The following is a 57,671-nucleotide window of genomic DNA, read 5'->3' as shown; positions in this document are numbered from 1 at the left end:
CAAGGACGTGACCATCAGCGCGGCCTATGTGAAGCGCTCGACCACGCGTAATACCACGGCCAACCAGGACGGCAACCCGCTGCGCCTGACCGTGGCTGGCCTTGCCAACCCCACGTTCCACACCAACGATATCCGTACCACGGTGCGCTTCACCGAGAATTTCGATGCTGATCTGCAGCGCCCCTACGGCACGCAGGTGTTCGAGGTATACGGAAACAACATCGCCTATCCCGAGAACATGCCCGAGAACGAGGCGATGAAGGATGCCGCGAACAACCGCCTCGGCGAGTCTATCAACCCGACGCACACCTATGACACTAATGCCGCCAACCGCGGAGCTGCCGCCGGCGAGAACGAGAACGACGGTACCGTGGATGGTCGCAAGAACATCAAGATCGAGTACTATGTGGCTCTTGACGAAGAGGGCGTCAAGACCGTGTTCGATATCGCCAAGAGCGATCCGGAGGCGGTCGAATTCGTGTACAAGAACACGGATGCGGCTTCTGTCGCAACCGTAAGCAATGAGGCCGAAGGCGCTGACCAGGCAACCGGTGCCGAGGGCGATGGCGATTTGGGCGGCGACGTGGTGCTGCCCGACGAGCCCGAGGCACTGCCCGAGGTGTACGGCGCCTGGCTCACCGAGGATCAGGATCACAATGCGCTCACGCAGTACATGGCCACCCGTAGCAATTACGTGTCTGGCACAAAGAACGCCTTCACGGGTCTGACCGATCCGACCGTAAGCTCCGAGCGCGGCGTCTATGACATCAACTTGTTCCGCGAGGCCCAGGCTATGCGTTGGACCTACTTCGACGTGCCCGCCACCTCCGATGGCTTAAGCGCCTTCCAGCTTGACAACGTCACGCTCGATGGCGTGGCGCGCTTCAACGATACGCGCGGCCTCACCGAGCGTTGGCGCGACGTGGCCAATTACTTCGATGGCACCGTGGCTGTCGACGTGGCTTACACTCATTCTCATAACGAGACCACGAAGCTCGACTTCAACGGCCCGCTCTACAGCGATACGGCCTACAACGACGAAGGCTTCGGCGAGACGGCTTCCACCGATGTGAAGCACGGCACTTGGCAGACGCTTCAAAACGAGTGGAGCGACCCGTGCACTATTCGTGTATACCGCAAGAGCCCGAATGTCCAGTTCCAGAACCAGGTGTTCCAGACGGCTGACGAGGCCTTGGCCGACTACAACGAGAACGCTTCTCAGAAGACCGGCTATGTGGCAGGGGAGACGTTCTGGTACCGCGATACGCTGGTGAACGCCAAGATGGCGCCGGCTCCCAACTCCATCAACTCCAACTGGACCTATGACGAAGCTACGAAGACGTATACCTCCGGCAACCAAGGTCGTCCGAGTACCACCTCCACTATGAACATGACGTTCACGGTGTACAACAAGACGGCTATCTCCTTCAATTGGTGGGTGCAGTCCGAGACCGGCTACGACTGGCTCTATTGGTACATCGACCGGGATGACAACACGCGCGTAGGCTACTGGGGCAACTATGCGAGCCGTGACGCGAACGGCGCCGGTGGCGCATGGTCCTACACGCTCGACCCGGGTACATACACTATTTCGTTCAACTACCGTAAGGACGGCTCCGTAAATGTAGGCGCCGACTGCGGCAAGATCAGCAACCTCTCCATTGCCTCCACGGGCGCGGACATACCTGATTCCGCCGAGGGCGACGAGACACGCGAGATCAAGAATAATCTCACCATCAGCGGCACCAATGAGGGCAACACTGGCGAGGGTGAGCTGTACAACCCGGTGTTCTATGAGCGCATTCCGCTTGACTACCTGCGTCAGGCCTCTGGTTATGCCTACAGCAGCGCGAGCGAGATCTCCGAGAAGCTGGGCCAGAAGATAGATACAGCCTACCTTGAGAGCATCCTGAACACCCGCAATGAGGATGGTACGCTCAAGTATGTTCTGTGGACCAACCGCTACGGCGACAATGTTGTGGCTGATCGTACGCGCGGCATGAAGGTGAAGGTCACGCTGGTTGGTACCGAGAAACAGGCTGCCGACTACGGCGGATCGATGAACTACACTTCGGTGCAGCAGGGCGTGTGCAACTGGCAGAGCGCGAGTGTTCCCTGCGCCAATGCCGGCGGCGGTTACACCTATGGCAAGGGCTATAACGATATCGACCCGCGCGCCAAGAACACCTCGAACGAGACGACCTTCGGTCTTTTCCGCATTGAGTGGGTCGTAGATCCGCAGTATAAGGATAATGCGGGCGCAACTTACCGCACGCGCACGGCCGATAGCCGTTTCCTCGACGAGAACGAACTGAATACGGGCTCTCAACTGAGCTCCTATGAGACGAGCCTGCGTCCGGTGGATCGTCCCGACTACACGTCCACCTGTCTGGAGGTCGGCGATACCCTGGCCATCGCCTTCCCGGTGCGCGCGGCCGAGCAGAACCTGCCTCAGGTGTACAAGAATCTGGGCACGAACGCTGCCGACGGCTCCGCTTCAACGGCCAAGTACGCCGACGGCACGCCCAACACCACGGGTCTTGTGCCGGCCTTCATGCCGCGTTACGGCGAGTACTACACGTCTGGGTACCACCTGCATTGCGCTGCCAGCCATATCGGCTGTGCGCCGGGTGGCTTCTTCGTAAACCCGGGCCCGGGCATTTATAACGGCGGTTTCTCGCTCGAAGGTCCCGTGGTGGGTATCAGCCGGGTGATGAACCAGAACCTGCTCATGGACATGGACTCCCTGCTGCACGAGTCGGCTTTCACTACCGACAAGCCCAAGCATGTGGACACCTACGAGATGTTCAACCATGCCTATACGTTCATTCCGGGTACGGCGGCTAACACCGGCTCCTCCACCTATATCTCCGAGAACGCAACGGCAGCGCCCTCGGTGACGAGCGCCGACTACGGTTCCTCGGGTAGCAACGGCACGCTGGTGGATGCCGACGTCATCACGGCAAACAACAAGCAGAAGGTAAGCTATCTGCTCACCGGCACGCCTACGGTTGGCCTGGTGCAGGATGCCGTCAACGGCCTGCCCACGCAATATACTTACACGACGCTCAACCAGTTCTCGCCCACGAACGTGCGCGATTGGTTCACCTTCGTTGCTTCGAGCCGCTTTGCCGATGCGCTTGCCTCTGCAAGCGATGGAGCTGCCGCTACTCAGGGCAACCGCCTGACGGTGAACAAGGACCAGGCCTCGGCCGTATCTGCCACGCCGCTCGTGTGGTCTCAGACGCGTTTGCATATGCAGAAAGCCTGGCTTGCCACCACGACTGAGATGGTAAGCGAGTTCGAGAATGCCTACGGTGCCGAAAACGCCACCGACGACTACCAGGCGGCCCGTCGCTACAGCGCCACTACTGGGTTTGGCACCTCGACGACGCAGTTCAGCCCGGCTGATCCGAACTACACCGATCCGAACAAAGATTCGCGCGACAACTACGACAACAACCAGACGCATTGGCAGAACTCTGATCCCACGATGGAGTTCGGCCAGTATGAGGATGCACTCGAGCTGGGACAGAACTATGTGAGCCAGCTGACCGCCTACAACTACGGCGATCGCAACCTGGACGGTATTGAGTTCACCTACATCATGCCGCGCGGCGCCGAACCCGTTCTTGACGAGGAGGGCAACGTGAAGGTGTCTGCCGAGCTGCTCAAGGAGGCCAAGAACGCCTCCAAGGGCACGGGCAATGCCGACAACGATGGCGCTCCGTACGTACAGGAGGACTACGCCGACATCGACAGCGATCTGGTCGATGTCGAGATTGTTCAGACGCCTTACGGCGAGTATCAGGGCTACGACGCTGCGTCTGCTAATCAGGATCCTGCCTCCTATCGCACAGGCAACCGCATGACCGCTGCCACTGACTTCTCCGAGGCTTTGGAACAGGCCACCTACACGTCCTGGAACGCCACTACGAAGGCCGACTCCGTGCTGGGTACCGGCACCGATACCGTGCGCGATGGCAAGATTGTGGCTGATCCTGCGAAGATGCGCGGCGCCGCCTACACGCAGTCCAGTCAGCCTTGGGTGTTGAAGATCACGGTGAAACAGGATCTTGGCAAGTGGTTTGGCCGCGCGGTTGACAACGCCACCGACCCCGATCCCGAGACGCTCACCGAGTGCTATCAGCAGGGCGGCTACAAGCTGCGCGTGAACCTCGAGAGTCACATCTTCGGCAACAATGAGGATGAGGCGTGGTACGATCGTCTGCTCACGGCTCCGTGGGACGACGAGGACAACATTGTGCGCGGATCCGACGCGGCCACGGCCGGTACGCCCGCTGTGGAAGACGATCCCGAGACTAAGGACGTTGATGAGAGCACGGCCGCTACCGCCGGTACCGAGCCCTTCAACTCTTCGGCCTACTATCAGGTTTATGATGTTAACGCCTACGAGGGTGGCGCGGCTGTGTACACCCGTCGTCAGAACATCCAGCCCTTCGGCATGGACTTCGTGTACTCTGCCATGGTGCTCAATCGCTCCCATGCCGGTATGCACGCCACGCTTTACGGCTCCTTCGACGGATCGCCCACCATGCCTGCCATCAATGGCTACACCGTGCTCAACAATGCGGTTATTACGGACGCCTCCGTTGCCGAGGGCAACGAGCAGCGTGCCCAGCTGGCCGCTATGGGTCTGAAAGTGAGCGATTCGTCCCAAGTCAACTGGAATGATGCGCTTAAACGCGACAGCGAAGGCAACGAGGTCAAGCTCTATGCTCAGACGGGCACCCATGCCGTCATGCGTAAGCCGCTCGTGCGCGTGTGGAACACGGTGAGCGAGTATGTGGGCGAGGCCGGGCAAACCTCTGACGCCGTGCGCGCCGTAAACGACAACTACTATGTGGACACCGAGGCCGATCGCCGTCAGGTGAACGTGCATATCGAGAACCGCTACTGGCTCAACGACCAGCCCTACAACTATCAGCAGCATGTTGGTCGCTACTGGTACGGCGGCTCCACGATGACGTACACCTCCAAGGCTCATAACAACTACGCGGTTGACGGCGGTTCTAAGGGCTCGCTCACGCTGCCCGTGGTCACGGTCGTGCTGCCCTACGGTGTGGCCCTCTATTCCAAGTCCACCGGCCAGCCCTATGCCATCGATGGCAAGAACGACAAGACCGGAACCGTGAACTGGCATGTGGCTACCGAGGACTGGGACATGTCCTATGTGGTGGGCGCCGATGCCGACAACTACGATAACCTCGGCAACGCTACCCATTACTTCTATCAGTACTTCGCTGCCACACCTGATGCCTTCGAGGCGGCTACCAAGCCCGAGTTGGCTGCAGGCGGCACGTTCTATAAACAGGACACCGACGGCGAGGGTGCCACCATCTATGTGGAGGCCAGCGATGCTGAGGTGACGGCGGCTGCTGCCGAGGATGCCACCGATGTCCTTTATAAGAAGACCGCCGATGCGGTTGCGGCCTCCTATGGCGCACTCACCAATGCACAGGCGGCCGCCTATGAGGGCCAGCTGTTCGTGACGGCGGATGCCAAGCCCAACGAGGTCGATGACGACGAAGATGGCTATGTGGCTTACAACGATGCCGTCGATACCGGCTATATGCAGCTCGATTCCGTGAACGACAACATGACGGCGGCCTGGAAGGAAGAGAACTGGGATGTCACCTACGCCTTCGAGCCGGTGACCACCGATTCCGGTGCCCAGGAGTATCGCTACGTGCTGCGCTTCGAGCCCAAGGCCGACGGCTACAATGATCCCTCTGATTTGGTGACCCAGATTGTCTCGGGCGGCCTCGACACCTTCAAGTTCAATGTGCTCACCTACGACGAGCCGAAGATGGGTCTCGATCCCGCATCGATGACGAAGAGCTACGAGAACATCCGCGCCTACGTGACGAGCAAAGTCGACGGCGCGAAGTTCCTCACCGATGAAGACATCACCGTCTTCGGTGCCACAAGCCAGAATCGCATCGAGCAATCTGCGGGGACGAGCAACGTTTCGGTGGTGAACGCCAGCACGGTGAATCCGTTCACCGTGGGCGCCGAGGCTCAGCTCACGCGCGATAAGAAGCTCACCTGGCTCACCTATCGTGCGAATCATTCCAACTGGACCTCCATCACGTCCAATACGCTGAGCAGCTGGACTATGTCCACAGGTTGGTACGATGCCGACAAGCGTCTCGATGCCACGGAGACCACGTACTACACCTATACTGCCAACAGCTCCAGCGGCCACGAATACACGGCAACACCTCATACCGAGGGATTCATCCCCGCTAAGTACATCAAGGTGGGCGATCCCGTTACGGGCGCCTCGGTATCCGAGAAGGTGCCCTACAACTACCTCGTCGGCTTCAATGGCCTGTACACCGAGGCGACGGGTACGAGTCGTATCCCGCGGGCTGTGGGCGGCGTGTCCCTGGCGGCTCTGCCGCTGGTTGGCTCGGCAACGCTGAAGAAGGACTACGAGGGCAACACCTTGAATCCCGAGCCCGATCAGGGCAAGGGTTTGACGGTGGGTGACTACACCTTTGCTGCCAACGCCTATGGCCTCTCTACTGCCACAACCAACGCGTTGAACGGCCACCGCGATAACCTGGTGAGCGGAGCCGTTGGGTCTGACCTTCTGGCCGACGACGCCCGCGACAGCTATCGCGACAATGGCGCTACCCATGATGAGAAGTTCGTGAACCGCGCGACGGGCCAGGCTCGCACCCATAACGATGCTGGCGTCTACTCTACCGTGAAGCTGCGTACGAAGACGCCTACCATGAACGTGTCCTACGAGGTGGAGGCCAATCCCACCGATCGTCCGAGCGACACGGGCAAGAGCTATGAGAACGAGCTCGGCACGGGCCGCACCGGCGCAGGCGCGAGCGACGGAGCTATCATCTCCGTGGACGGCTCCATTGTTTCCGCCCCCACTACCCGTTGGATCAACGGCCAGTGGGTGACCGATCGCATTATGTCCGATACCTATGGCAACGAACTAATCAAGGTGACCGAGACGGTTGGCGCCGATGGAACGGTGGTCACTGAAATGACCCAGCAGGATGCCAACAAGGTACCGGTCAGCTTCGCGCGCCGTGTGATTCAGGGCAACAAGGTGACGGTCACTCTGAAGAGCTACACCAAGGGCGTTTGCGAGTGGTCGCTCGTGAAGACCTTTGATCTCTCGCTGCTTACCGACGAGGTCGATGCAACGGAGGCCAAGCTGTACGCCGGTGACGTGGACAACGGCGGTACTCATGTGCTCACGGAGAACTACAAGCGCACCCGCAAGGTAACCCACAACCCGCTTACGCCAGATACTTCCAACGAGGCTACGGCCGAAGAGGCGGCGGGCAATACCTTCTACACCATGACCTACAACTACTACGAGGCTCCGGTGAACACTACCGAAACGCGCTATGTGCTGCGCGGTATGGAGTATGTTGAGGAGTCCAAAGCTACCGAGCTTAAAGCCGATGAGACTCGCTATGTGCGTGAAGAGGTTTACGAAGCCCTCGAGCGCAGCGAGTCTGCCATGAAAATGGCGCTCTCGCGCGGCGAGCAGCTTTATATCGGCGATGGTAACGCCTTTGCGAAGGTGACTGTGAAGTTGCGGGCTCCTGTGGATGTGGAGGAGGAGGATCCCTTCTCCTACTTCGACTACACTGCCGAGTCCATGCCGGCGCTCAGCGCCTACGGTGCGGTGTTCTACACCTATAACGACAAGACCGAGCGTTTCACGAAGCTCTCTCAGAACCTGTCTGCCACGCAGCTGGCCTACTACGCCTCTGACACGGCAGAAAACATCTATGTGAAGGAAGTGGTGAACGGCAAGGACGTCTACGTGCGCGCGAAGCTCGCCGCCAAGGCGACCGGCTTCTTCGACGACTACGAGTACACCGTCGAGGATGACAAGGATGCCAGCGGAAAGCTGAACACCTATGCGCTCACTGATACGACGTTTGTGGAGCGCACTGAGCGTTCGGTGCTCAACCCCGACTATATTGAGGATCGCACCCACGTTCATGTTGACGAGGCGAGCGAGGGTCGAGACCAGGACGGCTACTGCGATACGTGCGGCGCCTGCATGCACACGCGCGATGCGAACGGCCTGTGCACCGAGCCGAATTGCGAGCACAAGGACGATGAGTACGCTACGTGCTGCCCTGGTCCCTACACTGATCCCATGGACGAGCCGCAGTACAACATTGAAGTCACGTGGACGCCGTTCACTATTACTTCGGCCAACGTGGACGCCTATGCTCAGGGCGGCGTGTCTGCGAACAAGCTTTACACGCAGATCAAGGACGAGAACGGCCAGGTAGTCACCGACGCGTCCGGCAACCCTGTCTACAAGAAGGTGAACCTGTACAAAAAGGTGGTGGATCCGCGTACGAAGTACACCTACACCACCGTGGGTACGGGTCGCATGCTTCAGGACGGCAATACCTACTACGATCTTGTGTCCAAGGAGGTCGATGCCCTCGACGGCAATGACAAGCCGCTGGTGGATGAGGATACCAGCAAGAACGTGAAGGAAACTTACTGGCGCTATGTCCAGCCCGTGAAGGTGCCCGCCGCTGATGTGGTGAGCGCGAACCTTGGCCGCTTCAATGGCGAGGGCGAGTCCTTCTACAGTCTGCGGACGCCTGCCACCGACGCCGACGGTGCCATTACCGAGTCCGGCGCGGTAACGGTTTCCTATGTGGAGAGCGGGGAAGTGGTCACCGCCGCCATGATGGTGGACGAAAAGGTGCGCGGCGTTGACAAGCTTGGCGATTATCTCGAGGCTGAGGCCGACCAGCTCTATGTAAAGGTGGAGCGCGAAGGCGCCGGCACGTTCTATGTGCCCGTGGATCTCATTCGCGTGAAGGACGATCCCATCCCGAAGGATCCGGATCCCTACGACGAATTCCTGTTCTGGCGCGAGCAGACGGTTACCGATGTGCGCTTCGTTACCACCCGTAACGTCGAGTTCAAGATTGGCCTGCTCGATCCGGACGTGCCGTGGGCAACGGATGCCTCCTATATCTGGATCAAGAACCGGGAAACGGGCGAGAAGAAGAGCGTCAGCTACCTCATTGACGATACGGGCTCCTACCTTATGTTCAACAATGACGGAAACGGAAATAAGGTGGATCCGGACAAGGATCTTGATGCCGAGCTCGATGTGGATACGAACCTCAGCGATAACCTGAATACTGATTATCCTTGGGAATTGGTGCCCTATACCTTCAGCGGCCACCGTGTGGACGGCCGTACCCTGGCTTGGACGAGCGAGAACGATCCCTACTACCTCTATAACGATATTAAGTACGACCCCGACTTCCTTGAGCAGTTCGGTATGGACAACGACTGGATCCAACACGAGACCCTGTTCTTGCCCTCTGAGGAGAAGGATGCCTGGCAGTACAACGAGCACCCGTGGTTTGCCGCCACTATGCTGAACTCCGCCGATGAACTCGATCCCTCCGAGTACACCGATATTGTTGAGGCGCAGGGCAATTTGAAGCATGCGAAGCTGGTATTCGCCATGCAGCTGCCCAAGCAGGTGACGTTCTACGATGATCGCATGCTTACTGACGACAAGACGCTCGCCCAGTACGACGAGGCGAGCGGCACCTCCAAGTCCGGCGTCTACAAGTGGATTGGCGATTACACCGATGACGATTACGCCTTCTACGTGGAGCGACGCTATCGCGATCGTCACGCCACGGTAGCCGACCTCGATGCCGAAGAGTACGTGGTGGACAAAGAGGGTCACAAGATTGAAGGCAAGACGGTGCCCGACATCAAGAACGGCGAGGGCGTTTCGCGTATCGAGCGCCTCACGCCGCGCCAGCTCCTTGAAGAGGGCTGGACGGTTAAGGTGACCTATCAGCCGAACTACGGTGACAATACGTACGCAGCAAGCGGATCGCTCGCTTCCCGCGGCGGCCAGAACAACAAGAATTACGCAAAGGCCGACGAGGACCAGGCCTATGATACCGTGGATTATCGCGGTCTCATTTCCGACGTCATGAGCGGTACCCGCACCGAGAACCAGGGCGTGGGAGAGAAGACGAGCATCAAGGCCCTCGACCATGGCAGCGAGACCGTCGTGTTCGAGCTGGCTGCGCCCGATGACGCCACTGACCGTGAGTTTGCCCAGTTCGATACTTTGCTGAATGCCTTCTATGCCGGTGCTCATACCGACGGCTATCTGGGTTACGGCGATTCGGTCACGCTGAAGATCAAGACGCGCCTGGATAACTTGGGCGATACGGCCACGGCTTTGGACGAGGGGCTCTACGAGGATGGCGCCCTGGCATCGGTGACTGAGCAGCTCGCCTCTATCTACAGCTGGCAGGGCGACGCGTCCGCTGTCTACGCTACCGCGCACGAGACCAAGCTCAACTGGCTCAGTGACGACCCGAATGATCCGGCTTGGGATCATATTTACACGGGCGAAGATATCAAGGACGCTATTGATGGCGGCGCGAACCTTGGCTCTGATGTGAACGGTGGCACCGTGGGCTCTACCGACGGCTCCACGGTGACGGAGGGCACGACCGGCCTCAAGCCCAAGCTCAAGGAGGCGGCTAAGACGCTCATCGGCACCTCGTTCCACGGCCAGTCCGTGAATCGCTTCTTCCGTGCCGGCGAGAAGGCTGAGGACAAGCAAATTACCAACACCAACTACGATTGCGACAAGGATCTCGACGATCTGTACGTGACCGCCACGTCCGGTTGGTTCAATATCCGCAAGCCCTCGGCTAGCGTGCGAACCGATACGAAAGAACTGCGCACCCTCATCTACAACTCCGATATGAAGGTCTACACGGGCCAGGACGTGCAGCTGAAGGGCTCCAACAACTTCTATCTGACTCAGGCTGTGAATACCGGCGGTGCGGTGAACAGCTTCATCGTCGACTGGCAGGTGCCGTTCTGGGCCACGGCCGCAGCTGATGCCCAGGGCAACGCCATGACCGTGAAGAACGCTCCCTTCGAGGACAATTCCTATGCGCTCGGCCGTATCAAGTCTGAGTTCCAGAAGGTGTCCACCGGCATCTGGGAAGTGCCAGGCGCCGAGTACGCGACCACCTATACGGTCAACGGCGTCACCTTCACTATGGCCGATGGGGAAGAAAAGAGTCTCCAGATCAAAGAGCTTGACTCCAAGGGCGCCGAGCAAATCAAGACTATCACCGCAGTGGTGGACGGCTCTGGCAACCTGGTAAACAAGGCCACTGGCGCTACGGTTCCCGATGTTAAGGTGAGCCGCGAGGCGGTCAACGAGGCGGCGAAAACCGAGAAGCAGCTGCGTCTGTTCATGTTCGCACGCGTGGTATCCACCGACCGCACCGACCCCATCAACGCTTACAACGAGCAAAACGGTGCCGAGTACACCGACCATGAGAACTTCGCTCTGTCCGGCACTGACGCTGATCGCGACTACTGGTACGGCGAGGACGATATCGATGCCGTGTTCGGCGGCTCCTCGGACTACAACACCGCCGACGAGGCTCACTGGGTCCAAATCGGTGAGACGAGCGGATACGCCATCTCCGACAAGAAGAACGAAATCATCGACGACAGCTTCCTCGAAACGCGTGAGATGGATGGCTTTGAGGTCCGCCAGATCCGCTGGGTGATTAAGGCCGTGCCCGTGCGCGAGGTGAACGGCAAGACTATCGCCGATGTGAACGACGACACGCTCTCCACCAAGGTGGCCGTGCCCCATGGCTTCCGTCTGGATACCGATGCGGTACCGGATTCCACGGGCAATCTGGAGGACCAGAACGGCAACAAGATCACGTCCGCTGGCAAGCAGGAGGCCGATGAGTTCGATCCGTTGCGCCTGAATGTGGGCTGGGGCTACAAGAAGAACAACCAGGGCAAGGTGATGATCCTCGACAACGCCGGGAACCTCTATCCCGACACCACGGCTACCATGCCCGCCTCCATGACCAACGCGACGCCTATCGTGAACTTCGCCACCTCGCTCGTGAACACGCCGACCGTGGGCCAGGCTTCCCAGAATCCGCCGACGGATGTGGAGATTCCCGACGTCGATCCCGATGTGCATGTGAATCACTTCGCCAGTGCCACGCCGCGCTACGATGACACGAAGTACATCGAAGGCGAGCGCAGCCGTGCCGGCTTTATCCGCACCCCTGAGTCTCCCGTGCTCTCGCTCGAGCTCATTCAGGGCTACTATGCGGGCAACGGCGTGTCTGGCTACCAGTGGTCCACCGGTGTGTCCACCATCGATAAGGGTTCGTCGCGCATGATGCGTTACCGCCTCATCTTGTCGAACCTCTCCGACGACCAAATGGCCGCTCTGAACTACGTTGGCTATGATCAGGACTACTGCGCTAACCCGCAGATCTCTGCTGTTTTGCCTTACGTTGAGGGCTTTGGTGCTGCGGTCGATATGACCGATGCGAAGCTGAAGTACGTGCCCTACGACGATTCTCCCGAGGGCCTGTTCGAGCCGGCTGATCTGGAGAACGGCATTGGCGAGTTCCAGAAGTACAAGAGCCAGTACGATTACTTCGATTGGAATGCTAAATCGGTGAAGGTGGGCAACAAGCCGCACCCGAACATCGACTCCAAGCAGCCCATTTGGACGTACTACGTCGCAGATATGGACAACTATCTGCAGCCGCAGCGCGTTATTGCCTCGAAGACCTCGTCAACACCGCAGCTGACTCAGCCCGAGATTCAACCCACGGCTACGTCAAGCTTCCATATGCAGGACAAGGCGGCTGGCGTCGACGAGGGCGCGAACTACAACCGTAAGATGATGAACTGGCGCTACACCGGTGCCACCACCAATGGCGAGACCGACCGCGGTATTCTAAGCCCCGGCCAGGGCATTGTCATCGAGATCATCATGCCCATTGAGAAGGAGTCCTCCGATATGCTCTCCGAGGATCTTCTGACCACGTCTGGCTACGGTTACAAGCCTGGTAACTTCAAGCCTTACACGCCGGCTACGGCTTCCAATGACGGCTCTACCCGCGGTCTCGTGTCCGATACCCGCGATGTGAACCTCGACGGTCAGACGAGCCAATCGATGGTTATGATGCAGTTGAAGGCGCTCGAATTCACGGGCGAAGCCAACGTGTCGGCTACCAAGACCACCTCCACCCAGATGGAGAGTTTGGCTGCGGCTGCCACCAACGGTCCCGCCGCTGTGCCCGAGGGCACCTCGTACAGCTACTATGCCTCCACGGTAAACCCGGAGACGAAGTCCTCGACGTCGAATGCCTCCCGTTACTCCAACAACGTTCTCTACGATATTCTTCCCTACGAGGGCGATACGGACATCATGAACCACGACAATCGTGCGTCGCGTGCCCGTGAATCCCAGTGGGCTGGCTGGCTCAAGGACCTCGACTCCATTCAGGTGAAGCAATTCTCCGCCTACGATAAGGACACCCCGGCTGACGGCAATACGCTGCTTGACGGCCGCGATGTGACTATCTGGGTCGGCCCCTACGAGCGCGACGCCACCGGCCGTATTAAGCTGGCTGAGGTGGACGACCTGCTGTGGCTGTATAACCATGGCGAGAAATACGAATACGGTCCTACCTATCCGTCGCAGGAGGATCTGGCCAACAATAACTTCACCCTCGATCAGCTCAACGACTTTACGAAGTACGAGGACGATCGTTTTGCCACGTTCGAGGAGGTGCGTCTGGGCCGGTACGAGTCGGTGGACGGCGATTACAAGATGACGGCCACCGCCGACGAAGTGAAGGCCGAGTACAAGCTTATCAAGCTGTCCGATCTGAAGCAGTACTTGGAGCTGTATCCCGACGAGACCGACGAGCTCACGCGTGGATTGCGCGCTATTTGGGCTCAGCCCGAGGCCAAGCTCTACGTGCCGAACAAGGGCTACATGCGCCTGGTGTACGATCTGTACGCACCGCTGAATCTGCCTAAGTTCCTCGGCACCAAGACCGGCGATCCGAGCGTCGACCTTATCACCTCCTCCGAGGTGGACAAGGTGGCCAATGGCGAGAAGAAACTGCAGAAGGCTAACTTGCTGCGCTCGACGCTGCAGTGGAACACCTTCATTTCCCGCGTGAACCAGACCGAAACTGCCGACGAGGCAGGCGTCTACATGCGCGAGGATGTCCGTGCCGGTGCCTTCATCGATGCGCCCGACGATCGTGGCTACATCGGCGACTACGTGTGGCTCGACTCCGACTGGTCCGGGACGCCGGAAGACGATGTGGCGCTGGATGCTGAGGGCAACTCGGCCTATCAGACGTCGGCCAACGGCCGTAAGCTCATCCGCGGCGTGGCCGTGGACGAGAACGGCCAGGTCATCTACGATCCGGTTCTCGACGACAATGGTGAACCTGTGCTCGATGCTGTCACTAAGAAGCCGCTTACTCAGAAGCGCACCTTCGACAACTCGAAGCTGGCCAATGGAGCTACGCGTTTGAAGGACCTCGACTACGATGCTGAAGTGGAGGACCCGGGTATCAATAACGTTAAGGTCGAGCTTCTGAACGAGTACGGCAACCCCGTCAACCGCGATGGTGAAGTGGTCAAGCTCGTCAACAACAAGAACACGGGCTTCCAGGATCGTTGGGTGCTGTGCGACCCGCGCACGGGCAACGAGCAGCTAGACGCCTGGGGCAACTACATTAACGCCGACTCCGGCGCGCCCTACGTGTGCTACACGCAGACCGACTACTACGGCAACCCGGGTTACTATATCTTCTCGAACTTGAAGGCATCCTCCGATCTGGAGAAGATGCGCTACCGCCTGCGCTTCACCTTCCCTGAGGAGTACTACAACTTCTCGCCCACGACGAAGTCCATCGGCGACAGCAGCATCTATGTGCAAGAGAACGATCGCGACCTCACGATCGAGCGTATTGAGGCCGATCATGCCAATGATGTGGACGCCGCTTTGGTGGTGACCACGGCCGCCTTCGAGGTGAAGCCTGTGGAGTACGACGCCGACAAGGTGGGCGACGGCACCATCGATGAGACCCATCAGGCCTACGACGAGAAGGTTACCTCGCTCAAGCTCGGCATCGCCCAGGGCGTCACGTTCGAAGGCGTCACCTTCCGCGACGATATCCTGGAGGACGGCACCCCCGAGGCCGATGAGGACATCAACTCGCTGCTTGACTCCGTCTCAGTGGGCACGGGCGACACGGAATCTCAGATGGCCGGTGCCACCTATGCGCCCGAGAAGCGTCTCGAGGGCATTCGCGTGAATGTGTACGAGTACGATCGCGCAACGGGCGTTATCTCGAACTCCATCGCCACGGATGCCGACGGCAACCTGGCCTCGCTCGTTACCGACGAGACCGGTTTCTTCCGCTTCCGTCTGAAGGCGGGCAAGACTTACATCATCAAGACCTCTGAGACGGTGGCGAACCGCCTTATCAAGCCCACGCTCAACACGTGGAGCTCGGATGCGGGCGCTTACCAGCGCGAGGGCTTCTACTACACTGGCACGAACAAGCTGGTGGCCGACAACGATCTGCGCTACGTCTCCGGCTCGGCTCGTACCTACCCGCTTGACGCCGATCTGCCGCTCGAGTGGCTCGACCTGCGCGGTAACACGCTGTATGCCTCTGATGGCACGCTGGCCGACCTTACGCTTTCGGCCGACGGCACCGTGTACACCGATCAGGATAAGAAGGAGTACCCGGCGGCTTCTGTGAAGTGCCGTGCCATCTACCAGGACGCCACGAACCCCTGGATGGGCTACGAGCGTCAGGACAAGCTGGCGCTGGGCTATGTTGATGGCACCAAGGGCTACCTTGGCAACAACGTCTGGAACGACGCCAACTACGACGGCCTGCAGCAGGACGACGAAGAGGGCGTGGGCTCTGGTCGTGAAGCGGGTGGCGTGAAGGTGAAACTGGAGACGTGGTACTACGCTCCGGTGAAGGCCACGGTGAAATATCAGCAGGCAAAGGACGCCGACGGCAACCTGGCGTGGAAGAGCAACGCTCAGGGCAAGATCATTCTCGACCAGGATGGAAATCCGACGCCCATCATGGAGTGGGTCATGGAGGACTCCGACGAGTACGCCTGGCAGCTCTATCCGGGCGAGGCGTTGCGCGAGGCCTATACCGGTGATGCAGCAGCAGCTGGCACCTATCTCTTCCGCGACGTGTCAACGTACGTCATCGATCCGCGTGATTCTCGTAACGTGCCCGATGACTATAAGACCAAGCGCCTGGCCGGCTACCGCCTGCGCATCGATCAGGAAGATTTGCTGGCGCTCGATGAGGACTATGCCGTTACCGTGCGCAATGCTTTCCTCACTAACGAGAGCGGCGTGGCAGCCGGACAGTCCATCGACTCCGATTCCGACGCCATGACCAAGCCGGTATCTACTACCGTGCTGCGTCAGGCCAATTCCGACGAGAGCGGCTTCGAGGACACCACTGACTACTACGTAAAGGTCGGTAGCGATACCTACCAGCCGGCTCCGGCGAACACTGATGCATCCGTCACCCGCTATGTGAAGGTGACGTACAACGGCCGCGACCTCTATCAGGAAGTCACAGACGCGCCGGTGGCCAACCCTGATGCGGATGTCGATGACGAAGAAGAAGAAGACACGGGCCTGTATACCGGCACCCAGTACATCTCGGGCAAGAACTCTGATGGGGCGTCGACGCTTACCTACTACCTTAACGAAGAGGGCAGCCAGGTGGAGCCCGGCTCCTTCGAGAATGCCTACATCGTGCTCTCCACTATCGGACAGCACACGGTGTCCGGCCATTACACGCCGGGCGTGCTCATGCCGAATTCCGAGCTGCAGTATCCAACCGACGAGCTCGAACCCTTCGAGGAGCTCTATGTGAATGCGCCGGTGGACATCACGTTCAGCACCACCTATCGCAACGAGACCGACAAAGCCCAGACTATTGCCATCAGCGATCCGTTCCCCGACGGCGATAACGTGTCGGTTACCGGGACGTCCTGCACGTACGCGGGCGTGACGGGCCACGCCGTTACCGACGAGGACGGCAATTCCGCCGTGGTCTGGGAGAACATGAATCTGCTTCCTGGCGACTCGGTCACTGTGAGTGCCACCTATCACCTGCGCACGGTGAAGACCATCGCGCATCAGGCTACTATCACAGGCGGCGAGGACGGTGCTATCGAAACAAACACGGTGAGCTACAAGGTGAAGCGCGAACTGGACAAGCTGGTGCCGGTGCTGCCGCTGTACCAGAGCTCCCTGTTCGACGACCACACGGTCTTTGCGTACGACGAGAACAACAAGCCCATCGAAGAGGAGACGAAGTATCCGACCTTCGTGGTGGGTGACTACACGAACATGGCTTATGACGCCGCAGTGACGAAACTCAAGGGCGATAAGCTGGCCGCTGGCCGCGTGACCTTTACGACCGATTTTGCCGCCCTGGGGCTCATCACGCCTCCGACGCGCGGCACGGTGGTTGCGCAGGTGCCGGCCAAGGGCTCGAAGAAGTTCGAGAATGCGCCGGTGAACCTGGTCATCTACGGTGACATCACCGACCTGTCTCCGGTATGGGGCGGCGATGCCATCGATGAGAACAATGCCTATCCGGATCTCGTGGAGACCTCCGACAACGCCATCTACGGTAAGCAGCGCCACGATGCCGACGGCAACCTGACGGGCGTCTACTCGAACCTCATGACGCTTTCCGGCATTACTCAGAACCGCTACGAGAGCACCGAGGCGGTGGAAGAGGCTCTGGACAACCTCTGGACCGACGTGACCGACATGCGTCGCGAGCTTTCGCGTCACCCGAATCCGAAGGTGCCTCCGACCCCCGACAGCCTGCGTCCTCCCGCGTGGAATGATGTGGACTTCGATGGCGTGAACGACGCCTTCGACACGACCAAGCCCGAAAGCGACACGAACCGTAAGGATCCCTTCTCGGGCAATGAGAAGTACCGCGAGGAGAACTTCTACGAGTCGGTGGGTGTGGCCGATGCTGCCAACCCCACGGCAACCGAGCGCCGTAAGGCCCGTGACAAGGCCAAGGAGACCTGGTCTAACGATTGGAACGAGTTCCTGTCCACGTACTACTCCACGTTGGGCTTCGGTTACTACGACATCAACAAGGAGCTGGTTATCGGTACGGTGAACGCGCTGGGTACCACTATTTACGCTCAGCCCTACACCAAGAACGGTATCATTATCACGGGTGGCACCGAGGAGCAGGCCTTCCTCGTCTACGAGGCGGCCTACAACGGCGACACCTCCCAGTACTACGAGCTGTCGAACACGGTGACCCGTCCGCTGTACGACAAGGACGGCAAAGAGAACGGTTCCGAGCAGACGAACACGGCCACCATCCCAGCGGACGAGTTCCCCGGCTATAAGGCCATCTTCGACAAGCTGAAGGCCGAATACGATAAGGCGCTTGCTCAGTACAATGCCGCGCTCGCTGTGTACAATACGCTGAACGACGAGTACTCGAAGTACAAGGCCGAGTATCGCAACTACCTCTCCGAGAAGGCCGAGTACGAGTCCGAGGAGGACTACGGCTCTGGCAAGATGATGTTCGGCGATGCTCATACCATCTACGATCTGGGCGATGCCGCGCGTCTGTACAATTGGGACACCGGTCTGGTCATGGTGCCGCGCTCCAGCATCACGGGCAAGGTGTGGGACGATTCGTTCTACGAGACCGACGAAAACACCGATAACGCCGCGGCTCGCGAGCGCGCCTATAACGGTATTCAGGACGATGGCGAGCCGGGTTTGGCCGGGCAGACCGTCTACCTGACTCAGTGGTACTACCTGCCGCTTGCCAACCTGGGCGTCAATGACGGCGACGATGCTGTGATCGAGCCGACGGGTCCCGAGAGCTCCGATACTGAGGTCGCTGACGCGTCCTTCCGCTTCACGACCGACGCCGTGTTGGCCGAGCTGGCCGCCAAGGACGAGTTGACCTCCGCGGAGGAGGCTGCCTTGGCTGAGAAGGCTTCCGCTGCCGGCGTGCCCGACGAGGCCATTGAAGCCGGCGCTTACGAGGCTTCCTCCGACGGCTCCGGTTTCTGGGTGCGCAACCTTGCTTTCGGTACCGACAAGCTTACGAGCCGTATTCAGAAGGATCCCGTCATGGACGAGGAGTCTGGCGAGCAGGCTATCGACGGCAACGGCCAGCTCGTGTTCAACGAGACCGTGGTTCCTCGCTCTACGGGCTCTTGGAACGTGCTGGATGAAGACGGAAATCCGACGGGCGTCATCGCTGCCAAGACCGCCGATACCAAGGTGTGGATGGAAGACGTGCGCGATCCTGTCACCAACGAGGTAATCGGTGAGGAGGAGCAGAGCGACGAGTCCACCAAGGGCGTCTACACCTTCGATAACTTGCCCGCTGCCTTCACCTCCGCTGATGGCACCCACTACCTCGCGAGCTATCGCGTTGAGGTGGGCGAGCTCAACTTCGTCGAGGGCGATGAGACTACAACGGCCGATGACGAGGCCTGGCTGCTTACTCGCTTCCACAAGACGCTTGCCCAGGACGTGGAGGGCGACCCGCTGGCTTCTGCCAAGGTTGACTCCGATGCCGATTCCTCTATCGAGGCAGTCGGCTCGGGCATTGCCGTAACTGCTCAAGATACGGTGGTCACCCTTGATGGTGCATCCCATGATGGCGTGCGAGCGCACTCTGGCCACATCATTCTGGCTGATACTACCCGCAACACGAAATACAGCAACATCGATACGGCTACCACGGCTATCAACCTGCAGGCCTCCAAGGTGACCGTGCCTCTGGCCGACATTGTCGACAAGACGGTGGCTGGTGAGGCCGTGGCTGACGAGGGTCTGCTCGTCGACACCGACCGTTATGTCACCTACGACTGGCTTACCTACAAGAAGCTGCTCGATGAAAACGGCGAGGTTGTTACCGATCCGAAGACTGGCGAGCCGATCAAGCAGGTCGCCGGTGGCGATGCGGGCGAGATCCAGCCACCCGTTCAGAAGATCACGGGCCGCGTGTTCAACGATGCTGACAACGATGGCCTGAACGGCACCTTGACAGTGGGCGAGAGCGACGAGGTTGCCGATAGGCCCGTGGCCGGCGTTCAGCTGACCCTCGAGCGCTCCTACATGCTTGCGAATTCTTTGGATGCCGAGGACGCCGATGTGTTCACGGGTGGCTGGCACGTCGATCCGACGTGGACCGATGAGGTTTCCGCCGCGGCTTATGCCGAAGATCCGACGGTGGGTCTTGCCGGCGACAACACTTATGGTGCCTACATGGCAGCCGAGGACGCAACGCACAACACCGTAACCGACGAGAACGGCTCCTACGAGTTCACCAACTTGAAGAGCCAGGGCTGGCTGTCCTTCGACGAGGACGGCAACGTGGTGGCCGACGGCACCGAGGGCGCCGTGAAGCGCCTGGTGGTGTTCGGTTACCGCGTGCGCCTCACCGAGGCCGACTGGTGGAACCGCTACTGGGGTACCGCCAAGTACCTCCAGGGCAGCACCTACGTGCAGTCCTCCACCGACTGGATGAGCGACTCCGACCTGGTCCACGCGGACGGCTATCTCATGAGCGGCACCGCCGGTGCGGACGACGCCATGGAGTACACCGTGCTGCTGAACGTGGAGACCGAGGACACGCCGCTGGTGAACAAGCGCCGCGCCCTGAACCCCGACAACCCGAATATCAACTTCCAGCTTTCGACGGTGGCCGCCGACCGCTACGGCATGAACACCCGCTACGGCAACCCCGGCGCCGCGCTGGTGCTGACCAGCAACGCCGCCCGCGAGATGGCCAACGCCGCCGCCGGCATGGGTGTGGCCACCCTGGCCGACGACGAGGCCGGCGAGGACGCGGTGGACGCCAGCTTCCACCCGGTGCTCACCTACGACCTGGCCCGCGGCGCCGACCGCTCCGGCAACGACGCCGGCCTGCGCCAGCCCGTGGAGCAGAAGATCGGCGGCCGCGTGTTCCAGGACGCCGACTACGACGGCACCTTGGACCGCACCCGCACCATGAACGAGCCCGAGACCGCCGAGGGCGACGAAAATGCTGCCAAGGATGAGGGTGATCTGGGCATGCCCGGCAAACGCGTCATCCTGAAGCAGTGGTACTTCAAGCCCGTCACCGAGACGGTTACCGAAGAGGTGGACGGCGAGGAGACCAAGGTGGAGAAGACCACCTGGAAGTGGGTGCTGAACGAGAACTTCGGCAACGATGCCTACACCGTGGCCGAGGGCTCCGTGACCTACAAGAACGATACCGATGCCGACGGCAACCCCGTGCAGGTTGTGGAGACCACCACCGACGACGATTACGCCGACGGTCTGACCACCATCATCCCGAACGCCACCTACCTGAAGGGCGTGGGTGTTTCGGTGCTCACCGACGCCGATCTGACCGAGACCGACGAGGACGGCAACACGGTAGTGCTGAAGACCGCCGGCGACTACCTGTTCGACCGTCTGCCGGCCCGCTACGTGGAGAAGCGCGTGCCCACTATCCCCGGCGACCCGGGCGATGAGTACACGAACGTGGATCCCACCCCCGAGATTCCGGGCACCTTGAACGCCCCGGCCGCCGAGTACCTGGCCGGCTACACCATCGAGGTGCTGGGCGGTGCCGTGGAGACCACGAACACCGAGGCCATCCCCGGCCTGCCCGCCACGCTGCTGCAGACCGACGATGCGGACGACAGCCTGAACTCCAAGGCCATCAGCGCCCTGGCGGCCCAGGCCGATGAGCAGAACTTCGCCGACTACACCGACGGCAACTACCCGGTGCGCATGAACGAGCTGACGGTGCAGACCACCGACGGCGCGGGCAACACCGTGAAGGCCACCATGGACGGCAAGATCATCCTGGCCGCTCAGGCGTCGACTCAGCCTGCGGCCGACGGTGCCGAGGAAACCCGCAACGCCGCTGCCGGCGACCGCCTGAGCGCGGCCACGAACGCGGCGCGCGGTACCCAGCCCCAGTACTACGTGAGCGAGACCCGCAAGGCCCAGGCCGCCGAGGGCGACGAGTTCCTGGCTGCCGGCGCTGCCGCTTCCGCCACGGTGGCTCCCACCGACGCCGAGGGCAACCCGGCCGACCAGACGGTGATCTACGACTGGTCCGTGGGCCGCGACGAGGTTCGCATGCATGCGGGCTTCGGCGAGTACGGCTTCACCACCATCTCTGGCAAGCTGTGGCAGGACCAGAACTTCGACGGCATCCTGAACCCCGGCGAGACGGTCATCCCGTCCGGCAAGCTGGCCATCACCCAGTGGTTCTACGTCACCGACGAGAAGCTCATCGCCGCCTTCAAGGCCGATGAGGACAACTTCGAGGTGGACGAGATCACCAACACGCTGACTCGCGAGGCCGACGGCACGCCGAAGGACACCGAGGCCGGTGCCTGGGTGCGCGTGAAGAACGCCGGCGACGCCGGTGCCCGCTCCACCTTCACCCGTCCCGAGGCCGAGACCGATCCGACCACGGGCGTGTACAAGTTCGAGAAGCTGCCCAGCTACGTGTACCTGGTGGGCAACGTCACCGAGGCCGACACCAACGAGGAAGGGGAGGAGATCCCGGCCGGCAACACCCTGCGCGTGCTGCAGCCCAACGATACCGATCTGACCCAGATGCTGGAGGCCAACGAGGTGGCCCTGGACCAGCTGTTCATGACCGCCTATCGCATCACCTTGTCCGAGGTGGCGCCGAACTACGCGCTGACCTCGCTGCATGTGGGTGTGAACATCGGCGACAAGACCCTGGGAGACCTGTCCACCATCACCCAGAACGGTGCGGCGCTGGAGGATTCCGACTCCGACGCCTTCCGTCCGAACCCCTCGGGCGACCGTGTCATCCAGGTGGTGGAGGAGTACTTCGACAACTCCTTCAACGGCGAGAACACCTTCGAGGAGTACCAGGAGCACACTGACAAGAACTACGAGAACGACAAGCGCGACCAGGTGGCCGAGGATGCCACGGCGAACGCCGACGGTACCGGCACCGTGCAGAAGAGCCTGTGGCGCACCGACGGCTACGTCATCGTGGCCGCCCGCGGCGCCGACGGCAACCGCTACCTGACCGCCGGCGAGGACGGTGCCGTGAACCACGACGCCGCCAGCTATCAGTACGAGCAGATCTACAACGGCGTGCGCTACGATGTGCCGCGCCCGATGTTCGCCCAGCGCGGCGGCCAGGTGGGCCTGGTGAAGATTCCGCGCACGAGCCTGACCGGCCGCATCTGGGACGACACCGGTGTGAAGAGCGCCGACGGCACCTACGACTACGCCACGGGCTACAACGGCGTGCAGGACGAGGGCGAGGCCGGTATCCCCGGTCAGACCGTCTACCTGACCCAGTGGTACTGGAAGCCCGCTGCCATGACCGCCAACGCCCAGTCCGGTGAGGGCGAGTGGGTGCGCAACGAGCTGTTCGGTGCCGACACCTATACCTCTAACAAGTACAGCAAGGCCGAGGGCGAGGCCGACGCCGCCATCATCTACGACGGCAACGACAAGGCCGAGGGCGCTGCCCACGGCACGCCGCTGACCGCGGTGGAGGGCAAGAACGGCGTGCTGCAGGTGCAGACCAACGAGGACGGCCAGTGGCTGGTGGAGAACCTGCCCACCGTGTACGTGAGCGACGACGACCAGTACTACCTGGCCTCCTACCGCGTGGAGCTGGCCGACCTGTACCGCGAGGCCTCCAACGCCGCCGACGGCACGGTGAACCAGTGGGTGCTCACCCGCTACCACCACGACGGCGTGGACGCCGACGACGCCAACCGCGCTACCATCAACGGCTCGGCTTCCGTGGTTTCCGACTCCGACGTGGCCCTGACCAACCGCTTCGGCGTGGCCGGCGGCATGATCATCGCCAGCCGCAACAGCGCTGACACCACCGGCATCGCCTCCGACGGTGCCGGCGTGGACGGTGCTACCACGGATCGCACCACCCGCAGCCATGACGGCCAGATCATCCTGGCCCAGGTGGCAACCGACGAGAACAACAAGAACGCCAACGTGACCCTGCCCGCTGGCGACGGCATGGGCACCGAGGAGGAGACCTACGACTGGATTGCCGATCCGGATACCACCGAGGAAGGCGTGGCCGTGCCCGTGGAGGCTGGCGACGTGGGCCAGGTGGAGGCACCGCGCCAGTCCATCTCCGGCTTTATGTGGAACGACACCGACAACGACGGCATCTACGACGGTCCGACCGACGAGGTTACCGACGAGAACGGCGTGACCACGCCCGCCTTCGCCGGCGAGCCTTTGGAGGCCGGCCGCAAGGTGGCTCTGGAGCGCTGGACCATCACCGCCGAGCAGACCGAGGACGGCTCCTTCGCCGTGGCCGAGGATGCCCAGTGGACCCGCGACGCCGATTGGGCCGACAACTGGGCGGCCTACGACGCCGACCCGACCCAGGGCCTGACCAAGACCGTGAACGGCACCGACGTGAGCGCTCAACGCACCACCGTCACCGACGAGAACGGCGCCTATAGCTTCGGCGACCTGCCGAGCCACCTGTTCGTGCCCGGCACCGTCACCGAGACGGAGAAGGAAGTCGAGCAGCAGGCCACCGACGAAGAGGGCAACCCGCTCTTCGACGAGAACGGCGAGCCGGTCATGGAGACGGTGACCGTCACCGAAACCACCACCGAGGGTGCGAAGATCGTGCTCTACGGCTACCGCGTGCGCCTCATCGACGTTCCCTTCTGGGAGCGCACCATCGGTGCGGCCAAGTACCGCCAGGGCGACGATTTCACCGTCGACTCCGACCTCATCTACGCCGACGGCTATCTGAACGCCGAGGGCGAGTACGAGGTGCTGCTGAACGTGGTGACCGCCGAGTCGCCGCGCACGAACCACCTGGTGGCGCCGCAGTCGCTGAACCCGAGCCAGAGCACCATCGACCGCAACGCGGCGGCCCAGCTGGCCGCTGACGCCGAGGCCGAGGTGGCCGAGCCCGTGGCCGTGGTCGACCGTACCGGCGCCGCTCTGGGCACCGTGGCCGACCCGGTCAAGGACGCCTCCGGCTACGTGGTGTCCGACGGTACCACCTTCACCTACGATCTGGGCCTGGGCGCCGATCGTCGCTTCGCCGACGCCGGCCTGCGCACGCCCGTGGCCAGCAAGATTGCCGGCGTGGTGTTCAACGACACCGACTACGACGGCACGCTGAACCACACGGACGAGGTGGAGAACGAGGACGGCACCACCGACACCAAGACGGTGCGCGAGCCCGGTTATGCCGGCAAGAAGGTCATCCTCAAGCAGTGGTACTACGATCCGGCGAATACCGATGAGAACGGCAGCCACTGGTTCCTGAACGAGAACTTCGGCAACGACTACTACGCCAAGGCCGAGAACGGCGCGACAGTGACGACGACGGCCCCGGCCGACCAGCTGTTCGTGCTGCCCAAGGCCACCTACGACAAGGACCGCAAGGGCGTCTGGACCCTCACCGAGGCCGACGGCTCCTACGAGTTCGCCAACCTGCCCACCCGCCACACCGTGGTGCGCCAGAACGCCGAGGGCGTGCTGCTGGCCGCCACCGAGTACCTGGCCGGCTACACCGTGGAGGTGCTGGGCAACGACGACAGCGCCGAGCAGTCCATGAACGGCATGCCCGCCACCCGTATGCAGGTGAACGTGCTGGGTCAGGAAGGCTTCGCACTGGATGCCACTAACGACCCGCTGAACTCCAAGGTGGTTTCCGCTTCCGCCAACACCAGCAGCCTCTATGCCGCGGGCAACTACCCGCTGCGTTGGAACGAGTACACCACTCAGGCGGTCGACGGCACCGAGGGCGTGGAAGTGCCCTTCACCAAGGCCACCCTGGAAGGCCGTATCATCCTGGCCGCCAAGGCCACGGACAACGCCACGGGCGAGGGTGCGGCCGTGCAGCCCAGCGGTGCTACCCAGAACCAGTACCGCCTCACCACCACCGGCAAGGCCCTTGACGCCGAGGGCGCCGAGGACGTGACTGTGGACTTCGACTTCTCCGTGGCCCGCGAGGAGACGAGCCTCCACGCCGGCTTCGGTCTGTTCGGCAACACGGCCATTACCGGCAAGGTGTGGCAGGACGACAACTTCAACGGCATCTACGACACCGCCACCGAGCAGCCGCTGGCCGATAAGCGCCTGACGCTGACCCAGTGGTACTACGTGGCCGGCACCCTGGAAGGGGAGGGCGACGCCGCTACCTTCGTGCCCGCCGCCGGCGAGCTGGTGGCCGATGGCGCCACCGTGGTCCCGGTGACCGAGACCATCGAGGGTGCCACTCCCAATGACAAGGTCTCCGTGGTGCGCGGCGCCTGGGTGCAGGTGCCCGTGGACATCTTCCCGTCCCAGTCGGTGACCACCGACGAGAACGGCGCCTACGGCTTCGGTGAGCTGCCCAGCTTCGTGTACGTGGAGACCGAGAACGGCAAGAACAAGGTTCACGAGCCTGGCGAGAAGAAGGACAGCAACCCGCTGGAGAACGCTCACGCGGTGACCACGGACAAGCTCTACGTGGCCTCCTACCGCCTGGTGCTGGCCGAGGTGGCCCCTGCCTTCTCGCTGACCAAGGCCCATGTGGGCATCAACCGCACCGACTCTACCTTCACCACCGACGCCAACGGCAACGTGGTGGAGACGAAGACGCCGGTGGACACTTCCGATCCGTCCAAGACGGACGGTCTGGAGGACGTGGACTCCGACGCCTTCCGCGTGCCCGACGGCACCGCCGAGGGCTTCATCGAACTGCGCCAGGAGTTCTTCGACGGCTCCATCGCCGGCTGGCGTACCGACGGCTACGTGCTCACCGCCGACCATGCTCAGGAGAAGGACGGCCACCAGTACGAGCTGTCCTACAACTCCGTGGCCTACGACGTGCCCGACCCGATGGGCGTCCAGCGCGGCGGCGACGCCGGTCTGTTCGCCGTGCCCCGCGCCTCCATCGAAGGCACGCTGTGGAACGACGGCCAGTTCGGCTCGGCCGACAAGCGCACCTACAACGGCGTGCAGGACGAGGGCGAAGAGGGCCTGGAGGGCGAGACCCTGTACATCACGCAGTGGTACTACGACCCGGCCAACACCAATCCCGAGGACGGCGACAGCCACTGGTTCCAGAACAAGAGCTTCGGCTCCGACCGCTACACTTCCAACCGCGCCATCAAGGGCGACGGCGAGCTTGAGCCCATCATCTACGACGGCAGCACCATTTCCGAGGGCAACCCCACCGGTGACGTGCTGAAGTACGTCGTGGACAATGAGGACAACGTGAAGCCGGGCGTCCTCCAGGTGAAGACCGACGAGAACGGCGTGTACCGCTTCGCCAACCTGCCCACGGCCTACGTGACCGACGACGATGTGCACTACCTGGCCGCCTACCGCATCGAGCTGGAGGACGTGTACCATAGCGAGAACTTGGACAAGTCCGACAACGAGTGGCTGCTCACTCGCTACCACACCGCCAACACCACCGATCGCGAGGCCGACTCCGACGCGGCCGACGTGACCGAGCGCGGCGTGGCCGGCGGCATTGTCATCGACGGCAGCTACGAGGAGAACGGCATTCAGGGCCGTGCCAACGCCGGTCAGGTCATCCTGGCCGCCGAGCGCGCCATCGACGACGCCAACGGCGGCAACGCCGACGGCTGCGTGGCCCTCCCGGCCGGCGACGCCATGGACACCGAGGCCAGCGTGCTCTACGACTGGACCCGCGTGGTCACCGAAACCACCACCGAGACCATCGTCGATCCCGAGACGGACAAGGAGACCACCGTCACCCATACCCGCAACGTGGCCCGTGGCGGCGATGTGGGCCAGACCCAGGCTCCGGTACAGAAGATCACCGGCAAGCTGTGGTTCGACAACGACAACGACGGCCTGCAGGGCTCCGAGGGCGATGAGCCCGCCGAGGGCCTGGCCGTTACCTTGGAGCGCTACTACTACGTGATCGGCTCCGGCCAGACCGAGTGGCTGCGCGATGATGAGTGGGATCCGGACGACGGTGAGAAGACCGCCTGGGCCGACGAGAAGCAGTGGGCTGCCTACGACGCCGATCCGGTAGCCGGTCTGGGCACCGCGGACAAACACGCCGACGGCGTGGCTCGCACCGTGGTCACCTCCACGGCGGCCGACGGCATCACCGGCAACGGCACCACCGATCCGGTGGCTCCGGTCGAGGGCGGCGTGTTCACCTTCGAGAACCTGAAGACCCAGGAGTGGGTGGGCACGGGCGACAACCGCCTGCTGGTCATCTACGCCTACAAGGCTCGCGTGACCGACGAGCAGTGGTGGCTGCGTGCCTACGACACCGCCAAGCTCCAGGTGAACGGCTTCGGCTCCACCAGCTTCACGAAGGACTCCGACCTGATCTACAACACCGGCTACCTCATGGCCGATGGCGAGTTCGACGTGCTGCTGGAGCCCATCGAGGGCGATTCGCCGAAGTCCAACCGCAAGCCCGGCCTGGATTCGAACAACCCGAACAACCCGGCCGCTGACAGCCAGCGCGAGGGCAACGTGGCCGATGGTCTGCCCATCTACGACTTGGCCCGCGGCGCCGACCGCGCCTCCAACGACGGTGGCCTGCGCCTGCCGCTGTTCCAGCACATCGCTGGTCTGCTGTGGCGCGACTCCGACGGCGACTTCACCGAGACGGACAACGCGAAGACCGACTACAACGGCATTCAGGACGAGGGCGAGCCCGGCCTGGCGAATAAGCGCGTCATCGTGAAGCAGTGGTTCTACGACGCTGATGCCAAGGAATGGAAGCAGAACACCGCCTTCGGCAACGACAACTACACCCGCGCCGAGTTCGGCACCACTGGTAAGGCGGCCTCTGACACCGTCACCACCATCCCCGGCGCCACCTATGATGCCGCTGAGGGCGGCGTGTGGGTGACCACCGACGAGAACGGCCGCTACCTGGCCGACAAGCTGCCCACCCGCTTCGTGGCCGACCGCGTTACCGTGGACGGCGTGAAGCAGCTGTCCGAGGCCGTGCTGGCCGGCTACACCGTGGAAGTGCTCGGCAACGTGCACAACGCCACGCTGGCCACCGACGAGGACCGTGCCCAGGCTGTAGCGGGCCTGCCGGCCACCCTGGTGCAGCAGGGCGACAACGACCTGCTGAACTCCCAGGCCGCCAGCACCAAGGTGTCCGCCACCGTGGACGCCGCGGGCGAGGCCAACGGCAACTACCGCCTGGCCTGGAACGAGGAGACGGCCCAGTACGACTACGCCGACGGCGCTGCCACCAAGTACACCATGGACGGCAAGATTGTTCTGGCTGGCAAGGCTGTGGCCGATACGTCCGAGGACGGCCTGGTGAAGGGCAGCCAGCCCCAATACACCGTGACCACCAACGGTCTGGCCGCCGACGGCGCCACCGACGCCAGCGAGCTTGTGTTCGACTGGTCCGTGGGCCGCAACGAGGACAACCTCGACGGCGGCTTCGGCGCCTTCAGCACCGCCAAGATCACCGGCACGGTGTTCCAGGACAAGAACGTCGACGGCTTCTACAGCGACAAGGATATTTACGATAAGGACACCAAGGACAAGCCGGTGGCAGGGGAGACCCTCCAGGTGGCCCAGTGGTTCTTCGTGCCCAACGGCGACACGATGGCCGACGGCACCGACACCGCCGAGGCTCTGAAGGCCGCCAAGTACGACTACGACGACAAGACCAGCGACGACGGTATCTGGTTCAAGTCCAAGAACTTCACCTACCGCACCCACGTGAGCGAGCTGCCCAAGGTTGAGGTGACCGAGAAGAACGAGGACAACACCACGACCACCTTCGAGAAGACCGTCGACATCGATGGCCGCATTGCCGTGGACGACGCCGGCTACTTCGAGGGCGCCGTGTCCAACGCCGAGGGCACCTACCTGTTCGACGAGCTGGTCAGCTACGTCCATGTGGATACGCTGGACGGCACCGTGGCCGACATCCAGCCCTACTTCCCGAACCGCAAGCACGTGAACCTGCCGGTGGGCACCTTCGCCCTGCCCGGCACCACGCCCGACACCCCCGAAGCCGGCGACGGCACCGAGGGCGACGGCGAGAACGCGGGCGAGGATGCCGGCGAGAACGCTGGCGAAGCCACCGAGGGCGACGAGATCGTGGACGGCGAGAACGCTGACGGCGAGGGCACCGACGAGACCGAGGGTGCCGAGGGCGACGGCGAGGATGCCGGTGAGACCCCCGAGCAGCCCGAGGTGCCGGCCGAGCCCGTCATGGGCGAGGGCGTGACCGCCGATGTGGTGGACACCGCCGCCGACCCGCTGGCTGTGACCGCCGCCAAGGCCGGCTCCGACCACATCTACATGACCTCCTATCGCGTGAGCCTGGACGAGGTGGAGCCCGATTACGCGCTTACCTTCCCGCATCAGGGCATGGTGGAGAACACCGACGGTTCCCTGGGCGATGCCGAGAACCTGAAGCACCGCCTGGATATCGCCATCGACTCCGACGCCCTGCGCGTGGGCGACGACAACCTGGTGGAGCTGTTCGAGGAAGTGGCCGGCGAGACCGGTGACACCGACGTGGCCGCTCCGATCCGCGTGACCGTGGTGGGTGCCAACGGCACCGAGGAAGTGACCGTCCGCACCGACGGCTACGTCATCGTGTCCGCCGAGATCACCGACAAGGCCGACACCGTCGAGGGCGGTCAGTACCAGATGACCAACACCAAGGCCGCCGCTTCCGGCGCCGCGGTGAGCGACACCGAGGTGTTCTACAACGGCAAGCGCTACGACATCCCCCGCACCGTCGACACCCCGCTGCGTGGCGGCGATGCGGGTCTGGTGGAGCTGCTGAAGGCGAACATCTCCGGCAAGGTGTGGAACGACGCCGACTACAACGGCCTCCAGGACGAGGGCGAAGAGGGCATCGAGGACGAGGAAATCCGCCTGTCCCAGTGGATGTACGTTCCCACCACCAAGTGGGGCGACTTCAAGAAGAACCACGCCGACCTGGTGATGGCCTCCTTCGGTCTGACCGAGGGTATCGGCGATGATGCCAACGGCAACGGCAAGCTGGACAAGGACGAGATTGCCGACACTATCGAGAAGGGAGTGTGGATCCGCAACACCCAGTTCGGCAAGGAGCGCTACACCGCCTACACCACCACGACCACCGACGAGGACGGTAAGGTCACCACTACCCACGAGCCCTACATGACCGGCTCCAAGTACAACGGCAACGGCATCGTGTCCGTGAAGACCTCGGCCGGCGAGGACGTCAGCCTCACCAAGGCTGCCAAGGGCGTGTACCTGTTCGACAAGCTGCCCACGGTGTGCGTGGTGCAGAACAAGACCTACGACGAGTTCTACCTGGCCGCCTACCGTGTGGAAATCCCGGCCATGAACGAGACGCCGGCGCTCGATACCGTGACCGGCTCGGCCAACGATACCTGGCTGCTCACCCGTCATCGCGCTGTGGCCGAGGGCAAGACCGATATCGAGAACGCCAAGCTGGACTCCGACGTGAAGGACCTGACGGCCACGGGCATTGCCGGCGGCTACATCGTGTCCCAGCAGAACGACGAGCGCGATACGAACAACCAGCTGGCCGAGCGCCAGAACAACGGTCAGATCATTCTGTCCACCCTGGTGGACAAGGATCATCCGGGCAACCAGAACACCACCGAGGACGTGGAGAACTCCAACAACATGTGGGAGGGCAACGACGTCACGCAGTACGACTGGATGCTGGAGCTTCCCGACGGCACCGCCCTGCACCATGGCGGCGACATCGGCGAGGTGCGCCCGCCCTACGAGACCATCACCGGTACCGTGTGGATGGATAAGAACAACGACGGCCTGCAGGGCAACTACCCCGATCCCGAGGATCCGACCAAGGTGCTGGCCGAGCCCGGCGTTAACGGCATCAAGGTGTCCCTGGAGCGCTACTACTATGTGGCCGACGACGCCGACGCCGAGTGGACCTGGGATGCCCAGTGGGCCGACGAGTACCCGACCGACTACACCGACAACGTCCAGGCCAAGACCTCGCCCATGAAGCCGGCCGTGGCCAAGGGCTGGACGAAGGAGGCCGATGGCTCCTACAGCTACACCGAGATGGCCTATGCCAATACGGTGACGGCGAACGTGGACGGCGCCGACGGCACCTACGAGTTCAAGAACTTGAAGAGCTCCGATCGCCGCTGGGTGAAGGACGGCATGATTGTCGATGCCGAGACCGAGGGCGCGAAGCAAGCTGTGGTGGTCTATGGCTACAAGGTGCGCGTGAGCGACCCCGAGTTCCGTGCCCGCCACCTGCTGGCCGCCAACGTCCACGAGACGAGCAACCCGGCCAAGGCCGACGACTACACCATCGACTCCGACCTGAACTACAACGACGGCTATCTCATGGAGAAGAACGAGTACGCCGTGCTGCTGAACGTGGAGGATACCGAGGAGTACGTGAACGGCACGGCCGAGGATGCCCAGGGCAACGCCACCAACACCGGCGCGGCCAAGGTGTCCGTGCCCTCGCAGCCCTCCAACCTGGTGGTGGCCGGCACCTCGCTGAACCCGAACCAGAACGAGGCCGACCGCTATGGCCGCATGCCCGCGGTTTCCGTGGTGAAGGATGTTCCGGCCGCTGACGGCGTCGACGCCGTGAAGGCCCCGGCCACCCTGCGCTACGACCTGGCCAAGGGCGCCAGCCGCAAGCACAACGACGGCGGCATCATGGAGATCCCGAAGCACTTCATCGCCGGCTACGTGTGGCGCGACGCCAACTACGACGGCATCTACGACACCGCGGCCGATAGCTTCGCCGTGGACGGCACTACCTACAGCGAAGAGGGCCTGGTGGGCAAGAAGGTCATCCTGAAGCAGTGGTACTTCAAGCCCGAGGTTGACGGCAGCGGTGAGGCCACCGGCAACGGCGGCGAGTGGGTCCAGGTGGCCAACTTCACCAACATCGATCCCACCGTGGGCGGCGGCGCCGCTACGGTGGCCGAGCTGGTGGCTCTGGTGGCCGAGGCAGCCGACCAGGTGGCCGACGGCGCGGTGGAGTGCAGCACGCTCACCCGCGAGGCCAACGAGGACGAGGGCACGCTGGCGGGCTACTACTACTTCGGCAACCTGCCGGTGTACGTGGCCGTGGAGGGCACCGAGTACCTGGCCGGCTATACCGTCGAGGTGCTGGGCGGCACCGAGGCCGAGGCTCTGAACGTGCCCGTCACCAAGATCGAGGAGAAGGGCCAGGCGCTGGGCGAGGACGAGCAGGAGTCCACGGCTCAGATCATCGGCACCCAGCTGCTGGAGAACCAGGGCGGTACCGTCACCTACACCGATGGCACGACCTCGGTGGACACCTACGTCAACACGAACTACCCGCTGGGCTGGCAGAACCTGACCGGCCAGGCGCCTCTGATGTTCGACAACGACGTGGACACCCTGGTGTACAACAACACCTCCAACTCCACCCTTGACGGCATGATCGTGCTGGCCGGCAACACCACCGACTACACCCAGGACGACAACTACAAGGTAGAGCAGACCCGCGGTACCACCACCGTGTCCTTCGACATGGCCACCGGCCGCGACGAGGAGAAGCTCTCCGGCGGCTTCGGCTACTTCGGCACCACCGAGGTATCAGGCACCGTGTGGTTCGATGCCGACTTCGACGGCATCCAGGAGATTGGCTCCGACGGCGACTACGCCATCGAGAACCAGACCGTCGAGCTGACCCAGTGGTACTACCTGGCCGGCTCGCTGGACGGCGACAAGTTCGTGGCCGACGAGGTGAAGAACAACAAGAACCAGGTGCTCCGTGCGGCCCGCACCTACGAGCTGGACATCACCGACACCCACGTCATCGAGCTGGTACGCGATGACAACGATGCGGTGATCGGCGCCTGGATCAAGAACCCGGCTTTCGGCGACGAGACCACCGAGACCATCGAGGGCGAGGACGGGGCCACCACCACGGTGACCGGCCACACCGGCAAGTTCGTGGTGAAGACGGACGCCAACGGCTTCTTCGCCTTCAACGACGACAACACGAAGGGCCTGCTGTCCTACGTGCAGTTCGATGCCGAGGGCAACCCGCTGGCGGCCGGCGATCCGGCGGCCACCGACGACGTACTGGCCCTGGCCGCCTACCGTGTGACCGAGCCCACGCTGCCCGTGGGTCACGTGCTCACCGTGTACCACAACAACGATGCGGCCACCGGCGTGACCAGCACCACCGACTCCGATGCCAAGCGCGACGTGCTGCGCAGCGATATGGTGGACGGCTACCTGACGCCCATCGTCACCGGCTACCCGCAGTTCACCGCTGCCGACGAGCAGGACGACAACGAATTCGCCGAGACCACCGGCTACATCCTGACGGCCAACAGCACCACCCCGGCCGTCAACACGCCCTACACCCTGTCCATGGGTGGCGTGAACTACGACGTGGCCAACAAGGTGGCCACGCGCCAGAACGTGAACACCGGCCTGTTCAAGGTGCCCACCTCCCAGATCACCGGTCTGGTGTGGGACGACACCGAGAAGGCCGACAACACCGCCTCCGACGGCGTGCGCGACGTGGACGAGCCGGGTCTGGTGGGCCAGACGGTGCTCGCCACCCAGTGGTACTACGTGCCCGCCACGGCCGCGGCCTTCGAGCAGATCGAGACCGGCGACGACGCCGGCCTGGTGGAGTGGGTCGACGGCAACGGCGAGACCGTGAAGGGCGCCAAGCCCGCCGACGTCCAGGGCGCCTGGGTGCAGAACGTGGGCTTCGGCAGCGACTGGGTGTCCACTAAGGCTGATGTGGTGAAGAACCCGGTGCTGGGCGAGGACGGTACGGAAACCGGCGAGGTGACCGAGACTACCGTGCGCGTGCCCGTGGTAACCGACGGCGTGTCCCAGAAGGATGCTGCCGGCAAGCAGGCTGCCGTGGCCGTGAAGACCGTGGCAGGCGGCGTGCGCACCGCCAAGGACGAGAACGGCAACGACGTCACGCTGCCCCAGGGCTCCTACGTGTTCGACAACCTGCCCACGGCCGTGGTGAAGTACAACACCAAGACCGGTACCGACGAGTACTTCCTGGCCGCCTACCGCGTGGAGCTGCAGTCCGCGAACAACTATCCGGCCGATCCGTGGCACCTGACGTCCCAGAATCAGGGCGAGGCCCTGACGACGGACTCCAACGCCGTGGCCGCCCAGATTGGTGTTGCGGGCAACGCCGAGGAAGCGGGCGTGGCCGGTACCGCTCATGAGAACTACTACCATAGCTACCCGGTCATCGAGCGCTACGACGCCGACGGCAACGCCCTGCGCGCCAACAACGGCCAGGTGATCCTGTCCACGGTGTCCGACGAGTCCACCAAGGGCCTGCCGGCCAGCTTCTCGGATATCCCGGCGAACCAGGCCATGGACACCGCCGATGCCGTGAAGTACCAGTGGACGGCGCCGCTGTACACCAAGGTGGCTGGCGACGTGGGCGAGATTGCTCCGGCCTACCGCGCCATTGCAGGCTATGTGTGGAAGGACAACGACTACCACGACGGCCTCTACACCCATCACCTGTCCGCCGAGGCCACGAACCCCGGCTATCCCGATCCCGAGGAGACCGGCGACTACGCCCTGCGCAACAAGCTGAAGCTGGAGAAGCCCGAGGACGGTCGCGTGGGCACCACCATCTACCTGCGCCAGTGGTACTTCGACACCGAGAATGCCACCTGGAAGCCCGTCAAGAACTACAACACGGAGCTCTCTGACGGCGACGAGGACGCCTTCGCCTACCGCCGCACCAAGACGGTGGCCGGCGATGCGGCCAAGGACACCGTGGACGGCTACTACGAGTTCACCAACCTGCCGGTGCGCGTCATCGTGGACGGCAAGGAGTACCTGGCCGGCTACACGGTGGCCGTGAAGGGCAACCTGTCCTTCAAGCCCTCCGACCACGAGGCCCAGGCTACGCCGGATCCGACGTGGAAGGATCGCACCGACTACGACACCTGGAACTCCAAGGCTCTGTCCTATGTGAACCAGGGCGATGCCAACGCCGATCGCTACGGCCTGGGCACCTTCCCGCTGCGCCGCAAGGACGCTTACAGCTCCGACAGCGACATCCATACCCTGGACGCTATGCTGGTGCTGGCCGGCTCCACCGAGAAGGACGCTAACGGCTCCTCGGTGGCCACCACGCAGTATGCCGTGGAGGCCGCGGGCAAGAACCGCGAGGGCGACGCCGATGACACGAAGGTGTCCTTCGATCTGACCTTCGGTAAGAACGAGAGCCGTATCAACGGCGGCTTCGTCATGCCGCCGGCGGCTCCCATCGAGGGCTATATCTGGAACGACCGCGACTACGACGGTATTCGCGAGGACGGCGAGCCGGGCATCCCCAATGTGGTCGTCAAGGTGACGCAGTACTACCTGGACGACGACGGACGTTGGCAGCTGACGGGCAATGCTCCTGTGACGGTGCGCACCGCTGGCGCCAACAACGAGGACGGCCTGGCCATCGGCCAGTACAAGACCGAGGACATGCCGGCCAGCTTCCAGCCCGACGCCACCTCCACGAAGGAGTACCTGTGCGGCTACACCGTTGAAGTGATGGAGCTGCCTGCGGGCGCCACGCTGAGCCGCACCCATGCCTCCGAGAACGCCTCGGATACCGGCTACCATGACGATTCCGACCTGTTCCGCACCAGCGAGGGCACCCTGGCCATGGTCAACCGCGTCCGCGAGATCAAGGACGTGGACAACCCGGCCGACGGCATCGATGCAAACGCCACGCGCACCGTGCGCCAGGACGGCATGACCATCATCGCCCGCAAGCTGGTGGCCGGCAAGGAAGTGGCCGACGGCAGCAAGATCTTCTACAACGGCGTGACCTACGACATCACCACGGCCGTGCAGTCCCAGCAGGGCGGCGACGGTGGTCTGGTCTACGTGCCCGAGACCACCATCACGGGCACGGTGTGGGACGACTCCTACGAGGCCAAGGACGACCCGATCGAGGATCTGGCCGAGCAGCGTCGCTCCTACGACGGTATCTACCAGCCCAAGTTCGAGGCCGGCCTCAACGGCCGCACCCTGGGCCTGACCCAGTGGAAGTACGACGAGGATGCCCAGACCTGGACCCAGATGACCGACTTCGACGGCGACGTGACCTGGCAGAAGGTGACCGATCCTGATACGGGCGTTACCAGCTGGCAGGAGGTTACCGACAATAACGGCGACGGTGTGCGCACGGTGCTGTCCGGCACGGTGGGCTACGACCGCGACGGCAAGATCGTCGACACCCTGGGCAACGGCACCTACGTGTTCCGCCATATTCCCAGCGCCATTGTGGATGAGGGCGGCAAGGAAGTTGCGGATGTGTCCGTAGCGGCCACGCCGACCCTGAAGCTGGCCGATGACGTGTACTCGCTGGCTTCCTACCAGGTGGAGATCGACGGCCTGGGCGCCCGCGGCAGCGACAGCGCCAACGGCTACGACTGGATGCTCACCCGTTACCACGAGGGCACCGACTTCGCCGTCGACTCCGACGTGGAGAAGCTCGACCGTGTTGGCGCGGCTGACTTCGACGACACGGCCGCGGGCACGCGCCTGGGCCGCCCGGTGCTCGATCGCGCCGAGGTCATGACCACCACCCTGGGCGACGACGGCGCCAACGCCACGGTGTCCGGTACCCGTACGGGCGGCCGCATCGTGGTGGCCAGCGAGGGCATCCCGGCGGGCGAGGGTCAGACGAAGCTTGCTCTGACCAGCGACTACATTACCGTGCCGGCGGCCCAGCTCATCGAGCAGGCCGCGGGGAGCGCCGCCTATGACTGGCTCACGGTGGACAGCGCCATCGAGTACCAGGGCGTACCCGGTCCCTTTGACGACCAGGGCACCATTACCTACAAGCGCTACACCACCCCGGTGGCCGGCGGCAACATCGGTGCCACCCATCCCACCCCGCGTTCCATCCGCGGCGTGCTGTGGAGCGACAAGAACAACAACGGCATTGAGGAGCGCGGCGAGACGGCCCTGAACGGCTACGAGGTAACCCTCGAGCGCTACTTCTTCAACCTGAGCCAGGCCAACAAGGGCTGGCAGAAGGATGCCGACTTCAGCCTGAAGACCACCACCAAGGACGTCATGATCGACAAGGGCGCCGCCGCTTCCAGCAGTGTGCTGTCCCTGGGTTGCGGCGAGCACCTGGTGGGCAACGACCTGTGGCGCAACGGCACCTACAGCTTCGATAACCTGGAAGTGGCCAAGGCCCTGGCCAACGGCGAGTGGCTGGTCTACGGCTACAAGGTGAAGGTCACCGATACGCGCGTGACGGACAACGAGCTGTTCAAGGCGAAGTACCAGACCACCACCGACTACCAGCGCGATTCCGACCTGACCGAGGGCAACAGCCTCACGGCCGATGACGAGTACCTGGTGCTGCTGGAGACCGTGGCTGCCGATGGCACCACCCCCAACGGCCTGACCTCGCACACCTCCAATATCGTCTACGCGCCGGCCTCCAACAACGCCGACCAGACGCCGCACGAGAAAACGGGCGAGGACGGCACGGTGGAGACCAAGCCGCTGCTGACCAAGACCGTGAACGGCACCACCTACGTGGCCTACGACCTCATGATGGGCGCCAGCCGCGACCACAACGACGGCGGCCTCATCGTGCCCCCGGCCTACGCCATCAACGGCTACCTGTGGGAGGATGCCGACTACGACGGCCTGTACAACTACAATACCGAGACCCGCGTGGTCACCGAGAAGGACGGCACCAAGACCACCGAGCCTTACATCGAGTACGGCTACAACGGCAAGCAGGTCATCCTGAAGCAGTACTACCTGGTGAACGGCAAGTGGGTGCAGAACGAGTCCTTCGGTAACGACCAGAATGTCATGGCCGCCATCAAGGCCGCCGGTGTGAACGAGGCCCAGAAGGTCACCATCGCACCGGGTGCTACCACGGTGGACGGCAAGACGCCGGCCAGCCGCCTGACTTATAAGGTGCCCAACTCCACCTACCTGGGTAAGGGCCGCGTGGCCGTGCTCACGGGCAACGGCCCGCAGGCTCAGGCCACCTACGAGCCGGTGGAAGACCCGACCGTCGAGACCGAGCAGCTCTACGTGCTCGTCGAGGGCGCCTACGTGCCTGCCACCGAGGAGGATCTGGCCGACGAGAACGCCACGTTCTACAAGCTCTCCATGGAATCCCGTGTGTCCGGCTACTACATCTTCGACCACCTGCCCACGGCCTACCGTACCTGGAACGCCGCCAAGGGCACCTACGAGTACGCTCTGGCCTCCTACACCGTGGAAGTGAACGGCGAGAAGGGCGAGCAGGGCATGAGCTCGCTGCTGGTGACCAGCTTCGAGGCCGAGACCACGGCCCACGATGTGGTTAACTCCCGCGTCCAGCCCATGGTGACGGCCGAGGAGCAGGACGAGAGCACGAACACCGACGGCATGGCCGAGGTGTGGAGCGAGTACGACACCAACAACTACCCGGTGTTCATGGACGAGCAGTTCATGCAGACCGGTGCGGCCAAGCATCACGACGCCGAGTGCTCCATCAAGGGCTGCGAGACCGTCGAGGGCGAGATTTCGAAGAACAACCTGATCTACCACGTGGTGCTGGCCGGTGTGTCCGATGACAACACCTGGTCGCATCAGAAGACCACCCAGAAGTGGGAGGAAGAGCGTCAGGTCATCAAGTACGAGCCGGTGGAGAAGCCGAAGCCCGACGAGCCCGATACGGGCGACGAAGGCGAGGACGCCGGCAACGGCGAGGGCGGCGACGTCACCGAGTCGACTGGGCCCACGGAGTCCACGGAGCCCGATACGGGTGATGAGGGCGAGGACGCCGGCAACGGCGAGGGCGACGATGCCAACAAGCCCGAGACCCCGGGTGAGGACGATGACACCGAGTACAAGAAGGTTGTGGTGACCGAGAAGTTCAGCGGCGAGTTCGGCTATGACTTCGCCATCGGTCAGAATCAGCCTTCCATGAACGCCGGCTTCGTGCCGCCCGACCGCTCCAGTCTGGTGGGCCAGGCCTGGTACGACGAGGACTACGACGGCGTGAACAACGCCGGCGCCTCCGACGACCGTATCGACACCGACAACCGCGACGAGTCCGAGGAAGGCGTGGAGAACCTGCGCGTCATCCTGACCCAGTACTACTTCGTGCCGGCCTACGACAACAACGGCCACCAGCTGCTCGAGGACGAGGACGGCAACGTCTTCTGGCTCGACACGTCTAAGAAGGACGCAAATGGCGACGGCGTCGTTGACGATGAAGAAGATAAGAATCCTGGTTCGCTGCGCCTGCTGGAGAGCAAGGGCAAGAACGTCGTGGTCGACGGCGACGGCAAGGTTTACCTGGTTCGCTCCGGCCGTACCTACGATTACGACGCCCTGTACGCCAGCGGCGTGCGCGACCTGAAGGACTCTGGCTACTGGGTCGAGAACACCAACTTCAACGGCGGACGCCAGTACAAGGATGCCGATGAGGAAGTGCCCGGCACCGAGGGCGGCGACACAGGCGAGGGCGGCGATGTCATCGAGGGCGGCGCCGGCGAAGGCGGATCCACCGAGGGCGGCGACGGCACCGAGGGCGGTAACGAGTCCGAGGGTGCTGGCACCGAGGGCGGCGAGAACGCTGCCGAGGGTGCCGAGGGCGCCGAGGCGGGCCACTCTGCCGAGGCTCTTGAGGCGCTGGCCGAGGCCCAGGTGGCCACGGCGGCCAAGGTACCGACGTTCCGTGCCCTGTTCGCTTCGACTTTGAGCGCCGTTGCTTTGGCCGACGAGGCCGAGGCTGAGGGCGGGGGCTCGCTGGATGATCCTACCGAGGTGGAGATCAACGGCGACGATCCGTCCTGCACCCATGAGCACAAGATCTATACCGATAAGGGCGACGGGCATCACGACTGGGTGTGCGAGGACTGCAACGCCATGGATATCAACGAGCCCTGCGTCGACGAAGACGGCGACGGTCGCTGCGATGTCTGCAACGGCTGCCAGCATTCTGGCGAGATCACGGCTACGGACAACGGCGACGGTACGCACTCCACTACCTGCACGACCTGCAACACGGTGCTGTCCACCGAGGCCCATGTCGACGTGACTGGCGGCGAGGAGGGCCCCGATGGCAGCTGCGATGTCTGCGGTGCCTTCATCTGCCAGCACGAGACGGTGAAGTACGTGGACAACTTCGACAACACCCACACCAAGCAGTGCGCCATTTGCGGCGAGAACCTGGCCACCGAGTCCCATGTGGACGAGTTTGCCCGTGTCACCGGCGAGGACGGCAGCGAAGAGAACCGCCCGGGTTCCGACGGCGCGTGCGACCTGTGCGGCGGTCTGGTGATCGCCGACCACGAGCTGTGGACGGTGACCGATGAAGAGGGCATCTACGACTTCGACAACCTGCCGGGCTACGTGCTGGTGGGCGACAAGGTGACCAACGAGGAAATGAAGACGAGCCCGGCCGCGCCCGGCGAGAACATCAAGTACGTCTACCAGCCCTATGGCGTGGCCAACTCCAACGGCACCTCGATGTCCACCTCCGATCTGAAGGTGCTGCACAAGCGCACGGTGACGGCCGGCATGCTTGCCTCGCTGTCCGCCGAGGAGATCTACTCCCTGTCCGCCGATCAAATGGCCGCGGTCCAGGCCAGCGATGCGCTGCAGGCCGCCTATGACGAGCGCGTGCGTCAGCTGCAGGCCGCCGATCCCGACTTCACCTCGGCCAAGCCCTACCTGGTGGGCTACGCCATCAAGGTGGTCGACGACTCCGGCGAGTACGTGGCCAGCCGCTTCCATGTGGAGGGCGCCGGCGTGGGCGACAACTCCGACTTGGTGAGCTTCGAGTCCAACTTGGCCGACAACGTCAACGTCGACGACAAGAAGTTCAACGAGACCTACGCCGTGGTGGCCGAGAAGATTGCCGACGACGCTGATCTTGAGGGCGGCATCTTGGCCTCGGCCTACGCGGTGCGCTACCTGAAGACCAACTACGACCTGGCCAACCGCATGTACTACAAGCGTGCCTTCGACGCTGGCCTCACCAAGCAGCTGCCGGTGCTCATCGACGGTACCATCTGGGCCGACGACAACTCCGACGGCATCATGGCCGACGGCGAGGAGCGCATCCCCGAGGCTGTGGTCCGCCTCGAGCGCTACTGGTACGACGACTCCGGTCTGGGTTACTGGGAGGTCAAGCCCGGTGACACCGGCGCCGGCAATATCGAAATCGGCGACGTGGATCTCACCGACGAGGAGCGTGCCGAGATTGTCGGCATGGCCGATCCGTTCAAGACCGAGGACGACATGTCGGCCGAGGAGCAGGATCAGGCGGCCGCGGCCATGATCGCCTACATCACCCACCTCTATGCCGAGGTGGCTGCCATGGACGAGGGCACGGCCCGTGCCGATCTGGCCCGCAAGAACCTGGCCAAACTCAACGTGCTGTATGAGAATCACCTTGAGTTCCTGTCCAGCTACGTTGAGGGCCTGGGCATTGAGGACGGCACCGAGACTGAGCCGGGCGACGGCGAGGACTCCGACGATGGCGAGACCACCGACGAGGGTGCGACCGACAACCTCCATGGCGAGCGCGTGATCTTCAGCGCCTACAGCAATGCGCTGCGCGATCTGAAGCAGCTGCTGGGCATGGAGACGCCCGATGAGGAGAAGGGCGTGTGGCGTCGCGACTGGACCTTCACCCAGGATTCGCTCCCGGGTGCGGGCCTGTACGACCTGTCCAAGGACGGCCTGGGCCGCGAGTATCCCTACGTGCCGCTTACCCAGGATCAGGCCCTGGATGTATGCGATCCCGGCGAGGTGTACTTCGACCAGCACAACTATCCCTACGTGCCCGGCGCCGCCTTCGACGTGACCGACGAGAACGGCCACTGGCAGTTCCTGGCCCAGGGCACGGGCACCCATCAGACGAGCTCCGACTCAGCGGCCTTCAAGGTGCTCTACGGCTACCGTGTCCAGATTGTCAGCATTCCTGACGAGGAGCAGTACGAGCCGACCGAGCAGCACGTGGGCGCGGCGGACAACGACTGGGTGAACTCCGACTTCGACGAGGAGACCGGTGCCCTGCGTCCGAACATCGCCGACGCGGCGGGCCACAAGGGCGACTTCGTCCTGCCCTCCGAGCTGGAGGAGGCAGGTCAGAAGGCCGGCGATCTCATCATCCTGACCACGCTGGCCGATGAGAGCGAGTCCTCCACTACCGTGGGCGCCTACGCCACCTACGACTCGCTGGTCAACCGCGATCCCGAGGACGTGACCTGCGAGCACGTCGACGAGGATCCGGCGGACGGCCTGTGCGACAAGTGCGGCATGTGCCTGCACGAGAAGGACGAGAACGGCGTCTGCACCGAGCCTGACTGCGGCCACGGCGCTCTGGACTGCTGCAAGACCGAGGGCGGTGCCGAAGGCGGCGACGAGACTGAGGAGGGTGACGACAACACCGGCGGCGAGGGCGAGTCGGGCTCCGATGCCGACGCCGATGCCAACGTCGGCATCGCTACCATGGCCCTTGACGAGCTGGCCCTGGCCGACGAGGCACCGGCTGCTGTCGGCGCGCCGGCAGCCAAGGCTGCGGACGGCGAGCGCACCGACGACGTGGTTGATCCTTCGGACTACTCCAGCGAGTACATCGCCCAGATGTTGGCCTGGATCGGCACCGCCACGCTCGAAGACCTGGAGAACATGAGCGAGGAGCGCCACAACGCCATCTTCGGCAAGCACGTCGAGGAGGGTGGCAAGAAGCAGTACCTGGAGACCCAGCCCGACGGCACCGAGGTTCAGACCGATCGCGAGATGAACCAGCACAAGCCCGAAGAGCCCAACCTGCCGCTCTACGACAACACCGGCAGCCCGCGTCTGCTGGAGGCCTACCAGGCCCGCATGGCTTCGCTGGTGGGCGACAACCAGTGGTCCGACCTGAACTGGTGGAGCTCCCTGGCTCACGGCTACGGCCTGGTGCCCGAGCAGGACGAGGACAGCAGCAGCTTCGATCCGCTGGACAAGCTGCACATCTCCGGTATCGTCTGGCAGGACGACAACTACAACGGCATCCAGGACGATGACGAGGACGGCCGCCTGGCCGACGTGCCCGTAACCCTGAAGCGCTACTGGTACGGCACCGATGCCCAGGGCACCGGCTGGCACCTCGATGGCGACTTCGCCATGGCCACCAACTCTGACGAGGGCGGCTACTGGATCTTCGACGGTCTGGACGAGGCCGGCCTGCAGCAGGTGAACGGCCGCTACCGCAAGGTGGTCTACGGCTACCAGGTGACCGTCGAGGAGCTGCCCGCGGGCTACGGCGTCACCCACCTGGGCCGCGGCAGCGCGGAGGTGGACTCCGACCTGAACGAGGACACGAAGTTCATCGAGCCTGCCGACCCGCAGGACGGCATGATTGTTCTGGCCAACCCGGCTCCCGCCGGCGCCTCGGCCGAGAACAGCTTCACCTACGCCGCCGGCCCCAACGGCACGGTGTGGATGACCACCGAGGGCGAGAGCTCCGACTGGAACGACACGGGCCTGGTGCCCTACGCTCTGGCCGAGATTGCTGGCGTGGCCTTCAACGACCCCGAGGCCGACGGTCTGAAGGACAAGACGGCCAAGGCGGTGCCCGGCCTGAAGGTGACCTTGGAGCGCAAGACCATCGCCACCACGGCTGTGGGCTTCAGCGGCGCTTCCTATGCCTCGGTGGCCCTGGCCGCCGTCAAGGGCCTCACGGTGAAGTCCGAGAACGGCTGGAGCGAGGTGGCCACCATGACCACCGACGTCAACGGTGCCTATCGCTTCACCGAGCTGCCCATGGTGGACGAGGACGACCAGCCCTATGTCTACCGCGTCCGCGCCACCATGCCCAACGGCATGGAGTGGGTGGCCATCAACGCCGGCAACGACGACAACAACGACTCCGACTGGGGCGAGGCCTCCGGTTCGGTGCTCGGCACCGGCCGCATCGGCATCACCCCGGCCATGAGCGTGCTGGGCGACTTCAAGAAGGTGCGCACCGAGCCCAACGCCTACGGTCAGCGCTTCAACCTGCTGGAGTCCTACAACTGGACGCCCGAGGTTGGCCGCTCCGTGGATCTGGGCATGGCCGGCGACGACTGGTCGACGCTTGTGGTTACCACGCCGTGGGGCACCAACATCATCTACGTGAAGCTCCCGCAGACCGGCGATGAGCTGATGGTGTGGGCCATCGGCCTGGCCGCCCTGGCGGCCGCCGCCCTGGCTCTGGCCGCCGTGGCGCGCCGCCGCCGGGAAGAAGAGGAAGGGGAGGAGTAGCAAGAAGCCTGCGGGACCCGGCACGCGGCCGGGTCCCGTGAGAGGCGGGGTGCTTGCACCTCCGCCGTACATGTAAGGCGCACGGGGCCGATGGCGAAAGCTGTCGGCCCCGTGTCGTAAGGGCCTCTAAAGTCACGAACGACTCGGTGGCTGAAAATATTCCTACCCGTGCAAATCGGCCGCCGAAAAGCTTTGGTGGGGCTGGGCGGATTGGCTATAATGGGGCGCATGTTTTCTCGTGAGCACATACTTTCGGCGTTTTCCGCGGCGGTGCCCATTATGCTGGGCTATGTGGCCATTGGGCTTCCCTGCGGCATTCTGGGCAACACCATCGGGCTCAATCCGCTTCAGGTGTTTCTGCTGTCGCTCTTGCTGTACTCCGGCGCCGGCCAGTTCATGATTCCCAACATGTTCCTGGCGGGGTCGTCGGTGGCCTCCATCACCGCCAGCGTCTCGCTGGTTAACACGCGCCAGATGCTCTATGCCGCCTCTTTTGCACCGGAGTGCGCCCAGTGCCCCCGCTGGTTGGCGCTGTTGTTCGCCGCGACGGTTACCGACGAGTCCTATGGGGTGAATACGGCCCGTTTTGCCGAGGGCCGCTGGTCGGTGGACCGTGCCCTTATGGTGAACCTCTTCTCCCAAAGCTCTTGGGCCTTGTCGAACGTGGTGGGCTGCGCCGTGGGCTCGGTGGTAGATATCCCCGTGAGCATCGCGGCCTTCGCCATGACGGCTATTTTCATCTGCCTGCTGGTCACGCAGCGCTTCACGTCGGCCAACATTGTGGCCATGGTGGTGGCCATGGTGGGCGTGTTCGTCTGCAAGAGCCTGGGCCTTTCGGGGCTGGCCATCTTGGTGGGGGCGGTGGCCGGCGTGGCCTGCGCCATGCTGTTCTCCGCGCTGCAGCGCAAGAAGGCGCCGGCGGTGGCCGTTGCGGGCGGTGAAGGCGACGCGCCGGATGCGCGTCCCCAGGGGGAGCAGGATGCTCTTGGAGCGCCGGACTCAAAGGCTGCCGATCCTCGGGGAGAGGGGGAGGGCCGATGAGCTGGGACGAGTTCTGGATCGTGCTCGTGGGTTGCGTGCTGGCCATGTGGGCCTGCCGCATCATTCCGCTGTTTCTGCTCAAGGGCAAATCGCTGCCCGAGAACTTGGAGCGCGCCCTGGGCTTCATTCCGCCGGCGGCCTTTGCGGCCCTGGTAGCCAACGACCTGCTGAATCCCGGCATGTTCGACAACGGTATTTGGCCAGCGGGTATTCCGCTCGTGGCGGCCGTGGCCTCGGCCCTGGTGGCAGTCAAGACGAAGTCGCTTCTGTGGACGGCCATCGCCGGCGTGGCGGTGTACGCACTGCTGGCGTTCTTCGCCGTTTGACGTCGCGGCAACGTGGCGGTACCGCTATTTGGAGATTGTATCGACGCTCCCGCTCTGGCGCGGTTGCCTGCGTACAATGGAATCTGACACTATCGTCGACCGGAAGGGTCTGTCCGTGATCATGCCCGTAGCGCAAAATTCCTACGTGCTTATACCCGAGGGCCAGGGAAAGGGTCCCGACGCCCAGGAGTGCTGCGGCGCCGATGCCTATTTGCCTCAGGGCATATGCCGTGTAGCCCCCGAGGGCCTGGGCGCCGACCGTCTCATGGGCGAAAACCTGGTGCGTTCGGCGGAGGGCAAAGTGCAGGTGGCAGCTTTCGATTTCGACGGCACGTGCATCCGCGGCAACTCTCCGGTGCTCTTGGTGCGCTATCTGGCGAAGAAGCGCATGCTGGCCCCTTCGGTGGTGCTGCGTATTCTTCTGTGGGCCGGCTGCTACAAGGCGCGCCTTCCTCAGAACGAGAGCTGGGTGCGCGGCTTGGTGTTTCGCGCCTTCGCAGGACGGCCGGTGGCTGAGGTCAATCGTTTTTTGGCCGAGTTCTATAACGCTTATATCGACGAGCGTTTTCGTCCTGCGGCCCAAGAGGCTATGGAGCGCCATGAGGCGGCCGGCCATGCGGTGGTCATCGTTTCGGCCAGCTTTGAGCCCATCATTGCGGCGGCCATGGTGCGGCGACCCATCCAGTACGCCGTGGCAACGCGCATGAAGGTGGCGCCCAACGGCACCTACACCAACCAGGTGGAAGGGCTTCCCATCGAGGGTCCGCAAAAGGTGGAGGTGCTGAGCACGTTCTGCGACGAGTTGTTCGGCGAGGGCCAATGGGAGCTGGCCTACGCCTACGGCGATCATCACTCCGATCGCGCCATGCTGGGCGAGGCGCGCCATGCCTGCGCGGTAACGCCCGATCGCCCCCTGACGCGCACGGCCAACGCCGAGGGCTACGAGATTCTGGACTGGGGCTGCGACGCGGGCGACGGGGAAGCATCGGAAGAGCGCGGAAAAAGCGAGAACGGCTCTATCCAAGCGGACTAATGTTCGATATAATGGCGCGGATACACGATTCGCGGGCCATGGCGCCCGCTTGCAGCGTTTGAGAGGTACCAGCTATGTTAGAGAATATGGATGCCAATGTGCCCCCGTGCGATGACGGCGCCGCAGCGGCGCGGGATTACCTGAATCGAGCCACGGCCGCCTGCGAGGCGGGCGACGCGCGCCTGGGCCTTCATTTGTACCTGGCCGCCTTTGAAGAAGCGGTGGAAGGGGCCGAGTCTCCTTCGGAAGATGCCATCCTGGGTCTCAAGCAGGCATGGCGCGTGGCCTGCTCCACGAAAGAGCGTGCCTTGGCCGAGTACATCTTCGAGCGCCTGGAGCCCTATCTGTCCAACGATGAGGTAACGGCCTGTGCCGAGCAGCTGCAGGGGCTGGCCCTCGACCGTCTGGAGGAGTTCGGGGTGTCTCGTGACGACATCGAGGAAATGTCGGCGGCTTTCACCCAGGACATGATGGCCATGGGACCGCCCTTGGCTCTGATGCCGCCCACACCTCCGGCCCCTTCGGCCGAAGCTGGGCAGCCCGATGTGCACCCCATCGACATCATCACCTACGATACCGTTTCCGGCTACGAGACCGTTATCGAGCGCATGCGCGCGTTGGGTATCGGCATGGCCGGCAACCCCGACTTCGATGATTTCGTCTCGCTGCTCAATGCTCGCCATGGCCTGGATGCCATGCCGGTCATCGACAGCCTGCTGTTCTGCTCGCCGGCGCGCGAAGATGCCGGTCGCTTCATGTTGGCCACGGTGGGCGAGCTGGGGCTGCCGGCCGTGCGCATGCGCATGGAGGAAACCTTCCAGGGCATGTCGGTGCTGTGCGTCAGTGCCCAGGCCGAGGACGCCGACAAGCTGAACGCCGTGCGCCGTGGCTTTGAGGGCGGCGGCGTGCTGGTGCTGGAAGATTTGGATTTGTGGGGCTCTCCCTTGGCGGAAATGGCCGACGACATCAACGGGCTCATCATGGCCTCCATGTCGCGAGGCGCTCGCGAGGCCGTCAACCTTATTCGTCAGGCCGTGGAAAACCCCGAGGTCTATGTGCTGGCTTCGGCCACCTCTATCGATGACGTGGATCCGTTCTTCCTCGATCTGCTCAACCCGGTGTCCTGCATCGACATCGAGCTGCCCTCGGTGGCCGAGCGTACGGACGTCTGGATGGACATTGCCCGTTCTCATCCGTCGTTGCGCTCGCTCAACCGCGACGAGTTGGTGCGCCTTACGGCGAATATGCCTCGCTACGACATCTACATGGCGGCGCGCGAGGCTGTTGAGGAAGCGTACAAGCAGGGCCTGGTGGCGCGCCGCTATCAGCCGGTTACCCGCCAGAACCTCTTCGACAAGCTGGCGGCCTACCAGCCGCTCGAGTCCGCCGAGTACGCCGAGCTGGAGCGCGTGGTAGTGTCTGATTTCGCCGCCGGTCTCGACAATCTGGAAGATCTGCTTTCGTGAGCCCGCGCACACCCGGGGAGGCATTGTGGCCCGATACCCAACGCAGCCTCGATGAGTTCGTAGAAGCCATGCTGGCGGTGTCGGCGCCGCTCTATCGCGATTTGCCCTGGCGCGGCATCGACGACCCCTATGCGGTGCTTGTGTCCGAAATCATGCTCCAGCAAACCCAAGTGGCGCGCGTGGAGCGCTTCTGGCGTCGGTTCTTGGAGGATTTCCCCACGGTGGACGCTCTGGCCTCCGCCGCAGTGGCCGATGTGCTCGAGCGCTGGCAGGGGCTCGGCTACAATCGCCGCGCCCTTGCTCTCAAGCGCACGGCAGACCACTGCGCCGCCGAGCGTGGCGGCAAGCTGCCGAATACGTACGAGGAGCTTGTGGCGCTGCCCGGCATCGGGCCGGCCACCGCTGCCGGCGTGATGGCCTTCGCCTACCAAAAGCCCGGTCTCTATTTGGAAACCAACGTGCGCACGGTGTTTCTTCACGAGTTGTTTCCCTATGAGGACAAGGTAAGCGACCGCGTGCTCGAGCCTCTGGTAAGGGCAGCGGCTTATCACCCGGTGGCGGCAGCCGATCCACGGCGTTGGTATTACGGGCTGCTCGATTACGGTGCGCACTTGAAGGCCACGGTGCCCAATCCTTCTCGTCGCAGTGCCTCCCATAGCCGTCAGTCCACCTTCGAGGGTTCGCGTCGGCAGAAGCGCGCCTGGATTGTGCGCCGCGTACTGGCGGCCCCAGAAGGAGTGGAGGCAGCACGGGTGCGTACTGACTTGGGTCAGGCGGAGCTCGAGGCAGGGCGGGAAGAGGTGGACGAGGCGCTCTTTTCCTCCATTGTCGACGATCTGGTAGCCGAGGGGTTCTTTCATCGAGTCGATGACGTTCTGGTTCCCTAGCTTATGCTGCTGTGCTAGCATAGGGGAACCCGCAGGGGAGTAGTCGGCGCAGCGTGCTGCGCTACCGTGTCAACACGCTGCCGTTTCGGCTGGCACGGTATGAAATGACAAGACGTGCGGTGCGGTCAAGGCTGCACTGATTGAGCGTCGGCGCAGGCCGACGTTTTTTTATGCCGAAAGGAAGACGAGCGTGGGATTTGTCGAGTTGGTGCTGATGGGCGTGGGGCTGTCCATGGATGCCTTCGCGGTAGCCGTGTGCAAGGGCCTGTGCATGCCGAAGGTGCGCTGGGGACAGGCCGTGGTCATCGCCCTGTTCTTCGGGGGCTTTCAGGCGCTCATGCCGCTCATCGGCTGGGCGGTTGGCTCGCTTTTCTCCAGTTATATTACGGCCATCGACCACTGGATCGCTTTCGGCCTTCTGGCCTTTATCGGCGCCAAGATGCTCTGGGATGCGTTTCACGAGGAAGACGAAGAGGTGGTGTGCAAGACGCGCCTGGACCTTCGCGAGCTGACCCTGCTTGCCGTGGCCACATCCATCGACGCCCTGGCCGTGGGCATCACCTTCGCCTTCTTGGGCGTGAATATCCTGGCCGCTATTGCCATCATCGGCGTGACCACTTTCGTGCTATCGCTGGTGGGCGTTGTAGTCGGGAACGCCTTCGGATCCCGCTTCGAAAAGCCGGCAACCATCGCCGGCGGTATCGTGCTCATCCTCATCGGCCTGAAGATCCTGCTGGAGCATTTAGGAGTCCTGGGGTAGGGGACGGCTCCCGCTTGCTCGCCTTTCGGCTCGCTCGTGGTTGTCCCTGGTTCATTGGGGTCGCCCGCTACAGCGCCAAGGGTGGTGTGGGCCTTGGAGGAGGGGTGGCTGACTCAGCGAATGGGTTCAGCTAGGTTCCAGAAGAGGCTGCTTTGGTACCCTTCGGGCCGTCAAAATGCACGGGTTCGGTTCCCCTGCTTCGTAAAACCCCAGGTCAGAAGATTTCTGTTAGAGAGGTTGGGGAACCAGACTGCTCCTTCTTGGAACCTAGCCTACAGCTTAGGATTAAATCATGGTGTCTTGGGGTTGGATCGGGTGCAAAGCTGCCTTTCTGCATCGACCCAGAGTGAGCAGCGGACGGCCCCGCCGCCCCCGCAGGGCACCGTCTGAACACCAAAAGAAAAAAGCGGCCAAAGGCCGCCAAATAAAAGCATGAAGGAGCGCAGCGCACGAGCGAAGCGAGCAGCGGAGCGGCGCGTGCCCGGAGTGGGGCAGCGGGGCCGTCCGCGGCCAGGTGGAGCAACCCGGAACTACCCAGCAACCGCGCGCGAGGCCTAAGGCCGAGCAAGAGGGTGCGGCGCAGGTTGCGCAACCCGAGAAGCCGAGAAAGCGCGGGCAACGCCGGAGACCGAGGGGCGGGTGCGGCGCAGGTTGCGCAGCTCGTGGTTCGCTTACTCGATGGGGTAGCTTCCCAGGACTTTGACTTCGCGCAGTTTGAGGCGTAGGCATTCCAGGGCCGTCTGCACGTCGATGTCGTGGATGGAGCCTCCCAACTCGACGAAGAACATGTAGTCGCCCAGCTGCTTTTTCGTAGGACGCGACTGCAGCATGGTCAGGTTGATGCCGGCGTAGGTGAACTCGGACAGGATCATCTGCAGGGCGCCGGGTTTGTCGGCGCGCAGGAACAGGGCCAGGGAGGTCTTGTAGCGCGTGCCCGTGAGCAGGTTCTCGTCGGCCATGCGTCCTACCAAGGCGAAGGCCGTCTGGTTCTCGGGGTTGTCCTGGATGGACGGCACAAGGATCTGGGCGCCATGCACTTCGGCAGCCAGGCGGTTGGAGATGCCGGCCACGGCGGGGTCGCTGGCAGCCATGCGGGCGCTCTCAGCCGTGGATGATACCGCCAGGGTAGGGGTGTCGGGCAGCGAGGTGCGCAGGAAGCGGCGGCACTGGGCCAGGCCCTGGGGATGCGAGGCCACGCGCTCGATGGTTTCCAGGGTAGCCGTGGGGTGGGCCACCAGGCAGTGGTCCACGTCGATGACCTCTTCGGCCAGAATGACGGCGTCGGTGCGGAAGGCGAAGTTGTCCAAGGTGGCTGTAACGGGGCCTTCCAGGGAGTTCTCCTTGCCGACAACGCCGAAGCGGGCCACGCCCTCGTCGACGCAGTCGAATACCTCATCGAAGGAGGTGCACTCGATGAGCTCGGGCTCGGCAATGCCCAGACGGGCGGCAAAGCGCAGGGCCGCCTCGTTGCAGTAGGTTCCCTTGGGGCCAAGAAAGGCGATGGCGTTGTCGAAGCTCATGGTGCGTATTCCTTGCGTCGGGGCTGTTGATAGCCATCCATAATACCGCTTTTCCAGGACACTCCCCGCGAAATCAGGAGTTTGACCCGTAAGCGACCGCCAGCGTGTATCGGCGCAGGCGACAGCCTTGTTACCAGCCTATAAGCGCGTAACATTTTCGAACCGTTGGGGGAAGTATTTCGCATTTTTGTACGCTTTATGAACGGGTTGTGGCGAAGGTGAGGCTAATCTGATTCCTGCATGTAAGAGAGACGAGAACACCTATGAGGAGGTGTACGCATGGAAAATCAGGCAACGATGTCAGAGTTCGACAGCATCTTGTCTTCGCGTGGCGTGTCCCGCCGCAGCTTCATGAAGCTGTGCGCCGGCATTGCCGCTGCCGCTGGCCTGTCCCAGCTGGCCGTGCCGCGCGTGGCGCAAGCGCTTGAGGAGTCTGTTATCGGCGCGACGTCGGGCAACCTGTATCCGGTCATCTGGATCGAGGGTGCTTCCTGCACCGGTTGCACGGAGTCTTTCGCTCAGGTGGAGACCCCGGACGTTGCATCGGTGGTGCTCGACTTGATCTCCCTGAACTACTCGGAGACCCTGTCTGCCGCTGCCGGCCATTCCGTGGAGGAAGCTAAGGCCCAGACTATCGCTGCGGGCAACTACATCCTTATTTACGAGGGTGCCGTGCTTGAGGCCTTCGACGGCAACGCCCTGCGCGTGGCTGGCGAGACGGGCATCACTGCTCTGGTCGAGGCCGCTGAGAGCGCCAATGCTGTTGTGGCCATTGGCTCCTGCGCCGTCAACGGCGGCTGGATGGCTGCTCATCCCAATCCGGCTCAGGCCCTGGGCGTGCAGCAGTACCTGGAGAAGGTCGGCGTGACCACGCCGGTCGTCAACGTCCCCGGCTGCCCGGTGAACCCCGAGTGGGTCATGTCGGTGCTGGTGGACGTCGTGGTCCTGAAGGACATGGACCTGCTGCTGAACCGTTTGAACGAGTTCAATATGCCGGGCGACCTGTTCACCCAGACCGTCCATGACAACTGCGAGCGTCGCGGTCACTTCGAGAACGGCGAATTCGTCTACGAGTTCGGCTCGAAGGAAGAGGAAATGGGCTACTGCCTGTATCCCCTGGGCTGCAAGGGCCCCCAGACCCGCTCCCAGTGCGGCGTCACCCTGTGGAACGACCGCCGCAGCTGGTGCGTCCAGTCCGGTGCTCCCTGCATCGGCTGCTGCGAGGCCAAGCCGAGCGATCCGGGCGACAACTGGGTGGAAGTGAACACCCCCTTCTACAAGCGTATGCGCAACCTGCGCATCGGCGACTTCGAGTTCCAGCCCACCACCATTGCCGTGGCAGTGACCGGCCTTCTGGCTGCCTGCCTCGTAGTGCACGGCTTCGGTATGAAGATCTCCGGCCGCATGGATGGCGGCGCGCCCTTCGAGAAGATCCGCAAGTGGGACTCCAAGCATCCTGAGCAGGAGATCGGCACCTACGCCGACCCGGTCAAGGGCGGTCCCGTCGAGTCCGAGGATCTCGTTCACAAGAACGCCGATCCCCGCAAGAAGAACTAGAGGGAGGTGAGCTGACTTGACACGTTCTGTTATTGATCCCATTACCCGTATCGAGGGTCATCTTCGTGTGGAGATGGAGGTGGACAACGGCGTCGTAGCTGACGCTTGGGTCTCCGGCGGCTGCTTCCGCGGCATGGAGCTGGTGGTCCAGGGCCGTACCCCCGAGGATGCCGCCCAGATCGTCGAGCGTATCTGCGGCGTGTGCCCCATTTCTCACGCCCACGCTTCGTCCATCGCCGGCGACAAGGCCTACGGCATCACCATTTCCAACAATGCTCGCATCATCCGCAACCTGCTGGAGGGTGCGCAGTTCCTGCACAGCAACATCCTGTGGCTGTACAACCTGGCGGCTCTGGACTATGTCAACCCGCTGAACGCCCTGAACGCCAACGTGGCCGAGGCCTACGCGGTGGCCCAGGAGAACAACCTGGCCCTGCACTCCGACCTCTACCAGCTCTATGACAAGCTGGCGGCTTTCGCGGCCAACGGCCAGCTGTCCATCTTCTCGGGCAACTGGTTCGACGCCGACAATGGCGAGGCTTACAAGCTCACCCCCGAGCTCGACCTCATCCTGACCTCCCATTACCTGGAGGCCCTGAAGATGCAGGCCCGCGCCTCCCAGATGTCCGCTCTGCTGGGCGGCAAGATGCCCCACATCATGACCTCCATCCCCGGCGGCAACATGTGGGTGCCCACCGAGTCCAAGCTGGACGACCTGCTGGCCATGGCCACCGAGGTGCGCGACTGGGTCAACGACACGGTGTTGGCCGACACCGTCGCTCTGGCCGGCCCCTATGCCGACGCCCTCACCTGGGGCAAGGGCTGCGGCCGCTACATTGCCTGGGGCGTGTTCGAGGGCAACGGCTGGCCCTACGGCGACAACTACATCGAGCAGATGAAGAACCGTTACCTGCCCATGGGCGTGCTCGACGAGCAGTTCGGCGTGTCCGACGTGGAGGAGCACCTCATCACCGAGTACATGGGTCACTCCTGGTACAAGGGCGACGAGACCTACACCTCGCCGTACTTCATCACCGATGCCGACTACACCGACTACAACGTGGACGACCGCTACAGCTGGGTCAAGTGCCCCGCTTACGACGGCAAGCCCATGGAGGCCGGTTCCATGGCCCGTATCTTCGCCGCCTATGTGCGCGGCGTTCCCTTCATCAAGGAGAACGTGGATGCGGTGCTGGGTATTCTCGGCGCACAGCCGGGCGACTTGTCCGCCTTCCAGTCCACCCTGGGCCGTACGGCCATCCGCCAGGTGGAGACCATGTACGTGGCCGATCTTATGGTCGAGTGGGTCACCGAGCTGGCCGAGGCCATCAAGGGCGGCGACTCCGAGTACTTCCGCGAGCCCGAGCGCACGACCGGCGAGGGCACCGGCTTCTGGGAGGCCCCCCGTGGCGCTCTCTACCACTCCGAGAAGGTGGTGGACGGCAAGATCGAGGGCTACCAGATCATCATCCCGTCGACGTGGAACCTGGCTCCCATGAACGCCGAGGGCGTCCATGGCCCGCTGGAGCAGGCCCTGATCGGCATCCCGGTGGCCGACATCGAGAAGCCCATCAACGCCCTGCGTACGGTCCACAGCTTCGACCCCTGCACCGCTTGCGCCGTGCATGTCACCGAGCGTGGCACCGGTAAGAGCTTCGAGACCGTCACCAGCCCTTGGGGGGTGAAGTAAGATGGCTCATCTCGCACACTACAAGGAGGCTCATCCGCTTCCGTTCGTGATCACCCACTGGATCAACCTCATCGCCATGGTGGTGCTTATCCTGTCGGGCTTCCTGATCCACTTCCCGTTCCTGCCGTTCCTCATGGGCATTGCCCGCGGCTGCCACATCTTCTTCGGTTTTGTGCTGTTCATCAACTGCGTGGTCCGCGTGGTCATGGCCTTCTTCGTGAAGTCGGCCCCCACGGGCGGTACCCGTCAGCAGGTTACCGACTTCAAGACCTGGCTGCCCCAGAAGGACAACCGTCATCAGGCCGGCGCTTGGATCACCTACTATCTGTTCCTGAAGAAGGAGCATCCCCTGGGTGCCAAGCTGGGCGTGCCGCAGAAGATTTCCTACCTGCTCATTCCCATCTTGATTCTGATCATGTTCTGGACGGGCCTGTGCCTGTGGGGCGTGACCATGAACGTGCCGTGCTTCCTGGCTACCACCAACCTGGTGGGCGGCTTGATGTCCATGCGCATCATCCACTACTTCATGATGTACGTGTTCATCTGCTTCATGTTCATCCATGTGTACCTGGCCAACGTGGAGGGCTTCGAGCCCACCAAGCTCATGTTCGCTCACAAGGAGCATGGCGGCCTGGTGTACGATCCCGATCTGCACAACATCGTTGGCGAGGATCGCGACGTTCACTAAGCCTCGGCCTTCCCGTCTGATTATCAGAGGGATACACGCCTGAGCAACCAAAGCGGCGACTCCGAAAGGGGGCGCCGCTTTTTCGTTGACGTAATGGCACGGTTCGTTAACAGGGGATTGGCGGGTTTGCTGGTTGCGGTATCATGACCTTTAAGCTTCGATACGGTTGTCTCTCTGAGGGGTGTTTTCATTCTTGGAAAACGGGTTGAAGCTGCAATATTGGCTTGTTACGAACTAAGAGGTCCGCTCCGTGCTCAATGTCCTGCGCATTCTGAAACGCGACATTCTGCGCTTGCTGAAGACGCCGCCCGCACTGGTGGTGTATCTTGCCCTGCTCATTCTTCCCTCGGTGTACACCTGGTACAACGTGGTGGGTTTCTGGAACCCCTACGAGAACACGGGAAACCTGCACGTGTGCGTGGTCAACCAGGACCAAGGAGGCTCGTCGGACCTGACGGGCACCCTGAACGTAGGCGACCGCATTGTAGACCAGCTCCATGAGAACAAGCAGCTTGATTGGACGTTCATGGACTACGACACGGCCATGGACGAGCTGCAGTCGGGGCGCGCCTACGCGGCCTTTGTCATCCCCGAGGATTTCACGGCCGATCTGCTCACCATTACCACGGGCGATTTCACCCAGCCCAAGCTGCAATACTACGTCAACGAGAAATCGGGCCCCGTAGCGCCCAAGATTACCGATACCGGGGCCAGCACGCTGGACGAGACCATCAACTCCACCTTTGTGTCCACGGTGGCCGATGTGGCCGTGAAGGCCATCGATGACACTATCGACGGCACCGAGGAGAGTGCCCGCGCCACCCGCTCGAAGGCCGCGCAGAAGATTGCGAATGCCCTCGATACCATGGGCGAGGTGCGCACCTCGTTAGAGAAGGTGGACAAGGCCACCGGTGCGGCAAAGCAGAAGGCGAAGGACGCTCGAGGGGCTCTGAAGAGCGCCGAGGAGAAGCTTTCCTCGGTCCAGGAGGGCCTGGGCTCAGTGGCTTCGCAAAGCTCTGCCTTGCAGACAAAGCTCACCGAGTTCTCGGCAGCGGCTCTGCCCGCCGTGCAAACCAGTCTTGAGGCTGCTACGACGGCTGCTTCCAAGGCCGATGAGGCCGCGGCGTCTTTGGCCAGCACCACGGGGCAGGCCCAAGGTGCTATTCAGGCAGCCCTTATTCAGGGGCAGACCACCATCGACGAAGGCAAGGCCATGGCGTCGTCGCTGCGAGAGCTGGCAGGAAAGCTCCCCGCCGATAGCGCCGTCCGCAAGAGCCTCGAGGAGGCGGCGGCCACCATCGACGATCGCACAGCCACGGCCCAGGAAACCCTTGATTCCCTGAAGGGGCTCAATACCCGCACGCTGGCTGCCTCCCAGGCCCTCTCCGAGGCCACGGCGGCGGTGAACAGCGCCGTGCAGCAGGCCACGGGCGGTGCCAACGATTACGCCACGGTGCTGTTCGGCAGCACGGTGCCA

12 protein-coding genes (2 of these 12 only partly in view) are annotated in these 57,671 nt (G+C 63.0%); 11 read left to right on the top strand and 1 reads right to left on the bottom strand.

Translation table 11 applies throughout. From position 1 onward, the window contains the following. The 7 genes from PZH32_RS10215 to PZH32_RS10185 form a co-directional block, all read left to right on the top strand. A protein-coding gene (locus PZH32_RS10215) for an SdrD B-like domain-containing protein (RefSeq protein ID WP_275208002.1) crosses the window boundary here: on the top strand, positions 1-45,226 show its 3' portion. It extends 29,186 nt beyond the left edge of the window; the window shows 45,226 of its 74,412 coding nt (coding positions 29,187-74,412); its start codon lies beyond the left edge, outside the window; the stop codon is at positions 45,224-45,226. A gap of 228 nt (positions 45,227-45,454) precedes the next feature. Further along, positions 45,455-46,267 (top strand): AzlC family ABC transporter permease, encoded by an 813-nt coding sequence (locus PZH32_RS10210; RefSeq protein WP_275208000.1) that lies wholly within the window; start codon positions 45,455-45,457, stop codon positions 46,265-46,267. After that, positions 46,264-46,593, top strand: coding sequence for an AzlD domain-containing protein (locus PZH32_RS10205; protein ID WP_275207999.1), 330 nt, complete (start codon positions 46,264-46,266; stop codon positions 46,591-46,593). The genes PZH32_RS10210 and PZH32_RS10205 overlap by 4 nt, the downstream gene beginning before the upstream one ends. 121 nt (positions 46,594-46,714) lie before the next feature. Further along, a complete protein-coding gene (locus tag PZH32_RS10200; protein ID WP_275208230.1) occupies positions 46,715-47,626 on the top strand; it encodes an HAD family hydrolase in 912 nt (303 codons plus the stop codon). Between the two features lie 74 nt (positions 47,627-47,700). Beyond that, on the top strand, positions 47,701-49,092 hold the full coding sequence (locus PZH32_RS10195; RefSeq protein ID WP_275207997.1) for a ribonucleotide reductase subunit alpha: 1,392 nt from the start codon (positions 47,701-47,703) through the stop codon (positions 49,090-49,092). Then, positions 49,089-49,979 carry an adenine glycosylase gene (locus PZH32_RS10190; RefSeq protein ID WP_275207995.1) on the top strand — a complete coding sequence of 297 codons (891 nt, stop codon included), beginning with the start codon at positions 49,089-49,091 and terminating at the stop codon, positions 49,977-49,979. The genes PZH32_RS10195 and PZH32_RS10190 overlap by 4 nt, the downstream gene beginning before the upstream one ends. A gap of 190 nt (positions 49,980-50,169) precedes the next feature. Continuing rightward, entirely contained in the window at positions 50,170-50,739 is a 570-nt protein-coding gene (locus tag PZH32_RS10185; RefSeq protein WP_275207993.1) for a manganese efflux pump MntP family protein, read from the top strand. A gap of 671 nt (positions 50,740-51,410) precedes the next feature. Here PZH32_RS10185 and pheA read toward each other — a convergent pair. Then, positions 51,411-52,259 (bottom strand): prephenate dehydratase, encoded by an 849-nt coding sequence (gene pheA / locus PZH32_RS10180; RefSeq protein WP_275207991.1) that lies wholly within the window; start codon positions 52,257-52,259, stop codon positions 51,411-51,413. Between the two features lie 279 nt (positions 52,260-52,538). Here pheA and PZH32_RS10175 point away from each other — a divergent pair, with 279 nt between their 5' ends. From PZH32_RS10175 to PZH32_RS10160, 4 genes are all read left to right on the top strand, one after another. Beyond that, positions 52,539-53,816 carry a hydrogenase small subunit gene (locus tag PZH32_RS10175; RefSeq protein WP_275207989.1) on the top strand — a complete coding sequence of 426 codons (1,278 nt, stop codon included), beginning with the start codon at positions 52,539-52,541 and terminating at the stop codon, positions 53,814-53,816. Between the two features lie 16 nt (positions 53,817-53,832). Further along, positions 53,833-55,506: a nickel-dependent hydrogenase large subunit gene (locus PZH32_RS10170; RefSeq protein ID WP_275207988.1), complete on the top strand. Its 1,674-nt coding sequence runs from the start codon at positions 53,833-53,835 to the stop codon at positions 55,504-55,506. Position 55,507: 1 nt separating this feature from the next. After that, positions 55,508-56,194 carry a cytochrome b/b6 domain-containing protein gene (locus PZH32_RS10165; RefSeq protein WP_275207987.1) on the top strand — a complete coding sequence of 229 codons (687 nt, stop codon included), beginning with the start codon at positions 55,508-55,510 and terminating at the stop codon, positions 56,192-56,194. A 250-nt stretch (positions 56,195-56,444) separates the two neighbouring features. Then, positions 56,445-57,671: the start of a YhgE/Pip domain-containing protein gene (locus tag PZH32_RS10160; protein ID WP_275207986.1), read on the top strand. The gene runs 1,386 nt beyond the window's last position; the window shows 1,227 of its 2,613 coding nt (coding positions 1-1,227); the start codon lies at positions 56,445-56,447; its stop codon lies off the right edge, out of view.

Source organism: Adlercreutzia equolifaciens (genome assembly GCF_029076695.1).
GTDB classification, from domain to species: Bacteria; Actinomycetota; Coriobacteriia; order Coriobacteriales; family Eggerthellaceae; genus Adlercreutzia; species Adlercreutzia equolifaciens_A.
This window is presented reverse-complemented; position numbering and strand designations above follow the sequence as displayed.

What these genes read in the sequence shown, in the direction of transcription:
- PZH32_RS10205 (WP_275207999.1), top strand. Translation starts at nt 46,264, where the DNA reads ATGAGCTGGGACGAGTTCTGGATCGTGCTCGTGGGTTGCGTGCTGGCC.
- PZH32_RS10175 (WP_275207989.1), top strand. Translation starts at nt 52,539, where the DNA reads ATGGAAAATCAGGCAACGATGTCAGAGTTCGACAGCATCTTGTCTTCG.
- PZH32_RS10165 (WP_275207987.1), top strand. Translation starts at nt 55,508, where the DNA reads ATGGCTCATCTCGCACACTACAAGGAGGCTCATCCGCTTCCGTTCGTG.
- pheA (WP_275207991.1), bottom strand. Translation starts at nt 52,259, where the DNA reads ATGAGCTTCGACAACGCCATCGCCTTTCTTGGCCCCAAGGGAACCTAC.
- PZH32_RS10200 (WP_275208230.1), top strand. Translation starts at nt 46,715, where the DNA reads ATGCCCGTAGCGCAAAATTCCTACGTGCTTATACCCGAGGGCCAGGGA.
- PZH32_RS10210 (WP_275208000.1), top strand. Translation starts at nt 45,455, where the DNA reads ATGTTTTCTCGTGAGCACATACTTTCGGCGTTTTCCGCGGCGGTGCCC.
- PZH32_RS10195 (WP_275207997.1), top strand. Translation starts at nt 47,701, where the DNA reads ATGTTAGAGAATATGGATGCCAATGTGCCCCCGTGCGATGACGGCGCC.